Origin of the sequence: Thermogemmatispora aurantia (genome assembly GCF_008974285.1) — a bacterium.
In the GTDB taxonomy this organism is placed as follows: Bacteria; Chloroflexota; Ktedonobacteria; order Ktedonobacterales; family Ktedonobacteraceae; genus Thermogemmatispora; species Thermogemmatispora aurantia.
This window is the reverse complement of the sequence record NZ_BKZV01000005.1, coordinates 519,045-574,905: the sequence shown is the minus strand read 5'-3', so window position 1 is coordinate 574,905 and position 55,861 is coordinate 519,045. Positions and strand designations below refer to the sequence as shown.

Here is a 55,861-nt window from a genome sequence, read left to right as displayed (position 1 = left end):
AGGTCACCCACGTGTTCCTCACCCGTCCGCCACTCCCTCCCCTCGCGGAGAGGGCGTTCGACTTGCATGTGTTAGGCACGCCGCCAGCGTTCGTCCTGAGCCAGGATCAAACTCGCCATCCAGTTCTGCTTTCCCTCGACCCACTCGCGAGGACCGAGGTTCTATCTTCAGCGGCTGGCTCCCCAGCCTCCGCTGAGCAAACCATCCGCCAAACTTTCAGCTCTGGATCAGCGAAGTCATCAGCGCTGCTCACCTGGATGACTATCTGCGAGCCAATCCTGCCGGCACAGCTTTAACCTGTGCATACCAGGCAAGAGGGCTAGCAAACAGCGCGACCTAGGCGAACACAGCACATCCGCCTCTGCTGTTTTCCACTCTTCAATTGTCAAGGTGCACTGTCGATCACACGCCCCGCCAGAAAGACAGACAAAGATCAGCCGCGTCCCACGTTGCACTCAGGATCAGTCGATCTGCATCCCGACAGAGCGACTCCTTATGACGACCTCGCTCTCAAGGATGCTACGCTGAGGACACCGTACCGCGGTTCTGAAATCTCTGTGGAGAATTTCTGCGAGAGATTTGTCGACCGTCTTTCCGTCCGGCGCGGACTTAATTATGCCATAGGGCTGGGGCCTTGTCAAGAGGGATAGCGGGGAATTTTTCAAATTGGGGAAAAGATTGGCCAGATTGGTGGAGCCTCAGCCGGTCGCGATGAAGGCCAGTATAGGCGAGCCTGGTTCTAAGGCCGTGGGAAGGCAGGCGAGCAAGGTAGCCAGGCTGGACAGGCTGGGGAGGGCGCCGGCGCCGGATGGGGTGAGAAACTAGTATCCGGTGCCGGCGTCGAGTGCTCAGAGCGCTTCTTCTTCATCGCTCTCGCTGATGGTATAGGGTGGTTTCTCGACTGGCACACGATAGCCACGAGGTGCCTGTGAGTTCTCACCCGGGCCAAAGGGTTGCGACAGTTGGGTTGGCGTCGCCAGATCGCTGGTAATAGCGCGTACCAGGCGCTCAATGCGGTCCCAGCGCGGCGGGAAAGAGGCGGCGTAGAATTTCTCATGTCCCTCGCCGTCGTAGATGTAGAGGGTATAGTCACGGTCAATGTAGCGGTAGTCCACTTTGATATAGGGAATACGTACCAGCTCCAAGACCTGCAACGTTGGCCGCAGGCTCGACTGGACTGCCTCAGCGCTGGCACGTCCGGAGACCGCTGCCGCAGTATGTACTTCTTCAACAGCAGCCTGCCAGATGTCGAGCGGGACCGCGTCAGGTGGCGCTGCAGGATGGAGGTTTTCGTCAACCTCAGCGCTGTAGACCAGCTCTCCTTCGGCCTTAAGCAGCTGTTGCTGGGGCAAAGCATCGGTGCCGACGAAGCGATGCCGCGTGCGCAATTCAAAGCTGCGCACGATCTCGCGATGGCGCACAATCTTACCGGTTCCGTTGCAGGCGGGACAGAGCGTAGACCTGGCGCCCTGACAGGCAGGGCAAACACGTTTGCCCGTCACGCAGTCGCAGTCAACTTCGCCGTTAATACAGTCAGGGCAGGGAATGGTGCGCCCCTTGTTAGCCGGGTCGCTGTCCAGGGGATTAGGCACTGGCAGCCCTTGTTGGCGGATGCCTTCGAAAACAGTGGAGACGCGTTCACCGAGGGCGTTGGCCAGTTTTTCGACGCGCCTCTGCAGAAACGGTCGCTTTTTCTGCTCAGCCCAATCGGCCACGTAGCCGCGCCCGCGGCAGGTCGCACAGCGCTTGCGGGCCCGCCCCCGGCAGTCAGGACAGGTAATCCAGCCTCGCCCGCTGCATTCGGTACAGAGCGCATGCCCGGTGCCGTTACAGGTCGTACAAGCTAGCAGCTCATCCAGGCCCGCCAGCCGCGTGCGCGTCGTAGGGGGGCGCAGGTCGCTGACTTCTGGTAGCTCGTAGTCCCAGACAGGTAGCAGCGGCTGCGGTTTGCCCGGCGCCTGACCACTATACGGCTCGCTCACAATCTCCAGGGCCCGGTGTTCCCAGCGCGTTTGCACAGTGATTTCCCAGACTTCGTCGCGGCTCATGGCGACTATGTCCATGTAGGTGCCCAGGTCCCGCGCCACGCGCCAGTTACCTGCAGACCAGCTGTTGACAAGCTGACGAATCCTTTGCTCCTCGATGTCGCTGGGCGGCGCAGGCGGTGGCACTGTCTGCGACTGCTGCCAGTAGGTGCTGGCGCGATCCACTACTTTTTTGAGCTGCTGTTGAACTTCGCTAACTCCCTGGGTCAAAGCCCGCCCCAGCTCTTCGAGACGCTTATCTATATCGTTCGGACCGAGCGGGTTGCCCGGTGTGTTGGTACCCTGTTCCCATTCGTTGCTCATGTCTTTTGCCTCCAGGCTCTGGGCACAGCTCACCGACCAGCCTCTTGCAGCGGCCTGGCGCTGCCCGCAGGCTGGTCAGCCTGGCTGTTTACTCGCTTGCAAGCTGGCTGGGCTGCGCCCTCGCTCTCATCGCGCTATCTCTGATTACCAGTTATACGCTTTAGCCCGCTGCTACGTTGTAGCTGAATCGTCAGGGGCTTTGTTTTGCGCGCTACCTTCTTCAATGCCCTGGCTGGCTCGCTCACGATGAACCAAAGAAAGGAGGAGTGGGCTGCCTGCGTGCACCGGCTGTCGTCGCCCTGGCGTCGCCTGGCCTGCCCAGATCCTCATCTGCCGCTGCCCTGGGCCGTCGATGTGCTTTTGCCCGGCCAGGCCAGGGCCTGCTAGAGCAGAGGAACAATCTCGTACTGCATCGGAACGCCGGTGACTTCTACTTCCCGTTCGTGGATGAGCAGATTGATCTCGCTGCGCACGCCGAAGTCCGGCAGATAGATCCCCGGTTCCAACGAGCAGCAGGTTCCTGGTAAAAGGCGACGTTCATCATGGGTTTCGAGATTATCAAGATGCGCTCCTTCGCCGTGCTCTGCAGTGGTAATGCTGTGACCGCTGCGATGAACAAAGGCCTCGCCATAGCCGGCACGCGCGATGACCGTGCGCACAACGTCGTCAACTTCATAGGCTTGCAGGGGTTGAGTTGTCGCCAGCCGCTGACGGATGAAGTCGAGTCCCGCGTCACGCGCCTGACAGACCAGGGCGAAGACCTCTCGTTGCCGTGAAGGGATCTCGTCCTGCCGACCGACGAAAGCCATCCAGGTGTAGTCGGCATAGATGGCCTCCGGTTCGGGCAGACGGGCCCAGAAGTCGATGAGCAGAAGGTCGCCTTGCCGAATAGGACTGTGGTGCTCAGCGGTGGGCGCGTAGTGTGGATTGCCTGCGTTGCCGTTGACAGCGATCAGTGGCGGCTCTTCAACAAGCAGTCCCTGGGCGCGCATGAGCGCCAGGAAGCGCTGTTGAACACTATATTCATTGAGGGTTCTTCCCGCCTGTAGATCGCTGGTAAGTTCTTCCAGAAGCCTGTCTTTGGCCGCTATGAGGCGTCGCCCCGCTTCACGGTGGCTGGCGATTTGCTGGGGTGTGAGACACGCGACAAAGTGCTGGGCCAGATCGGCTGAGCTGACAATTTCGACCCCATAGCTGCGGACCAGCTCGATTGTCCCGGCATCAACGAGGGAAAGGTAGGGAATGGCATTGTGGGGTGAGTACTCCATTGCGATCCGCCAGCCTGGCTGGAAAAGGTCGCGCAGCTGAGCATGTAGTTCTTGCCAGGAACGGAAAATACGCTGCTCTCCCGGCAGGCTGCGCAGGACATGCGGCTCAACGGCGCTCACCAGGGCGATCGGTTTCCCCTGGGCCGGTACCCAGTAAAACCAGCGTCGGGTAAACATCTGCTCGCGCGGCAGTTCCAGTATCCGATGCGCAATGGGATTGGAACGACGGAAATCGTAGAAGAGCCAGCCCTGTAGTCTCTCCTCTTGCAGGGCCTGCTGAATACGCTCCAGATTCATGGTGGCTTGCTCCTTCTTTATCGCTTCTTTCCTTCACCAGGGGGCACTGCCAGCCCGGGCGCTCGCTCGTTCAGAGGCAGCGAGATTTCAGGGTCTATTCTATCACCTACCGCACTCGCAGCTTTCTCAGCGCGTGACCCCGCACGGCACTCGCCTGCCCACGGAAAAGTGGTCCGGCCAGCCAGGGTTAGCTTGTGGCTCGCTAAGGTGTGGGCGCGACCACCCCTCAACTCCGCTCAACTCCGGCGAGTTTTCTGAGATATATACATCGTTATATATGAATGTTACAGGGGTCAGGAGCGGGGGACCTTCGCAGGGGGTCACGTTGCTTAGAGTTCTCTAGTGTATCGGCAGGGTTCTGCTATGACAAGCCAGGAGCAGCCAGATCCGAAATTTGAGACTGATCAGCCATCTGCCCAGGTCCAACCGCCGTTGGAGGAGCAGGTCACACAACAACTAGAGGCCGGATCAGGGACGCCGGCCTCCGCCATTGAACAGGCACCGACACTCAGACTGAAGGCCCCCAGGAAACGACGCTCTCTAGGGCGCGTGCTGCTAGTAGCACTGCTGCTGGTGGTTCTTTTGCTGGGAGGAGGAGTTGCCTATGGCTACTACTATTTTCAGACGACGATCCAGGAGCCGGTTTCGCATTTTGTGCATCCGGTGAGTCGCAGCAGCGAGGAGCCAACTAATGTACAACCAACCGCCGGAGCCGATATTACCGGTCACTCCTGGAATATCCTCTTGCTGGGTAGCGATAACGACGGCAAATATACGTTTCCTGCCGTTCTTACCCAGGTGATGATGGTCGTACACATTGATCCGCAACAGAACCAGGTCTTTCTGGTTTCGATCCCACGCGACTCCTGGGTCTATATTCCCGAGGTGGGAGGCATGCACAAGATCGACCAGGCTTTTTTTCTAGGGGCCATCCAACACAATAGCTTCGATGATGGGGTGCGCCTGGCGCGTCTAACCATCGAGAAGGATTATGGGATTACCATCGATCGCTATGCCTGGGTAGGTCTGGACGGCTTTGCCAAGGTGATCGATACGCTGGGCGGCGTTGACATCGATCTGACTCATCCTATTGTTGATGATACCTATCCCGATGATGTAGGAGCCAATGCCTCAAATCCCTACGGCTATCGGCGCATCTATCTGCCCGCAGGGCCTCAGCACCTGACCGGCGAGCAGGCGCTAGCATATGTCCGCTCACGCCACGCCGACCTGGTCGGCGATATCGGGCGGACTCAGCGTCAGCAGCAGGTGCTGGAGGCGCTGAAGAAGAAGCTGGATGTGGCAAATGTGATTGAGCATCTTCCGTCACTCATCGCTGATCTGCAAGGCAAGGTCTACACGGATATCAGCGAGCAGGAGATGCTCGGCTTCGCTAACTATGGTCGTACGCTCTCATCCAGCGCTATTCATCAGGTCACGCTCGGCCCCGGTCCCGGCAATCAGAACTATGGCACGCTGAGCACCGTCTACGATCCCTCTGTTGGCTCTGACCAATCGGTGATCTTGCCCGATTGTACAAATATTCAACCGCTCATCAATCGCATTTTCGGCCTCGGCGACGTCCAGAGCTGTAATGTCACTGGCTCGTAAGCCGTTGTCAATGAGTGAGTACAGGTAACCAATCGCAGCGGCCAGGCCTTGTGCGAGCGCCGTGTCTCCCGTGAGCCCGCTCCTACTCCCTGGCAGGAGCGGGGTCCAGATACGGCGCTCGCTCGCTGTTGCCGGCAATGTGCTACAATAGGCTCCAGAGAAACTCACTCTCAGCGCGAGGAGCCTTCGTGATAGAGCAGCAAGCCGCATCCACACACGGCGCCCCAGCTGGTCCCGTCCGCTATTTGCAGTTTGAGCAGCTACTCCAGTTTCCAACTCTTGTCCATGCTATCTTTACCCGTCATGGAGGTTACAGTCAGCCCCCCTGCGCCAGTCTCAATGTCTCTTTTAAGGAAGATCAGCCAGAGGCGGCTGCGGCCAATCGCCTGTTGGCGCTGCAGGCCCTTGGTCTGGAAAGCTGGCCCTGCGCGACAGTATGGCAGATCCATAGTGCCGAGGTAGCCCTTTTTGAACGCGACCGCTGGGAGGACTGGCTCCCGGATTGGCCCTATCGGGCTGTGGAGGTAGCCGGTCACCAGGTGGTCTGGACCCCTCGCCCCCGTCGCAAGGCTGATGCCATTATGACGGCGGAGCGCAATGTGGTGCTGGCGATGTCCTTTGCTGACTGCCTGCCACTCCTCTTCTACGATCCTCAGCGGCAGGTCATTGCCCTGGCACATGCCGGCTGGCGCGGTACAGCGCGGGGGATCGCCCTGACAACGGTCGAGGCGCTGCGCCAGCATTTCGGTTGCGCCCCTGAGAATCTCCTGGTCGGCATTGGACCAGGCATCGGTTCCTGCTGCTACGCGGTGGATGAGCCGGTGCGCGATCTATTCTATGGGCGGAGCGAGTTCACGGAGCTGCCTGTCCGCCCGGAGCTGCGTAACCTGGTAGCCGAGTCTGCCGTATTCTCTCTGGTACCTGCTTCACAGGATTCTTCAGCTGCTTCCGATGAGCCACAGCTCCATCTGGATCTGTGGGAGACGAACCGCCGGCAGCTCTTGCTGGCCGGCGTGAAGGCTGAGCATATTGCGCTCGCTGGTCTCTGTACGGCCTGCCACCAGGAGGACTTCTTTTCCTATCGCGCAGAGCGAGGACGCACAGGTCGCTTTCCGGTGCTGCTGGCACTGCGTTCAGAAGGGGCCTGAGCACGCTAGCCATGAGGCACGAAGTCCAGGTAAGGATAGGCAGGCAGAGAGCACCCGGTCCGGTCCGGCCTGGCGCGGGCGGGGTCTGTAACTATGGCAGCGACCTGGGCGGCATGGGCTGGAGCTGAGGGCAGGAGGGTATGCAATGGCAGAGTCATATGCCTATGGCACGGAAGAACAATTACAAGAACGGTTGGCAACCAATCTGACGCGAGTGCGCAGCCGGATAGCGGAGGCTGCTGCACGGGTAGGCCGCCGCCCGGAGGAGATCACACTTGTAGCGGTCTCCAAGACATTTCCTGTCGAATTTGTCAAGATGGCGTATAATCTTGGCGTGACTGATTTCGGCGAGAACCGGGTGCAGGAGGCGCTGCCGAAAATTGCCGCTTTCCATCCCTCTACGCTGCGCTGGCATATGATTGGTCGCCTGCAAAGCAACAAGGCGAAGAAGGTGGTCGAGGCCTTCGACTGGGTGGAAAGTATCGAGAGCTGGCATAGTGCTCAGGCCCTCAACCGCCATGCTGGTGCCCTGGGACGACGCATCCCCGTCTTGCTAGAGGTGAACGTGGCCGGAGAGAGCAGCAAGGGTGGAGTCAGTCCGGAGGAGTTACCCGAGTTCGCCCGCCAGGTGGCTGCTCTCCCTCAGCTAGAGATCCAGGGCCTGATGACTGTGGCTCCCCTGGTGAGCGACGCCGAAGAGGTACGCCCCGTCTTCCGTACCTTGCGTCAATTGCGTGAACGCCTGCGCACGCTGCTGCCGCACTGCCCCTGGCAGCACCTTTCTATGGGAATGACCGATGATTACTGGGTCGCCATCGAGGAAGGCGCTACCATCGTGCGCATCGGGCGGGCAATTTTCGGCGAGCGCCCGCGATAGTGAAGGATACGACGATGAAACCAGGTGATTTTCTTTTCAGCCGCCGCATGCGGCAGAACCACGCGCTGGAGCACGCTACGGTCACCATTCTGAGCCGGATGGTGCCCGATCTACGCGTCTCTGCCCGCGCAACCACCGATGGCTTTTTGATGTTCGGCAGCGACGTTGATTTGGCGGTCTTGCGTCGCGCTGCAGAGGAGGCTCTCCAGCGTTTACAGGCTGGCGAGGCCGAGCTGGCCATTCATCCCAATTGTGGCACCAATCTGGCCGTGGGGATCTCGCTGGTGACCATCGGGACGATGCTCGGCTTCGCTTCCTCGCGGACACGTACGCGGGTCACATCGACGGTCCTTTCGTCTGTGGCCGGGCTGCTGGCAGCGCGTCCCCTGGGGGAGCTGGTCCAGAAGTATGTGACGACCCTGCCAGACCTGCGCGGCGTGCGCGTGACCGAGATCAGACGCCGGAAGATCTTCGGCTTTCAGGTGATTGAGGTCCGTACTGCTCAGGAGTGATGCTATGTTCGGTCTGCCCATCCCGATCCTCCACTGGATTGTTCAGTATGGCATTGGTCTGATCCTGTTTACGCTGTTCTTACGGGCCATTGCTTCATGGTTCGGCCTGGACGAGCGCTACAGCTTTTTCCGCTTCCTTGCGAGCTATACCGACCCTTTCATCAAACCGGTGCGCCAGCTGGTGCCGCCGATCATGTTCATCGATGTCTCGTTCATGATTACCATGTTCCTGCTCTACACCCTGATGGTGCTGCTGCTCCAGGCGCTGCCTCCCACATGGTAGCTCGCCGCTGAACAGATGGGAGAAGGCAGGCAGGCAGGCAGGCAGACAGACAGACAGGTGAGAGGCCAGGTGAAGATGCTGAGGATACAGGTGCGTGTGACGCCAGGCAGCCGTCGGGAAGCGCTGGCGTGGGATGGTTCATCGCTACGGGCATGGGTGCGGGCACCAGCACGTGAGGGCGAAGCCAACGCAGCCCTGATTGCTCTGGTGGCACGCTATCTGGGGATCAGGCGATATCAGGTGAGTATAGTGCATGGGGCCGCAGCGCGTGAGAAGGTGCTGGCTCTGGAGGGCCTGACTCTAGAGGAGGTCCAGCGTCGCTTAGGCCATACCCCCTGAGCGGCGTGTTCGCTCGCTACGGTGCTGCGACCTCTCCAGGCCAGGTGTCTCAGGACGGGACTGGGAGCGGAACAGGATAGACCCGGCTTCAGATCAGGATGAGTCAGAAGGAGGGGAACGCTACTTGACAGCGGCAGGAAGCCTGATACGGCCAGCAGCGTTCCCCTCCTAAATGCTGAGGAGGCTCTTCTCCCTGGGCACTCAGTTCTCCAGGCCGCGCAAGAGCACGTCAGCCTCTTCAGGAGAGAGCCGCCCCTCAGCCACCATGCGCAGTACCGCCGCCCGGGCCTCGGCCATCTCGCCGCTGCGCTCACGCTCACGTGGCCAGTCAACGTTGGCCTTCCCTGTGTACCAGGCATAGCGCTGCTGCCTCTTGATTTCCCGCACCACGTCGGTCACCTCGCGTCCTATTTCGCGCCCTAGACGCCCAAACTCTTCCCCGAGATAGGCGAATTCACGTCCCAACTGCTGACCCATCTGTGCCCAGGCAGGAGACCAGAGCCAGGGCTTGAACGGCCTTCTCAGGCTCCAGGTTGTCGGCGCGCCACCCACCCGCAGGCTGAGATCGCCACCGACCTGCAGCTCCAGGATAGCCGCTCCTTCACCGTAGGTCAGACTGAAGGCACTCCCATCAGGAATAGGCTCACCCACGCCGCTGACAGAGCCACCGACCACGGCCTCGATCTTCACACTGGCCTGCTCAGGCAGCACAACACGCGCATCGCCCCCAACACGCAAGTACGTATGGCTACCCGCCGGGAATGTGCCTGCCAGTGAGAGATCGCCACCGATGGCGCTCGCCTCCACGGCTCCGCCGATTTCGCGCAGATCAACATCACCGCCCACATGCCCCAGTCGCAGCGGGCCAGCGAGCGCCACACCACTGACATCGCCGCCTACGTTGCCCAGCTCCACCCCAGCGGCAGCCACCGCCTGGATGAAGACATCCCCTCCCACATTACCAGCATGCAAGCGCTGGGCCTGCGCAACGCGCAGGTCACCGCCAACATTGCCCACCAACAGCTCGGCCTCAGCGTTCTCCTCAAGCCGGCAGTCACCTCCCACGTTGCCCACCTCGCAGCGACGCCGCGCCTGGTGCACCTCTAGATCGCCACCAACGTGGTCGATATCGGCTTCGTCTAGCTCACTCAGCCGGGCGTCCCCTCCAATGCCCTGCCGCACCCGCAGGACTCCCAGGCGCCGTGCCTGCAGGCTATCGCCACAGGCCAGCACCTCCACTGGCTCCTGAATGGCCTCCAGCACAAGATTCCCTGCGCAATTGCTCACCCTGGCCCCGCCACTGATCTCACTCAGCACGACATCACGCGCCTTCTCGATGCTGACGTGCCCGCTCAGCCTCCGCACGTAGAGATCAGTAATGGCTTTTGATCCCCCAAAGAAACGACTGCCCAGTGGGATGCGCAGCGTCAGGTCACCCACACCGCCGCGAATGGTGAGCAGATCCTGCTCTTGACTGATCTCCGGTAGCTCGCCAGCAGCCTCCACCGCAATGCTGCTCTCTTCCCAGCCCCACACTTCCAGGCTGCCGGTGAGATTCTCAATGCTCACCCGGGGATGCCGCCCAACAGGGAATAATTGCTGTTGTACCATCGCTGTTCTCCTCTCTTTCTTCGTCTCTGCTTGCTTGCTTTCTTTCCGCTATCCGCTTACTTCACTGACCGAAGGCCACAAGCCTCACAGCAACCGCGACCGCCTGCGGGCAGCGGCGTGGCATAATTCACCATAGCTATGGCTATTAGAGCCACTACTCATGGATTTTATCACAGCATTGCGATAAATTCAATACTATTATGGGGAATAATATCATCTCATTGAAGGAATTTATCAGACCGAGAGTGAGCGGGCCGTGGTCAGCAGCAAGCAAACGCGACCACCCTGCCCACCGTTGCCTAGACCAAGGAAGGGAGCAGACAGGGTGGCCGCGCGTGACGCCTGATCGAGATGAGGCGCTGGCTGCCGCTACTTGAAGAATTTGCCTTCAACAGAGTTAATCTTGATGTGCCCCTGAGCGTCTACATACAGGACCACGATCGCCTTATCAAGGGGGTCGCCGTTGCTCGCAAAAGAGATCTGGCCGCTAATGCCCTGGATCGCTCCGCTGCCGCTGATCGTTGTGAGCGCCTGACGTAGCTTGCTGCCTGTCAGGCTTTGTGAACTGCCAGCCGTGGCCAGCGCGCGCCGACAGCCCTCAAGCAAGGTCTCAGTGGCATCGTAGGCCAGGATGGTATTGAAGTCAGCACGGGTGTAGCCGTAGCCACTGTGCTGACCATTGCCACTGTAGAGACGAGCATAGTCGCTGAAAAAGGCCGGCAGCGGACGCCCCAGATAGGTCCATTCATCGGGATAGGCAAAGGACGTAAAATGCAGGCGGGCAAACACTTGCCTGACGTTGCCATAGCCCTGTGGCTGGTAGAGGGCATCACCGCCAAGGACGGGCAGGTGAGCAAAGGTGCCAGTGGTAGGCAGATACTTGAGGAGCGGCGTAATATCGCTGGCGTAGCCTGCAAAGTAGATGAGGTCGGGATTCTTGCCCAGGGCATCCGAGAGCAGCACTGGCAGCTGGCTCGTGTTGCTGCGCTGATAATGCTCCTCAACCACGATCTGCCCCCCTTCCTGGGTAAAGGCGTTACGGAAGTCACGGAAGAGGCTGCTGCTATAGCTATCGCCCTGATCATAGAAGGCGGCCACTCGATGGGCATGGAGGACTTGCAGGGCATAGCGGGCCCCAGCGCTGGCCTGACCTTCGTTGGAGGGCACCACGCGGAAAAAGTAGGGCGAGAGACCGCTGAGCTGGTCGCTGGAGGCGGTTCCCGAGACCAGCGGAATCTGAGCCTGGGCCAGTACGCCTACCGCATTGATGGTCTGCGAGCTGAAGGGCCAGCCCATCACTCCCACAATGGTGCTATCCTTGTGGGCTGCCTGAACAATTTGCTGGGCCACTGTACCGGCGTAGTTGTCTTCGCTGCCCGAGTTGGCAATGAGCAGGCGCAGCTTGAGGCCATTGAGGCCACCGCTATCATTGAATTCGCGCTGCGCAACATAGGCGCCCTGCAGGGCCTCGCGTCCAACATCGGTGTCGGGGCCGGTGAGCATGGCGCCGATGACCAGCGTCAGGTAAGGTGAGCCGGAGGCCATGACACGCAGGTCTTCCTGATAGATGAGGGCCTCAGCATCGTTGGAATCCTCAGCAATGGCTTGCGCAAGATAGGACTGAGCGGCAGCGTAATTATCGGCTTTGAAGCTCTGGGCCGCCTGCTGCTTGAGACTGGCATCGCCGCTGGGGCGCGTCGTATCGAAGATGATGCTGCCATCGCTGAGACCCAGCAGCTCAGGCTGCCCTTGCGCATTCTTGATGGTGAAGGCCCCAATACCGTTGATGTTCGCCGGCAGAGCTGTACTGGGCGCGGTCGCACTGCCCTGCCCCTGTGAGCTACCCGACTCTTGCAGGCGCTGGCGGAAGCCGCTGAAGGCTCCCAGAGCGATGGCTGCGATGAGGATCAGTACGAGCAACAGCAGCAGAAAACTGGCCAGCATCTGGCCGGTGTAGCTCCGTTTGCCTGGCAAGCGAGGCTGAGGTGGTTGCTGCGGTTGCACTGGCTGCCAGAGTTGGCGCTGCTGCTGGCCCTGCACCGGGCCGGTGACAGGTACTGGTGTCTGGGGTGCCGCTGACGATAGCGTAGGCGGCAGAGGAGTAAAGGGATCGCCTCTCATCGTGCTCACTGAGGGGCTCGTTCTTTGAGGCAGTGTCGGGCTGCTGTGCCCGAAGCCGCCGCTCTGCGGGCGTGGCCTGCTAATGGGATGGGCCCCCGTGGTCAGGCTGGCCCCCAGCAGGCCAAAGCGCTCCTCCAGGATCTGGTCAACGTCCTGCTTCATCTCACTGGCGCTCTGGTAGCGCTTGGTGATATCGTTCTGCAGGGCCCGGGTCAGCAGGTGCTCGACCTCCAGCGAGAGCCGCGGGTTGAGTGTGCGCACCGGCGGATAGACAAATGGCGGATGCTCGCGCGGGTCGCGATTGGTCAGCAAATGATGCATGGTGGCTGCCAGGGCATAGAGGTCCGAGCGTGGGTCGGCCTTTCCCTGATACTGCTCCGGTGGCGCGTAGCCGGGCGTGCCGAGGGCGGTCGTCTGCTTGCGCGCTGCGTCGGCAGCCAGATCAGGACGCGCGATGCCGAAGTCGACGAGGTGGGCCCGGCCATCGTTGCTGCCGATGATGATATTGGCCGGCTTGACATCGCGATGGACAATGGGCGGCTTGCGACTGGCCAGGTACTCCAGAACCAGGAGGATATCGGAGGCGTAGACCAGGACCTCGTCTTCGGATAAAGGCCGCCCCAGGCGGTTTAGACGCTCTTCGAGGTTTTCCCCGGCGACATACTCCTGGACCATGAAGTAGTGCGAGCCTTCCTGGAAATGATCGGTCACTGCCGGCACGAGAAAGTGATCAACGCTGGCCAGCGTCGCTACCTCGCGTTTGAAGTTGCGTACGTCCTCCTGCAATTGGGCCGGGTCGCTACTGTCGGAAATCAGCTCTTTGATGACGACAAGCTTGTTGTTGAGCCGCGTGTCCTCGGCCAGAAGTACTGCCCCCATCCCCCCTTCGCCCAGAATCTGCTTGATGACATAGCGATCGTTCTGAAGCCGGTCACCGGGTCGCAGCGAGGTCGACACTTTCTGTCCCTGCCCCGGCCCCTGAGCCTGGGTTTGCTGGGCGCCGCTGAGATCGCCCGTCTCAGCATTTAGTCGTCTGCCACATTGGTTACAGAAGCGCCCGCCCGGGCGTACGGTAGCACCACAGTAAGGGCATCTCATGCTCAGCCTACCTTGTGAATAACATATATATAAAAACGTTGACTTGCTCGCTTCTCTTCTCTGGAGAAGTTGCCCCCTATTTGAGAAAGCGGCCTTGAACCGATTCCAGTTTAATATGGCCGGCGTTATCGACCATGAGCACCACGACGGCCTTGTTGTCAGGGTTCCCATCCGATCCGAAGGAGATGACACCGCTGATCCCCTGCACTGCCTGGTTCCCCTTGAGTCCGGCCAGGGCCTGCCGCAGCTCTGCACCGCTCAAAGTGGTCTTTCCCTCGCCCTTGCCGCTGCTGAGTACCTGCCGACTGGCCTCCAGCAGTACCAGCGTGGCATCGTAGGAGAGGATGGCATCGTTATCCGGGCGCGTGTAGCCATACCCGACGTGGCGGCTGTTGGCATTAAAGGTCTGCGGGTAGACCGTAAAGAAGGCCGGCTGGGGTAGGGACAGATAGCTCCACTCATCGGGATAGGCGAAGGCCGTGAAGTGGAGACGCAAAAACCCGGCGCGCGCGCTGCTCGGGTAGCCTTGCAGTTGATAAAGAGCATCGCCGCCCATGACCTGCAGCCCGGCCAGAGGGCCACTTGTCGGCAAATTGGTGAGCAGGGTGGCCACATCGCTGGCGTAGCCGGAGAAGTAAAGCAAATCGGGTCCGCGGAGCAGAGCATCTTGTAGCAGCGCCGGCAGGGTCGACGGCTTACCAACGCGATAGCGCTCCTGAACAACGATGGTTCCTCCATCAGAGGTGTAACGCTGGCTGAAAGCTGCCGCCAGACTCTGGCTATATGGATCTAGCGGGTCGAGGAAGAGCGCGACGCGCCTGGCTCGCAGGTGCTGATAGGCATAGTCAGCACCGACGGCCCCCTGCTGCTGATCCGAGGGACAAACGCGGAAAAAGTACGCAGATTTGCCGCTTAGCTGGTCACTGGAAGCGCTTGGCGAGACCATCGGTAGCTGGGCCTGGCTCAGGATAGGCAGGGCATTGAGAACGCGCGAGCTATACGGCCAGCCCATGACGCCGACAATGGTTTTATCTGCCCTGGCCGCCTGAACAATCTGCTGGGCAATGGCGGCGGTAAAGAGACTGCTCCCCCCGGAGTTGGCGATCAGCAGGCGCACCAGGACCCCCGAGCCAAGCTTGTAGCCACTGTTGTACTCCTTCTGGGCGATGTAGGCCCCCTGGAGGTTGTCACGCCCTGTCCCTATGGCCCCACTGTCGCTTCCGGTAAGAATGGTTGCCACGACCAGGGTGATGTAGGGATTGCCAGAGGCCAGCACGCGCTGGTCCTCAAGATAGATGAGGGCTTCAGCATCGTTACTATCGATATCAAGAGCCGACTGCCACAGGGCTTCGGCCCCGCTGATGTCACCCTGCTGCAGACGCCTGGCGGCCTGCTGCTTGAGATCTCCATCGGGACGCGCGACATCAAAGGCAACGCTGCCGTCGCTGAGGCCAATATAGTCTTTCTGGCCTGTATCGGGATTCACTACGCTGTAGGCTCCGAGGCCCTTCTTGAGACTCGGCGGTGGCGTGATCGTTCTGCCTTGAGCCAGGGAGGTTGCTGGGCCGCTGCGGCTGACCAGGCGCGGCAGCAGGAAAACCAGGACGCTGCCAGCAATGACCACCGTGATGACGCACAGCACCAGAACCAGATAGAGCGCCCTCAGCGGGAAAGGGCGCCGTCCACTGCCCACGGAAGCCAGCGGGTACGGGGTGGTGAAAGGGCTGCCGCCACTCGCGCTGATAGGGGGAACAGAGACAGCCGCGGAGGCTGGAGCAGACCAGCCATGTGGCAGTGTGTCCGTCACCGCCGTTATCTGAGCTGCGCTGGCCCCAGTGGCCTGCGTTGGCTCCTCCGCCTTGACAGCACTGGCTCCTGCCGTGTAGCCGAAGCGCTGGAAGAGCACGGCCTCAATATCGCGCTTCATGGCAAGGGCGCTCTGGTAGCGCTGATCTGGCGCCGGTTGCAGGGCATAGTGCAAAATGCGCTCAACTTCGGGCGAGAGCTGCGGATTCAGGCTACGCGCCAATGGGTAGCTGAAGGGCGGATAGTTACGCGGGTCGCGCCCGGTCAGAACATGATGCAGGGTTGCAGCAAGCGCGTAGAGGTCGGAGCGCGGGTCGGCCTCCCCCTGGTACTGCTCCGGCGGGGCATAACCAGGGGTACCAAGCGCGCTTGTCTGTCTGCGCAGAGCGTTGCGCACTACCTCGGCGTGGGCAACGCTAAAGTCCACTAGATAGGCATGCCCATCGCTGGCACTGATCACGATATTGGCGGGCTTGATGTCACGATGGACTACCGGCGGTGTCTGCAATTCCAGATATATCAAAATATCGATGATGTCGATGGCATAGATGAGGGCTTCCCGCTCGCTGAGCGGACCCCGGCGGCGCCGTAGCAGCTCTTCCAGGCTCTGGCCCTCGATATATTCCTCGACCATAAAGTAGCGCTCGCCCTCCTGGAAGTGGTCGGTCACCGCGGGAATCAGCGGATGATCCAGGTGAGCCAGCAGCGCTACCTCGCGCTTGAACTGCCTGACCTCCTCCTGGCGTTGCTGTGGATCGCTCGCTTCAGAGAGCAGCTCTTTGATGACAACCTGTTTGCCGCCGAGACGGTGGTCGACAGCGAGAAGAGCAACTCCGTTCCCCTCTCGTCCAAGGAGGCGGATAATCTCATAGCGCCCGCCCTGAAGGCGCGTACCCGGCCTCAAAGGGCCAGAAGCAGTCTGGCTGCTGGCGAGAGAGCTGCTTCCAGCGAGCACGGGACGGCCACAAGAGCTGCAAAAGCGCGCCTCGGGGCGATTGACTGCGCCGCAATGAGGACATTCCATAGCTTCGCGCCTGTCTCCTCTGCCCAATGGCAAAGCCTGTTCATCCGAATCAATCGCTGCTGCTGCTGCCCACGCCGATAGACTGACCACCTGGTCTTCCGGCAGCTTGCTTCAGCAACCCTGGTCAGCCGTCCATCAGGTTGCCATCTCTTTTTCCCTGGCAGAACTGAGGGAGAGAAAAATCGGTCAGGAGCGCGGGCGCACACGAGAGAAGATCTGTCCAGATTAAGCAAGCGAGCAAGCAACTAGCCGTCTCTGCTCTGCTTACCAGTCAGCTGATGCCCAGCGCTACAACCAGCGATGTTCTCTCTAATAGATAGAATACGCATACTGAGGGCGAAAGTTAAAGGATGCAGTGCAGATGAGGTCACCTGCCAGCGCCAGCAAGCTGAGGGCCGGGTTGAGCGGCTCTACACACAGAAACGATCGACGGGCGTCTCATGTCGCAGAGCCGCTCTTTTAGGAGCGTATCTCACCATCTAGGCCAGCGCCGCCACCACCGCGGCCTTCAGCCTTCAGCTTGTGGCTCCGGTTCTTATGCTTCCCCAAGGGGCTGGACCTCCAGAGGCGGGGTCTCTCTTCTTCACTTCAGGAAGTGGCCCTGAATGGACTCCAGCTTAATATGGCCGACATTATCAACCATCAGCACCACCACCGCTTTGTTTTGGGGATTACCGTCACTCCCGAAGGCAATGGAGCCGCTGATACCCTGAATGCTGCGCGGACCATTGAGCTGCGCCAGCGCCCGCTGCAGGTCCTGGCCAGTGAACGTGGCCTTGCCGCCGCTGATAAGCAGCTTACTGGCTTCCAGGAGCGCCAGCGTTGCATCGTAGGCCAGGATGCTGTCTGTGAAGGGCCGGGTATAGCCATAGCCGCTGTGCTGCCCATTGGCGTTGAAAGCCTGGGCATAGGCTGTAAAGAAGGCTGGCTGAGGTTGCCCTAGATAGCCCCACTCGTCAGGATAGGCGAAAGCCGTGAAGTGGAGTCGCAGGAAACCCGCGCGAGCATTGCTCGGGTAACCCTGAAGCAAATAGAGGCCGTCGCCTCCCATAACCTGCAGGTGGGCAAAGGGACCAGAGGTCGGCAGCTTGCTGAGCAAGGGGGCAATGTCAGCTGAGAAGCCGGCAAAGTAGATCAGGTCGGGCTGATGAGTCAGGGCATCCTGTAACAGGGCCGGCAGGGTCGCTGGCTTGCCGACCGTATACTGCTCGCGGACGACAATGCTGCCGCCATCGCTGCTATAGCGAGTGCTGAAGGCAGTGGCCAGGCTCTGGCTGTAGGCATCAGCAGGATCGAAGAAGAGGGCCACCCGTCTCGCCTGCAGGCGCTGATAGCTGTAATCGGCTCCGATCAGTCCTTGCTGCTGATCAGAGGGGCAGACGCGGAAAAAATACGGCGATCGGCCCGTCAGCAGATCGCTTGAAGCCGTCTCTGAGACCATAGGCAGATGGGCTTGCGCCAGAATGGGCAGGGCATTGAGGGCGCGCGAGCTATACGGCCAGCCCATGACGCCGACAATCGTTTTATCGGCCTGCGCTGCCTGGACAATCTGCTGCGCTATCGTAGTGGCAAAGAGGCTGCTTCCGCCTGAGTTGGCAATCAGCAGACGCACCTGCAGGCCACCCCCGAGCTTTCCACTGCTGTTGTACTCCTTCTGAGCCAGATAGGCACCCTGCAAATCGCCTCGCCCGGCTCCCACAGCTGCGGGATCAGATCCGCTGAGCATGGTGGCAACGACCAGGGTGATATAGGGGCTGCCCGAGGAGAGCACCCGCTGATCCTCTAGATAAATAAGAGCCTCAGCGTCATTTTCATCGACGCTCAGAGCCGACTGCCAGAGGGCAGCGGCCCCACCGACATCGCCGCTCTGTAGGTGCTGAGCAGCCTGCTGCTTCAGCTTGCCATCGGGACGGTTCGTATCAAAAGCGGCTCTGCCGTCGCTGATACCAATGTAATCCTTCTGTCCCGTCGCAGGATCGACCACTGTATAGCCACCAAGGCCGTTCTTCAAAGGCGGCGGCGAAGGCGCTACCGGCGGGGAGGGAGAAGCCCCGGGGCGTGTGGCGGCAGTTGATCCGCTCTGGCTCACCACATGTGGCAGCGCCAGCAAGACGGTTGCTCCCAAGATGATCACCAGCAGCCCGATGGCTACGAGGAGATGCAACAGAGGGACTTTTCTGCTACCAAGGCTGAGCGGCCTGGAAAGCAGAGGCTGGGACTTAAGAGGCTGCGACCCAGGCGCTCCAGACGATACGGTCTGCGCGGGCGGCGGCAGCAACGACTGTTGCTGGCTTTCTGCCTGCACAGGAGAGGCCGGAGGAGGGGTCTGGGGTTGACTGAGCCACCCTGAAGGGGTCACAGTGCTCCCCATCAACGGAAGGGGGGTACTTTGCCCAGCCGCCAGGCTGGGGGCGGGAGGGCTAAATGGCACGCCGAAGTGGCGAAGCAAAACAGCGTCGATCTCACGCTTCATCAGCGCGGCATGCTGGTAGCGCTGGCTGGGATCACGTTGCAGAGCCTGCATCAGCACACGCTCAGTCTCGGGGGAAACACCGGGATTAAGGGCCCGGACAGGAGGATAGCTAAAAGGGGGTTGCTGGCGAGGGTCCCGGCCAGTCAAGAGCTGATGGAGGGTAGCGGCCAGGGCGTAGAGATCGGAGCGATGGTCTGCCTGGCCTTGATATTGTTCGGGCGCCGCATAACCTGGCGTTCCCAGGATGGCCGGGCGCTGACGCAGCCGGTTACGGGTCCGCTGCGCCGTAGGGGGTATCAGGTTGACCAGGTGGATGTCGCCATCTTGCTGGCCAATGACAAGGTTGGTTGGCTTGATGTCCCCATGAAAAATAGAAGGCACGTTATTCTCAAGATAATCCAGTAAATCGAGAAGCTCAGAGGCATAAATGAGCACATCGCGCTCAGAGAGCGGCCAGGAAGACTGCGCAAGCCGCTTCTCCGCGTGTTCTCCTTCCACGTATTCGTATACGAGAAAATAGCGCTCTCCCTCCACAAAATGATCAAGTACTTTTGGGAGGAACGGATGATCGAGCCGCGCTAGAAGGGAGGATTCAAGCCTGAGCTGCTTGAGGTCTTGCTCGCGACGCCAGGGGTCAGTGGCCTCAGAGAGCAGCTCTTTGATGACCACTCGCCTGCCGCTGTGCTGCTGATCGGTGGCCAGCACTGCAGCGCCTGCCCCACCCCAACCGAGCACGCGAGAGACGTAATAGCGCCCGCCGTAAAGGAAACTGCCTGGCGCCAGGGGACCCGCAACGGCGCTGGCCAGATCGGTGGCGGCTTCTCTTGGCAGAGGACTAAAACAGTGGGCACAGAAGCCGGCCCCAGGGCGAGTCATTGCCCCGCAGTGAGGACATTGCATTGTTCGTGTACCTGCCTTCCTTGCCCGACGACATTATGGTTGGGCACGAATTGACAAAAGAGCCAACGCTGACCGTTACTCTCTTCTTATAAAGAGCCTCCCTTTATCCATCCAATTAGGCACACTGAACACACCGCCTGTCGCACGTGTTCAGAACAGACATATACCCCCTCTAGGAAGAAGTACGTCTATACCGGGGAGAGATTAACAAGCAGGGAGAAAAGCAGGAGCTTTGTCCATGACGCCCAGTTGTGTGGGCTAGCGGAAGGCACTGGGGGAGAGAGGAAAGGGAAGAGAGCGGAAAGCGGGACCTCCCCATGCCACGAGCAGGGGGCCAGGGCGGAGCACCGGGGAGGACAGCGAGCAAGCGGTCATACAGCCTGCTTTTTTAGCCAGGGAGACTGTCCCTGCTTTTGTCTGCTTTCGCCAGCGCTCGGCCAGGTTGACCCACCTGCACGCAGCAGAGAGCTATATCATGGGCAGGTATTGCAACAAAGATGCCTCAGAGGTGCTGACAGCGCAAGGAGATGATCCCGGGAGCGAAGTGGTTGGCTTTTTTGAGATATTCCTCTTCGTTTCCCTCGATCATCAGCTTGTGCATGACCACCACATCGCCGTCGGGCAAAGGCTCGGCGGGCTGCAGGCACAGCTCCATGATGGGGCAGCCACGTTCATAGACCTTGACCAGGCCACCGGAGCCAGGAATGCGGTAGATACGATGACTGATCGAGGGGCTAGCCACCTCCAGGTATCCGTACTTAATCAGCTGCTGATACTGGCTCTCCGTCAGCATCTCGCGCAGCAACGCCTTAGCACGGCTCTCAGCAGAGAGGCGTTCATTGCGCGAGAGACGTGGCCCGACGCTGTTCCCTTCGAGCGATCGGGAGAGATAATAGATGGCCAGCAGCAAAAAGAGCAGCCAGATACCCAGGAAGAGCGTCAGAGTTTCTAACATAGCTGCTTACGCTCCTCGCCGGTTGCGCCGGTCAGCCTCCTACGACGCGCGGCACCATCACGATCTGCTCGGCTGTTCGATCAAACTCATCGATGCGCTGCGCTGGCTTGCCTGGCTCGACCTTAAAGGCCGTGGCACCACGCATACGCTCCTCGCGAAAGATACGTTCGGCCTCGCGCACAGCGGCCAGAGCTTCGGGATCGCTGGCTTCAACCTTCCGCAGATCCCAGGAGATCCGATCATCGCCGCGACGGGACATTACCCGTAGCATTCCCAAAGCTAAACTCCTTCTCTGTTTCACAGACAAGCAAGCACACTAGACAAACCGAGCTAACCTGCACTGGCACTCCTTCCCTTGCTTTTTCTCTCCCTTGCACCTTCTCCAGCGCGCTGCCTCAGCTCTGATCTGACCCCGGGGCGAAGGAGAGGAGCCTGATACAGGTTAGAATCAGGATAGCACGCTTTACCAACCTGAGTCAAGGGCTGCATGACTGTACTTTTTCATGTCAGCGTGGGTAAGGTGAGGCTGACAGTGGTGCCGACCCCAGGTGCAGACTGCACCGCGATCGTCCCGCCGAGCCGTTCGACCAGGAGGTGCGCGACGCTTAGTCCCAGCCCCAGCCCGCTGCCGCTGCTCTCCAGGAGCTGGTCGCTGTCAGTCAACGGCTCCGCTCGATAAAATGGCTCGAAGATGTGTGGCAAAACTTCGGGCTGGATGCCCACACCACTATCACCAATGCTGAGGGCCAGGCCCGGCAGACCAGAGGGCAGCGAGGCGACTGCCGCCTCTATGGTAATCCGCCCTCCGATGGGGGTATAGGTGCAGGCATTGGCCAGGACGTTGCGCAGAATGTGGCGCGCGCGCTGGCTGTCGGTCCGTATCCTCCGGTAGGGCGCCAGCAGCTCCCGGGCAAAGCGCGTCTCGATCCGCAACTGGCGCAACCGCGCCGTGTATTCTAGCTCTTCCACAGTGCTCTCTACCAGCTCTTCCACAGCAATAACATCGCTGCTCAGATGCAACTGGCCGCTTGCCGCCCTCAGCCAACAGAGGAGGTTCTCCAGCAACAGATAGAGCTGCTCACTACCGACTCGCGCGCGCTGGAGGTAGTCGCGGGACTGCAGGGATAGCCCGGAACTGGTGGGGATCACGGCCCCAGCGGCCTCCTCTTCAGCGAGGAGTAGATCGAGAAAGCCACTGATACGGTTCAAGGGAGCCCGCAGTTCGTGGGCAATGCGCGCGAGGGGAAGCTCTCTAAGCGTGAGGCTGTCACTCCTTTCGGTCCCCTGCCTGTCCTGGAGCCTGCTGCGCTCTCCAGCCTCTAAGACATCGTCTGGTGCGCTGTCTCGCTCATTGCTCATGATTGATCCCGCTCTCGCCTTTCAGCAGAGATATTGCGTGAGAGTTGCTGCTTTCTGCACCTGTCAACATGACAGAATTGGCGCCCAGGCGCTTTCAGACATCGGCGTCAGGCCATTGCGGTTATTATAGCAAAGGCAAGGTGAAGAGGATACGGGCGCCGGCTCCAGGCACGTTCTCAGCCCAGATCTTGCCGCCGTGGGCTTCGACGATGGCGCGCACAATGGCCAGGCCCAGGCCGCTGCCTCCAGTGTCGCCGCGACGCGCCTCATCGGCGCGATAGAAGCGGTCAAAGATGCGCGGCAGAGCCTGGGGGGGAATGCCACTGCCGGTATCGGTGACCGCCACGATCAGACAGTGCTCCTGTTGTATAGCGTCGATGACAACCATACCGCCGGCTGGTGTGTGGCGCAGGGCATTGTCGCAGAGGTTGGAGAAGACACGAGTGAGCATATCGGGGTCTGCCTGTACTGGGGGCAGGTTGTAGTCGATGGTGTTGCAGGGTTCGACGTTGGCGCGCTCAAATTCGGGAGCAAGGACGGCCAGTACTTCATCAACCAGGACGGCCAGGCGTACTGGCTTGCGTTGCAGCTGCAGGGCGCCAGCCTCCATCTTGGCCATCATGTGCAGATCTCTGACAAGGCGGCGCAGGCGCAAGGTTTCGCGCACAATAATGCGTCCAGTGGCCTCGTAGTCTTCGCGACTGCGGTTGACGCCATCGATGAGCGACTCGCCGAGGCCGGCAATGGCGGTCAAGGGAGTGGCCAGGTCATGGGTAATGTTCATGATGAGTTCGCGCCGCCACAGCTCTTGCTTGCGCAGCTCCTCGACGTCGCGCTGCAGTTGGGCAGCCATCTCGTTGAAGTTGTGGGCCAGCTCGCCCAGTTCGCCCCTGGCACCAGTCTCGACGCGCACATCATAGTGGCCGCTTGCCAGTTGCCGCGTGGCGCGCGTCAGTTTGGCCAGCGGGCGGGTGATCGTGCGCGAGAAGAGGACCGCGGCCAGAGCAGCTATAAGGGCGACGGCGATCGAGGCAATAAGGACGGAGCGGCTCAGGGTGGCGACGAGCGGGGGCATGGTGCCCTCCAGGGCATAGCGCGAGGTGACAAAGAGGACGCCGACAAGCGGGCCACTTTGAGAGTCACCGCCGTAGAAGATGGGCGTGACGACGAAGGGGCGCGCGGAGCCTGGAGGACCCCCATCGCCTATGTTGGCAACGGTCTGCTGCCCATGCGTGCCCTGGGTGAGGGCCGCGCGCACGCGGGCATAGTTGATCTTGAGGTCAGGGTCGGTCGAGGCCAGCAGCACAGTGGCGAGGGTTGGCCGCCCGCGGATCAGGGCCGGATAGACTGGCTGCAGATGGGTGGCCGCGCGCGGGAGATAGGCATAGACAATGACCAGGGAGTCTTGTCCCTGAGAGCCGCGTACGATGGGGGCCAGGACATCGCTGGAGGCTCCAGCCAGGGTGCGCTGATGGGCCAGCATGTCGCTGCCGATGCGCCGAGCGCTGCCACTGGCCAGATCTGTCAGTTGCTGGCGCTGGTCCAGGCCATAGAAGTACGCCACGGATAACAAAATAATGAGCGCCAGCAGGGCGGTCGCCAGAAGAGCAACGAGCATGGAACCGAGCGCCAGCCTCCAGCGAATGCTGTGCCACCAGTGCATACGCATCGTTCTCGCTCCCTTCCTCTCGTTGACGCGGTTTAGCTACCTCTCATCGCCTGACTCGTCTGCCAGTGAGGTCTTTTCCGCTTACCGCGGCTCGCCTTCCTTCAGCGGATCAGCGGCACCGGTGCCTAGCGTGTTCCTTTGAGGGCACCAGCGGCGTCGAATTTGTAGCCAACGCGCCAGACGGTCTTGATATAGCGCCGCTCGGCATTGGTTTCGATCTTCTTGCGGAGGGCGCTGATGTGGACGTCGATGATGTGACCATCTCCCAGATAGTCGTAGCCCCAGACTTTGTTCATGAGCATCTCGCGCGTAAAGACACGGTCGGGTGAGCGCGCCAGCAGGGCGAGCAGGTCAAACTCCGTTGGCGTGAGGGCAACTTCTCGCCCGTCAACTTCAACGCGCCGCGCGGGCAGGTCGATGACCAGACCGGGGAAGCGCAGTACTTCGCTCTCGCGCTTCTCCTGGCCCCCACCTCCCTCACTACCGCCTCCGCTGGTGCGGCGCAGGATGGCCCGGACACGACTGACCAGCTCACGCGGACTGAACGGCTTGACCAGGTAATCATCAGCTCCGAGATCAAGACCACGAATGCGATCGTCTTCGTCTCCACGCGCCGTTAAGATGAGAATGGGCGTGGAGGACCAGGAACGGATGCGACGGCAGACTTCGAAGCCATCCAGCCCCGGCAGCATGATGTCGAGAATGACCAGATCGGGCTTCTCGCGGGCATGGAGCGCCAAGCCATCCGCCGCATCGTGCGCCGCGATGACGCTATACCCTGCATCTTTGAGGTACAGGTTAAGCAGGTGAATGATCCCCTCTTCGTCTTCAATGATGAGGATTTTCTGTGCCATTGCTAGCTGCTGCGCGCTCTCGGCTGGTCCGCCTCACTCCCGCCCGGCTTGTCTCACCGACGGGAAAGGGTCGGGAGCGCCCGGGTCAGCGACGCGCCGGAACGCGCGACCTCCTGTCCGTTAGATAATACTATCACACGCTCTTCCTTCCAGCCGGTCCCGGGGCTGGTCGCTCTCTTCCCACCCGCAAATCTTGAGCAAATCTTGAGCTTCTCATTGAGGACTTCTTTATTTCTGAGCGCTATGATACTTAACGCCAGGGAGAGCGAACGCCAGGGCAAGCGGATGGTGCTCGCTCCCTCCTCTCGCGCCGTATGCGCTGAGCATACCCGTCTTGTTTCTACTCAAGAGAGCTATGCTAAAGAATCTACTCTTGAAAGAGTGAGCAGAAAAAGGAGCGATGTCGCTATGAAGCATATGAAAAAAGCGTTCTTGATCGCTGGTGGAGCGCTGCTCTTGCTGCTATGTATCGTTTTCGGCGCCCTCTTCGCCGGGCCGCTGCTGGCCAGCGCTACTGGCCAGAGCGGCAGCCCGCAGGCGACAGCGACGCCAGGGGCAGCCAGCAAGACCGGGGCCTACTGTCAGCAGTGGCTGCAGGATCTGGCGAACCGTCTGCATGTCTCGGTCGCGACGCTGCGCCAGGATAGCAATGCGGCCCTCAGCGATGTCCTCGATCAGATGGTCAAGGATGGCAAGCTGACGCAGAGCGAGGCCACCGTGATCAAGCAACGTCTGGCGGCTCACCCGGGCTGCAGCGCTCTGCTCAATGGGGCCAAGCGCGTCGCCATCCGCCAGCAGCTGAAGCCCTACCTGCCCGATCTGGAGAACCAGATCGCTCAGGGTTTGCATCTGAGCGTTGATCAGCTCAAAGCCCAGCTGCAGGCCGGCAAGACGCTCAAGCAGATCGCTGACGCTCAGCACGTTTCGGCCAGCCAGCTCCATACGATTGTCCTTAATGCCATCGAGCATGAGGTGGACCGCGCGGCCCAGGCCGGTACTATCACCCAGCAGCAGGCTAGCGCGATCAAGCAGTACCTGCAGAAGCATCCGGTGGTGATCACCCGGCTGGTCAATCGTCACTTTAAGTCTGGTACGCTCTAGCTTCCTCCTTCCCTGTCTCCTGTCTCATGGTCTGATGGCGCTGGCTGAAGCCAGCATACAGAAGGGGTCGGGCCAACAGCTCTCATGAACCGCGCCCGACCCCTCTTTTGCTGCCTGCGGTCCTCCTCGCCGGCGGCTTTTCCTCCCGTCCTCGCTGGCTAGGGCGACGGACGGAGACGAGTCGCAGTTTACGCCCCTGACTGGCCACTGTGGCCAAGCTTGCGACGGTGCTCTAGCTCGCGTAGCTCGACGCGGCGAATCTTGCCCGAAATGGTCTTAGGAAGCGTCTCGACAAATTCGATCTCGCGCGGATATTTATAGGGCGCGGTGACGCGACGGACATGCTCCTGCAGCTCGCTGGCCAGCTCGGGTGATGGACTGTAACCTGGGGCGAGCACGACAAAGGCTTTGACGATCTGGCCGCGAACTTCGTCGGGACTGCCAACCACCGCCGACTCGGCGACGGCGGGATGCTCTTTGAGGGCGCTTTCAACTTCGAACGGCCCAATGCGATAGCCGGCACTGATGATGACATCGTCGGCCCTGCCAACAAACCACAGATAACCGTCCTCATCGCGATAGGCGCGGTCGCCGGTGATGTACCAGTCGCCGCGGATGCAGGCCGCGGTCGCTTCGGGATTGCGCCAGTACTCCTGGAAGAGCCAGCGCGGACGCTCAGGCTTGATGCGGACGGCGATATCGCCCTCAGCACCAGGAGGCAGCTCGTTGCCCTCGTGATCGATGACGGCTACGTCGAAGCCCGGCGAGGGCTTGCCCATCGAGCCAGGCTTGACCTCCAGCGGCGGGAAATTGCCACAGAGCAGCACGGTCTCGGTCTGTCCGTAACCATCGCGGATGATCATGCCAGTTGCTTCTTGCCATTGACGAATGACTTCCGGGTTCAATGGCTCGCCAGCGCCAACACAGTGGCGCAGGGCGCGGGGCGGATGCGTCTTGAGATAGGCGAGCGGCTCCTCCAGGACAAGCATGCGGTAGGCGGTCGGTGGGGCACAGAGGACGGTGATCGGGTAGCGATGGAGCAGCTCCAGGGTCTCCAGGGGATTGAATTTGCCGCGGGCGTCCTGGATGAAGACGGCGGTGCCCATGACCCAGGGACCAAAGAAGTTGCTCCAGGCCCACTTGGCCCAGCCGGTTTCACTGAGATTCCAGAGCAGGTCGTCCTCGTGGAGATCAAGCCAGTATTTGCCAGTGATGGTGTGCCCGAGTGGGTAGCTGGCCTGGGTGTGGAGAACCATCTTGGGATAGCCGACGGTGCCTGAGGTGAAGTAGACCAGACAGGGGTCGTCGCTGCGCGTTTTGGGACCCTTGAAGTCGGGGGAGGCTGCCGCCACGATCTCGTGATAGCTGATCCAGCCTGGACGGGCCTCGCCCTCGACCAGGATGGCCTGCTTGACGGTGGGACACTGCCCTCGCACCTGATCAAATTTCTCTGCTCCTTCGCGATCGGTGATCAGGCCCTGGGCCTCGGCTACTTCAGCCCGATATTGGAGGTCTTTGCTGGTGAGCAGGGTGGTGCAGGGGATAAAGATGACGCCGAGCTTCATCAGACCCAGTACGCTTTCCCACCATTCGGGAAGGCGCGGCAGCATGACCAGCACGCGATCGCCTTTCTTGAGGCCAAGGGCTGCAAAGGCGTTGGCGGCCCGACTGGAACGCTCGGCGAATTCGGCAAAGGTGATCTGCCGCTCTTCTCCGTGCTGACCGAGCCAGTGGACGGCAATTTTTTGGGGGTCCTGCGCCCATTTGCCGATGATGTCGACGGCGAAGTTGAAATACTCGGGGACGTCGATGTGGAAGGTGCGCCGCTCGACTTCGTAGTCGACCATGTTGGGGGTTCGCGAGACGGTCATTGTGAAGCCTCCTTTGTGCTGTAGAGCGCTCCTCCGACGGCGCTGTCAGAGGTGTGGGCTACTGCGAAACGCTTGTGCTCTCTTTCCCTATCATACCATACGCCAGGCGAGAGGATATAATGGAACCTGATCCTTATTGTGGGCAGTTTCCTCAGCCCCTTTATTGATCAGGTGCATCAGTCAGCGACAACGAGGAGGCACTTTGCAACTCTACGTCTTTTTTACTCCCGAGACAATTTTGCCCGAGCGGGCCCAGGCCGGCGATGTCTACATCGTGATCGACCTGATCCGCGCGACGACGACGATGACGGTGATGCTGGAGCAGGGCGCGAGGCGCGTGCTGGTGGCTGAGTCGATCGAGCAGGCGCGGGCTGGAGCCGCTGCTCATCCCGGGCGCGCGCTCTGCGGCGAGCGCAATGTGCGCCGCATTCCCGGCTTCGATTATGGCAATTCGCCGCGCGAGTTCGCCCAGCTGGACCTGCAGGGCCGTGAGCTGATTTTGACGACAACGAATGGCACCCGCGCTTTCCACGCCTGCCCACCCGAGACGATACGCCTGGCCGGCTGCTTCCGCAATGCCCACGCCGTGGTCTCGGCGGCGCTAACGCTGGCGCGTGAGCGCGAACGCGATATTGCCCTGGTCTGCGCAGGCGAGTTCGGTTACTTTGCTCTGGATGATGCGGTCTGTGCCGGCTACCTGGCCGCCGAGCTGCTGCGCCTGGCTGGCCCCGACCACCAGGAGGCTGATCCAGGAAGCCCAGTCCTGACTCCTCACGGGAGCGCTCTGGCGGCGATCGCCATTTATGAGGCCTATAAGCCCCCGCGTGTGCTAGAGTATAGCGAGTCGTCTCTGACGGTGCTACGCGCCGGTCTGGTCGACGACCCTCCTTTCTGTGTGGAGATCGATCGGAGCAGCGTGGTACCAGCGGTCTCCGGTCGCGAGCCGGAGACCGGCCTGTTGATTGTCGAGCCGCTAGCTCTTTGAATGTCTGAGCGACTATGCGAGAGGGCTGGCGCCCGCTCTGCGCTCTCAACGTTGCTCTGGCGCCGGGCCAGGCGGGGCCTTCTCTTCGGGGGCAAGGCTTGAAGCCTCCGGAATGATGGCCCGGCGCTCTGGCTGTAGACGACCAGTATTTCTACTGAAGCCGCTCGCCGCCTGCCCTGTCGGAACAGCGCCTTTCTTCAGGCTTAGCCCGCTTCTGAAGCCGCGCCGCTCTCCTTTTCTTTCGCTACAGTCCTCTGAGCCGGTTGACACTCTCTCGGGGGTTGACCCGTGTAGAAAATGACATCGGTAGCGACCCAACAGCGATCGGAGTATCTTCGACTGTAGTAATAAGTACCTGTGTCATTGTCTCGAAGAGAGCTTTAGCGAGAGGAGGAGAAAGTTCACATGGTAACGGGTTTTGTTCTGGCGAGTGTGCTGGGCACGCTGTGGGCCTGGTTTGTCTGGATCATCATCGGCGGCTTAGCCGGGGCGATCGCCGATCGCCTGGTGCAGGGCGATCAGCTCGGCATTCTGGGTAATATTATCGTCGGCATCATTGGCGGTCTCCTGGGCGGCGCGATCCTGGGCGCCCTCGGCATTTCGGTCAGTGGCATCTTCTGGACATTCGTGACAGCCCTGCTCGGCGCGATCATCCTGTTGGTAATCGTCAAGGCCGTGACTGGTGGGCGAGGCCTTGGTGGCAAGCGCCCTACTGTCTAGTGAGCCTCTTACTCTTCGTCTCCTTTCTTCGGCATCTCCCTCTGCCGAAATCTCCTTAGCGGGCCAGCAATAGATGCTAGCCCGCTTTTTTTCTTGAGGGACTTCATCAAGATCAGTCTTGCTCAGATCGTCTGCTCCTCGGCGGCCCGATGAAACTGCTCAGCATAGAGGCGGGCATAGAGTCCTTGCTGCTGCAGCAATTCCTCATGGGTTCCGCGCTCGACAATCTGCCCTCGATCCAGGACAAGAATGGTGTCGGCGGCCAGAATGGTCGAGAGCCGATGCGCAATGGCCAGGGTAGTGCGCTTGTGCATGAGCGGCTCCAGGGCTGCCTGAATGAGACGCTCGGAGTGGGTGTCGAGGGCGCTGGTGGCTTCGTCCAGGATCAGGATGCGCGGATCTTTAAGGATGACACGCGCGATGGCGAGGCGCTGCTTTTCACCTCCAGAGAGCTTGTAGCCACGCTCTCCAACCAGGGTATCGTAGCCGTCCTCTAGCTCCATGATGCGGTCATGAATGGCAGCGGCCCTGGCGGCGGCGATCATCTCTTCCTCGCTGGCCTCGGGCCGCGCGTAGAGCAGATTTTCGCGGATGGTGGCGTTGAAGAGGTAGGTTTCCTGGGTGACCATGCCGATCAGTTCGCTGAGAGACTGCTGGGCGACGGAGCGAACGTCGTGACCGTCGATGCGTACGCTGCCTTCGTCAACATCGTAGAGGCGGGCGAGCAGATAGGTGATGGTGGTTTTGCCGGCTCCGCTTGGTCCGACAAGGGCCACCAGCTGACCCGGCTCGATGGTGAAAGAGATATGGCTGAGCGCTGGACGTCCCTCGGACAGGTCTTCAGCCAGGATCACCGCTCTCCCGTTTCGCTGCTCGCCATTCCCCTCCGGCCCCGCTTCGGCTGTATCTTCAGATGCTTCACGTCGGTAGCTGAAGGAGACGTCTTCAAAGCTGATGGCGCCACGCACCTGCTCGGGCTTGAGCCAGAGGGCATCAGGCCGGTCTGCGATCTCGATCGGCAGGTCGAGATATTCGAAGATCCGGTCGAAGAGGGCCAGGGCGCCCTGGATGTCGACTTGAATGTTGAGTAGCTGGCCAACCGGGAAAAAGAGCCGGCTCTGCAGAGTGGTGAAGGCCACAATGGCGCCCAGGGTAATGGCCTGGCGCGGGTCAAAAATGGCCTGCAATCCGGCGACAAGGTAGACGACTGCCGGCGTGATCGAGAAGAAGGTGCCCACGAACATGAAGAACCAGCGCCCGATCATTTGCTGGCGAATTTCAAGATCGGAAAGTCGCTGGTTCTCCTCTTCAAAGCGTTGCTGGGCCAGCTTCTGCCGGCCAAAGGTCTTGATGAGCAGGATGCCACTGACGGAAAGGGTCTCTTGCATGAGGGCGCTAAGAGAGGCCATGCTCTTTTGCGTTTCTTTGCTCGTCAGGCGGCGGACGTTGCCTACTTTGTAGGTGATCCAGAGGAAGAGCGGCAGCAGCCCCAGCGAGATGAGGGTAAGCAGCGGGCTGATAATGGCCATTGCAATGATGGTCGAGAGGGCCGTGGAGATGTTGGCAACGATGCTGGTGGCGGTGCCTGTGACGATGTTCTCGATACCGCCGACGTCATTGGCCAGCCGCGATTGAATTTCTCCGGTGCGGGTGGCAGTGAAAAAGCGCAGAGACATCCGCTGCAGATGGGCATAGAGGCGATTGCGAAAGTCGCGCATGACACGCTGCCCAACCACGTTGCTGAGATAGCTCTGGCCTACACCGATGACTCCGTTGACCACCGGCGTGATGAGCATGATGCTGACAAAGATGATGAGCAATGTCAGATCACGCTTGCCAATGGCATCATCAAAGATAAAGCGGATCATGAGAGGGTTGATTAATCCCAAAAGGGTTGTCGTGAGGATAGCTATGAGCATGAGAGCCACTTGCCCTCGATAGGGTCGGAAGGCCGCTATGACCCGACCTAGTGTTCGCCGGTCGGTCTTGCGCCCCTTGCGCCGCTGCTCGTCGAGATAGACCCCCAAACCACTACCCATGCTGTGACCGTGTACTGCCATCGTTGTTGCTACTCCCTGTTGCTGCTCCGTCTGAGGTTGTGCCTTGGTTGAACAGGCCCCCCTACTTCGTTGCTCGCCACCTGCCGTATTGGGAGAGTATAGCACAGGGCCAGGTCGCCGATACTGGTCAGGAGAACAGTTCTGTTTGCCTCGGTTGGCAGTCTCTGCTGCCTCGTTCGATCTTGAGATGCTGTTGCTTGTCTTGTGTATCATTACACAAGCTCACTACAGGACCCGGCAAAAGGTCCTTTTGTCTTCTAGATACCCTCCTTGTATTTGATAGGATCTTGCCAGGTTCGTCTATATAGTAGCAACATGAGGGCAGGCCAGGGCGAGACGGTCCGCTTCCTCTGATCAGTGCCTGCTTGCCATGACCGCCTTGACCTGGCAGCCCGTTGCTCCTGGATACCAGCAAGATCTCGACGCGGACAAAGGCATGAGCTGCTGCTCGCCACCTGATCAGAGGCAGGTTGGCAGAAGCAAAGGCTCCAGCAGTGGTAGAAGGAAGGACGTGGTATATGGCTAGGAGGGAATCGACCCCTGATGCTTGGCAGGATGGCCTGCAGCGTGCTGGAACTGGCCCGGGCCGGCCAAGGCTGCAGAGTGAGGCAGCCGCTTGATTGGCTGGCGCAGGCCAGGAGGCTGGCCAGGTACTTAGAGCCACAGAGCAGGCGGCCAGAGGCAGAGCCAGCACCTGAACCGATCCCCAGGACCTGCGACCATGCTTTTCTCCTGGTCTCTTTGGTGGGTAAGTCCGGCCATCTCATTTATGAACGCAATTTTTTGCATTGATTACTTTGATGCACTTCCCCCGCTTGCTTGAAGCAGGGGTCTTCGATGATTTCGATTTGCGCACAGCCGAGGGCAGCCTCGGGCCGGCCCAGGCCTTGGCTTCAGCGTCTGAGCGCCTTCCTGAGGCCTCATCTCCTACCTGCCTTCCACGCGGAGGCACGGAGAAACCTGGCGCCTCGGACGGCCCGAGCGTTGCCTGAAGTTCACAGCCAGTGACACCGCACCTATGCAGATATTCATGGTGAGAGGATGCGCTGGTACTGGTAGAAGAAGGTCACATCATGGAGTTTCCACAAGCCATCAACAATATCGTGGTTTCTCGGGCCATCCACGCTCTGGAGCAGATGGGATATTGCCACCAGGATGCTTCAGCCGAGGGAACAGGCAACTATGATATCACTGGGCGCGGCAGCGCTGAGGAGGTGGTGCTGCTCGACCCTCTCCGCACGGCTCTGCAGCGTCTGAATCCCGAGGCCAGCGCAGAACAGATTGCCTATGCCTGTGCCCTCCTGACGCGCAACCGCGACGCGCTGCATCCGCTGGCGGCGAATCGCGAAATCCATCATCTGCTGCGCGAGGGTGTAGCGCCGAGCAATGAGGGGCAATCAAGTGCTCTCTCCCAAGCTCAGCCGGGCCGCCGACGCCCAGGCAGCATGGCTTCGGTCTCGGCTCCGAGGAGGGAGGTCGGCGCTTCGTCGACCCTGCGTCTCGTCGACTGGCAACATCCCGCCGCCAACGACTGGCGAGTGATCTCGAACTATTGGGTGCAGGGGCGCTGTGGCCCGCTCTGCCTTCCCCTGGTTGGTTTCGTCAACGGTCTCCCGCTCCTGCTGTTTGTTATCGGCATTGAACCACTGGAGCAGCTCTATCAACATTATCTGCACTGCTATCGCAGTGAACTGCCACAGCTCGTATGGTATAACGCTCTTGTGCTTCTCTCCAACGGTCCTTTGAACCGCGTGGGCAGCGTTGACAGCCGCTGGCCGCAGCTGACTCCCTGGAAACGCCTCTCGGGCGAAGATGAGCCGGAGGACTGCTCACTAGAGACAGCGCTCTACGCCACCTGTCAACCTGAGCGCTTCCTTGATCTTGTCAAGCACTTCACGCTTTTCTCCAGGACGCCACGGCCCGGTAAAATTGTCGCCCGCAATCATCAGTACCTGGCGGTGAATGCGGCCTATGCTCGTCTGCGTGAGGCCGGGGCTTTACGGGGCCGATTGGGACTGCTCTGGCAGGCACATGGCAGCGGCAAGAGCTATACGCTGGCCTTTCTGCTGCAAAAGGTGCTGCGTCAGGGCGATGAGCCAGGGCCAACCTGCCTGTTGGTGACTGGCCACGAGGATCTCTGGCGACAGCTCGTGCGCTCTCTGACGGACTGGGGCCTGCTGACAAGGGAAGAGAAACCGGGTCCAATGCCCGTGACGACAGCTGGCGAGCTGCAGCGTTTGCTGGAGCGGCCCACGCCGGGCCGTTCTGCCCCTCCTCTCTATTTCGCTTTGCCTTCGGCTTTCGAGAGCCCTGAGCCGCTTTCGCTGCGTACGGACCTGCTGGTGCTGGTCGACGAGCTGCAGACCTGCACGCTGGAGCAGCTGCAGCGGATGCGTCAGGCGCTGCCCGCCGCGGCTTTTCTCGGGCTAACGGCGACTCCCTGCCGCGAGGATCAGGAGCCGGCGCTGCGCAGTCTCTTCGGCCCCTACCTTAGTGGCTATTCCTGCGCTCAAGCGCTCGCCGATGGCACTATTCTGCCAGTCTACTACGAGGATCGGAGCGCCTTGCTGGGTGCGCAGACTCCGCCCGGCTTTGCCGAGGCTATGCAGCAGCTGGCTGAGGCCGCTGGCCCCTGCAGTGAGTATCAAGAGGAGCTGGCTCAACGCCTGCGCACTCCCTACGCGCTGCTGACCCATCCCGAGCGCCTCGATCTGGTGGCTCGCGATCTGGTCGAACATTGGTTTGCCCGGGGCTATCGCGCCAAGGCCCTGGTGCTGACGATCGATAAGATCACTGCCGTGCGCCTCTATAACCGGGTGCGTTCCCTCTGGGAGCGCATGCTGCGTCGGCTGCAGCGGGAGCGAGATGAAACCTTCGACTGGCGCCGTCGAGCTGGGCTGGATGAACTCCTGGCCTACTACAGGCCAACGGAGATGGCTGTGCTCGTTTCTCCGTCGCCCGACGACTATCGTCGCTTTGCTGACTTCAACGATACGCCGGGCCGCGCCTACTTCGAGACGGTCGAGATCCGTTCCCATCACGAGCGTTTGCGCAATGAGGACCTGGTCGCTCGCTTCCACGATGTGAACGATCCGCTCCGTCTGCTCTTTAGCTGTGATCCCTGGCTGGCAAGTCTGGCCACCCCGATGCTGGCAACGCTCTATCTCGATCGTCCTTTGCAGGGTCCAACGCTGCTGGCCGCCCTGACTGCCGTCAACCGTGTCTATGATGACGAGAAGGTCTGTGGTCTGGTGGTCGACTATATCGGGCACTGGCCGCAGCTCTCTACGTTGCAACAGCGCTATGCCCGGGCCGCTGAGCGCGTGCTCCCCCAGTCGTGGCGTCTCCGCCGCCGAGCCAGTCGCGAACTACACGAACCGCCCGTCGCTGAGGTAAGCGCTATTCAGGAGAAGCATCGGCTTGTGGCGGAGCTGGAGAAGTCGCTCGGGGAGACACTGGATTTCTGTGCCCGTCATGGCGTCGAGGTCTCCGCGCTGTTGGCCGCCAGCGCGGAGCAGCGGCTCGACAGGGCCGCCCGTCAAGCCGCCGATAGCCTGCTCAAGGGGAACGAGCTGCGTCAGGCCTTTTTTGCGCAGGTGAAGCGCATCGAGGCGCTCTATGCAGCCCTGCAACCCGATAAGGCGGCGCCGTCTTTCAGCGGAGCGGTCGAGGCGCTGGGGTTGGTGGCCCGCATGATACGCCGCGCGCAACACTGCCGCAGCCTGGACGAGCTGTTCGATCGTCCGCATGCTCTGGCCGGACTGGTAGCCGAAGAGAGTCAGACGGCGCGTTACGGCGGTAGGAGCAAGATGGAGGCCGCGGGCAGCAGCGGTAAGCCCTCGTTGAGCACCCTAGACTTGCAGCGCGTGAGCTTCTCACGCCTGGCGACGTTGCTCAAGAAGAGCCAGACGCCACTGCTGAAGGCCGAGCAGTTGCGCAGCCTTCTGACCTGGAATCTGCAGCTCTTGAGCAGCCAGCAGCCACGCTACGCTGAAGCGCTGGCCCATCTGGAGAAGCTGCAACACAAGTATGAGAGCGGTCAAGCTCCCTGGGAACAGTATCCCGCGGAGCTGCTCCACTTTGTACGCTCCCTGCTTGACCCGCTCGCAACAGGAAGCCAGCAGCCAGATGAGAAAGCGGCGGGGTCGCGCCCGCGACAGCGCTCCAGCAGCGCCCAGCCCGGCGACTCCACTCAGGCAGATAGCGATCGCCCCCCAGATCGGCGTGGCCCAGCCAGACCCACAGCGGAGCACTGAGGGCGGCACAGCACGCCGATCGATGTTTTCCCCTCCTCTCTCTGGTTGAGCCGCTCGCCGCGCCAACCGGGTCCTGCTCTCGACCCTGGCGGACGCGACGGGCGGCTTGCTCCCTTTCGTCTTGCTGTTCCTCCCTCGGCTGCGCTTAGTGGGTGTGCTCGATTCCCTGGGCCGGTCCCTCTAGCAACAGGAGACCGTAGATACGACGCTCGACAGCCTCAATGACTTCTTTGAGGATGAGGCTGGCCTGGCGATCACCGGCTACTTCCGCTAGCCGCTCATAGGTCTCGTAGGAAGGGGCAGCATCACGCTCGCCGGCCCGCAGCGCCTGTGCATACTCGTGCGCTAGCTGCTCCTTCAGGCGCTCAATCTCCTGGCTCGCTTCTGGCTGCTCACGGTCACGCTGCTCTTCACGCTGCTCTTCACCCTGCTCCTCATGCCATTCTTCAACAAGGCCAGACATGGCATACTCCTTCCTGCTCTGACACTGGCCCGGCCTGGCTCAGCCTCTCAATCTGATCCTGCCCGGCTCAGCTTTGTCCACCTGCCATATTGGAGTAGAGTCCAAGATTTTAAAGGAGTCATTGAAATACTGACTTAAAGCCATGACTACTACTCTCCTATCGAATCTTAGACTATTGTAGCAGTTTTGTCAAGGTAGCTAAACTGTTAAACTCCTGCGTAGAAGTATTTTCCGCAAGGCCAACTTATGATCCGTTTGCGCGTCAAGGAGATTGCGGAGGAAAAGCAAATCAGCATCTCTCAGCTAGCCAAGCTTGCCGATGTTGACTACAAGACTGTCCGCAAGATTTTTCGTGATCCGCAAGTTGTAATCGATCTCTTTACACTAGATAAGCTCTGCTGGGCCCTGGAGGTGACTCCGGCAGAACTCATCTATTATGAGCCGACGCCGCCCCTGATCTGGCAGAAGCGCCTTGGACTGATAGAGGGGAAAGAGAAGCGTCTGGTTGAAGGGGAGAATGAAGAAGGAGATGTTGATGAAAACGAATAGAGTGACAGCAAGCAGCGTTAGAGGTATGATTTAAGGCAGGTAGCGGATAGCGGCAAGGAGCGCGCAGATGGCGAGGCCAGTGAAGCTCTTTTATGTCTACGCGCGGGAAGACCGTCCCTTTCTGGAGCGGCTAGAGCAGCACCTGGTCCTGTTGGAGCGTCAGGGTTTGCTGGCCACCTGGCACGATGGTGCCCTCTTGCCGGGCAGCGACTGGCGGCGGGTCATTCGCCAGCAACTGGAGCAGGCCCAGCTCATCCTCCTGCTGATCAGTCCTGCCTTCATGGCCTCCGACTATTGCTACGGCGTTGAGATGCAGCGCGCTTTAGAGCGTCAGCGGCGAGATCAGGCCCAGGTCGTACCGATCCTGCTGCGGCCTGTAGTCTGGGAAGGCGCCCCTTTCGCCCACCTGCAGGTTCTACCTGCTAATGCCCGGCCCATCTCGACCTGGGCCAACCAGGACGCCGCCTTTGCCGAAGTTGTCGGGGGGCTACGGCGCGTCATCGCCTACATCATGGAGCAGGAAGACCAGCGCGTGTATAATAGAGCACAACAGCACGCTCTCAGAAAGGGGTCGTCGTCCGTGGCCGCCGAGGTCCTGATCAGCACGCCCGCTGCACTCACGCCCACCTTACTCAAGCGGGCCATTGAGCGCTACCGCAAGCAGCTCCGCTCGTACGAGGGCTTCGCCACTCATGAGCTGGCCCTGCGCACCGCCTTCCAGCGCCTGCTAGAGGAGACCGCCAGCGCAGTCAATCTCAAGCTGATTCCTGAGCAGACCCTGCCCAATGGCCTCCGTCCCGACGGGGTCCTGCGCGACGTCAACGAGTTCTTCATTCGTGGTCTCTGGGAGGCCAAGGCGCCCCATCTCGACCTCGAACGCGAAGTCCAGCGCAAAATCGAGGCTGGCTATCCTCTGCGCAATACCCTCTTCGAGAACAGCCGGCGGGCAATCCTCTACCAGGACGGTCAGCGCCTCCTCTTCAACCTGGACGACGACAGCGAGCTGCGCGATCTCCTGACCCGCTTTCTCACCTACAGCGAGCCGCAGATTGCTCGCTTCGAGGCCGCCGTTGAGGAGTTTCAGGACCGCATTCCCGAGCTGGCGGCCCGCCTCCTGGAGATTATCCAGCAGGAAGCCACCCAGAACCGCGCCTTCATCGCGGCGCTCAACGACTTCACCACTCTTTGCCGCAGCAACCTCAACCCGCAGATCAGCCAGGCAGAAATCACCGAAATGCTCGTGCAGCACCTGCTCACCGAGCGCCTCTTCCGCACCGTCTTCGACAACCCCGATTTCGTCAGCCGCAACGTCATCGCCGCCCAGATCGAGCAGGTCATTCGCGCCCTGACCAGTCGCGCTTTCAACCGCCAGGAATTCCTCCGTTCGCTCGATCACTTCTATCTGGCCATCGAGGAGGCGGCGCGCAGCATCCGCGACTGGACCGAGCGCCAGCGCTTCCTCAACACGGTCTACGAGCGCTTTTTCCAGGGGTTCTCGGTCAGCAAGGCCGACACCTACGGCATCGTCTACACCCCGCAGGAGATCGTCGACTTCATGGTTGCCAGCGTCGACGAGGCCCTGCAGCGCGAGTTTGGCTGTTCGCTGGCCACGCCCGGCGTTAAGATCCTCGATCCCTGCACCGGCACCGGTAACTTCGTGGTCAATATCCTGAAGCGTCTCCCCCGCGGCGCCCTGCGCCAGAAATACGCGGAAGATCTCTTCTGCAATGAGATCATGCTCTTGCCCTACTACATCGCTTCGCTCAACATCGAGCACGCCTACTATGAGCGCATGGGGGAATACGAGCCATTTCCGGGCATCTGCTTTGTCGACACGCTGGAGCTGGCCGAGCGGGTCAGCAGCAACGGCGGTACGGTGGTCAGGCAGCCGCGGCTCTACTTCGTTGAGGAGAACACGCAGCGCGTGCTGCGCGAGAAAGAGGCCGACATCATGGTCATCATCGGCAACCCGCCCTACAACGTCGGCCAGAAGCGCGAGAACGAGAACAACAAAAATCGCCCCTACCAGCTCCTCGACCAGCGCATTCGCGACACCTATGTCCGCGATTCCCAGGCCACCAATCGCAACATGCTCTACGATGCCTATGTGCGCTTTTTCCGCTGGGCCAGCGACCGCCTGCGGGGTCGCGACGGCATCGTCTGCTTCGTCTCCAACAACTCTTTTATCGACCAGATTGCCTTTGACGGGATGCGCCATCACCTCCTCCAGGACTTCACCCACATCTACCATCTTGATTTGCATGGCAACGTCCGCCGCAATCCGCGCCTCTCGGGCACGACCCATAACGTCTTTGGCATCCAGGTTGGCGTCGGCATCACCCTGGCGATTCGCGCGGCCCATCAGCAGGAGCGCCGTCTCTCCTACTACCGCGTCCCCGAGGACTGGCGCAAAGAGGAGAAGCTGAACTTTCTACGCGAGAAGCGCAGCATGGGGCAGATCCCCTGGCAGCGGCTGCAGCCGGCCACGCCACGGCACTGGCTGGCTCCACAGTCGGCCCCCGAGTGGAGCACCTTCCTGCCGCTGGGCACCAAGGAAGGCAAACGAGCAGCAACATCTGAGAGAGAGAGCGATCACCTGACGCTCTTTGCGGCCTATTCGCTTGGTATTCAGACAAGCCGTGACGTCTGGGTTTATGACTTCGACCGCTCCCAACTGATCTCGAAAGTCCAGCAAATGATCGAAGTCTACAACAACGATCTTGCACGCTGGCAACGGGCAAACAAACCTGCTGACCTCGATAGCTTTGTCAGCGCTGACGAGACAAAGATCAAGTGGAGCAGCCGCCTCAAAGAGTATTTCTTGCGCCAGGTTGAAGCTCGCTTCCAGGCCACTAGCATCCGCCGCGCCCTTTATCGCCCTTTCACCAGCATGTATCTCTATTTCGATCCCTTACTCAACCAGCGTCAAGGTCTGTGGCCCCGGCTGCTTCCCACCCCCGTCAGCGAAGAGGAGAACCGCCTCATCTGTGTCCCTGGCCCGGGCAACCGCAAGCCCTTTGGCTGCCTGGCCACCAATCATATAACAGATTTCGATCTGGCCTTCGAAAAGATCCAGTGCTTCCCCTTCTACGTCTACGGGAAAGACGGCAACCGGCAGGAGAACATCACCGATGGTGCCCTGGCCCTCTTCCAGCGCCACTACGGTTCCCAGGTCAGCAAATGGGACCTCTTCCACTACGCCTACGCCATCCTCCACCATCCCGCCTATCGCGAGCGCTACGCCGAGCGGCTCAAGTACGAGCTGCCGCGCCTGCCCCTGCTCAAGCGCAACGAAGCCTTCCGGGCCGCCGTCAGCCTGGGTCGGCAGCTGCTTGAGCTGCACATCCACTACGAGCGGGTTGACCCCTATTCGCTGCGCGAGATCGAAGACGAGCGCTTCAGCTACCGCGACAACCGCCACATCGAGCGTCTGCGCCTCAGCCCCGACCGGCGCACCATCCAGGTCAGCCCCGGCCTCACCCTGGCCGACGTCCCGGAGGACTGCTTCCGCTACGTCCTGGGCCATCGTTCAGCGCTGGAGTGGGTTCTAGAGCAGTATCAGCTCCGCCGCGACCAGCGCAGCGGCATCGTCCTTGATCCCAACCGGCCCGACGACCCCGACTACATCGTGCGCCTGCTCAAGCAGGTCGTGACCGTCAGCCTGCAAACCCTGACCCTGGTGGAAGAACTCGAACAGGCGGTCACCCCCGAAGACTGGCAGGCCGCCTTTCCATCAGCCTGAAGCCGGAGCGGCGAAGCCCGCTCACCAATCTGCGGCTGGAGACGATCAGGCAGACGGCTTCTCGCCGATCGTCAGATAAACCTCCCAGCGCCGACTGCGCACCCGCTCCGCGCGACGACGCAGTCCATAGCGCTCCAGCGGAATGCGCCGCCCGAAAGGCGTCGCCGGCAGCTCCTCCGTCGTCAGCCCTGTCGCCTCATCGCGCTTCACCCGCACCACACGATGGCGCTCTTCTAGAGAAGAAGACCGCGGATAGAAGCCATAGACCAGCAGATGGACCAGCAACAACACAGGCTGCAACAGGCCGACCGGGAGCAGATTGGCCCCCTCCACCACCACCAGACGCCCACCCGGACGCAGCACGCGCGCCACCTCAGCGATGGTATCGGGGTCAAAAATATAGTCGGAAGGGAAAGTACTGACCACCGTATCAAAGGAGGCATCAGCAAAGGGGAGATGCTGGGCCTCGCCGAGCAGCACCTGACCTGGCTGACCAACCCGGCGCCGCTGCAAGGTTGCGCGCGCCGCCGCCACCATCTCCGGCGAGCGCTCAACCGCCATGCAGCGATAGCCCTGCTCACACAGATCGGCCAGCAGATCGCCCAGACCACAGCCCAGCTCCAGCACGTCATGCCCCACCACGCGCGGCAAGACCAGCCGCTGCCAGACTCGCCACTGTCCCGCAAAAGGCACCGTGCTGGCAAAACGATAGAGATAGCGATTGCGATAGAGCGTCTCAAAGAGCATCTGCCGCAGGCGCTCTCTCACACTCACAGCACACCCGCCTTTGGAAAAATCTCCAGCAGATCGCTCAAACGCTCGATCATCAGATCGGGCTTATACTCCTCCACGTCGCTCGCCAGCAAAGCCAATGGATCGCTCCCCGGCCCCTGCACCGTCGAGAGCACATAATCATCATCGGTCACGTGCAAGCCCGGGGGCAGATCCGGCGGGAGATCGCTGGCCGCACTCACAACCGTAGGAGGAGAGAAAGGCTCTGGATGCCCGAAAGAAGCGCTGGCGCTGGTCGCCCCGGGCGCCACCAGCCGGGCCTGCAACGCCTCACGAACACGCGGCTTCGGCTTCCAGATCGCCAGCAGACCGAGGCGCTTGGCCCCGACGATATCGGAGCGCAGCGAATCGCCGACCATCGCCGCCTCAGAGGGAGAGACATTGAGCGCCCGGAGCGTATGCAGAAAAATCGCGGGATCGGGCTTGCGCACACCCAGATCGGCGGAAATAGCGATCGTCGCGGGCGCGAAGTACTCAAAGAGGCCAAAGGCCCGCAAATCCTCTTGAAAAGGAGGACCTCCCCAGAGGCGATTGGTCACCACACCAAGCAGGAAGCCACGCCGGCGCAACTCTGCCAGCGTCGAGAGCGCATCATCGTAAAGCAAGCGCGAATCGATAATGCGCACGCGCAGCGCCTCAAAGAGCGCCGCCCCAAGCTGCCGATCGATCTGACCCCAGCCCAGTTGAGCCAGCGTCTCCATCGCCACCTCAGCCCCATCCGGCTCATGGCTGGGATCACGCCGAATACGCGCCCGCGTCTGCGCATCAAAGGCGACGCGCAGCGACCGGCCCAGCGTCAGATCGTCCTGGTCAGGGAGGCTGCACGACTCCAGGTGCGTCCGTAGGAGGGCGATCGCCTGACAATTTGCCGCGAACTCCAGGCGGCGCCAGGTCTCTGGGTCCTTCCGGTACCAGAGCGTATCGCCAAGATCAAAGAGCACGCAGCGAATGATGCGTCCCTTCACAAGCAAAAACCTCAAGTTGCTCTTCCCTTGAGCGGGGGTGCGGGCCGCCCCGCCTCTCTCCTCTCCGCCGCTGCAGCCATCCTTGCCTGGCTCGCCCAAGCGCTTCTCTTGCCATAGCGCCCTCTCTTCGCCCGCCACCGCCAAGTGTTTGCTAGCTAACACTTCGCAGAGCAAGCAAGAGAGCTAGATAGCATCCAACGGCAGGAACAAAGAACGGACAGGGGCAAAAAGGACGGCCCGCCCTTGGCGGCTCCCCGCCTCAGCTAGCGCTCGCTCTCCTCAGCTTTGGAGAGGACATCATCGGCGAGACCGTACTCTACCGCCTGCTGCGCAGAGAGGTAGTAGTTGCGGTCAGAGTCCTGCATGATACGCTCCACCGTCTGGCCGGTGTGACGCGAGAGGATCTCATAAATGATGCGGCGCAGGCGCAGGATCTCGCGAGCCGTGATTTCGATATCGGCAGCCTGGCCTTCAGCACCACCCAACGGCTGATGGATCAGCACCGTCGAATTGGGCAGGCAGAAGCGCTTACCCTTGGCCCCGGCGGCCAGCAAGACCGCCCCCATGCTCATGGCCATGCCCACACAGACCGTCGACACATCTGGTTTGACCCACTGCATAGTGTCGTAAATCGCCAGGCCCGCATAGATGCTGCCACCAGGGGAGTTGATATAAAGGTAGATGTCTTTGGTCGCGTCCTCGCTCTGCAGGTAGAGCAGCTGAGCTACCGTGACATTGGCTACCTGATCGTTAATGGGTGTCCCCACAAAAATGATGCGCTCCTTCAGCAGGCGCGAGTAGATGTCCCACATGCGTTCGCCGCGCGGGGTCGACTCCACAACACCGGGGATGACGCCTCGCGGCTCTAGAAATTCCCTGGACTCCTTAATCCACTTAGGGTCCCGGGGGTTGAATACCGCTCCCATATTTGCTCCTTGTGATCTCGTTCAGTTCTTGCTACTGAATACATCCATAAGAAGAAGTGGCTCTGGTGTCCGAACCTCACACTTCCAACTCTATCGTTCGGTGATCATCGCTGACCTATGACTTGCCAATCCAATCGCTCAAGCGCGATGCCTCCCTCCAAACCAGCTCAGATCTGGCAGCGCCTGTGCAACGTCCACAGGCACAAGCCCGGCCCCCATGCGCAGCGCCTGGCCCCAGCTCTCTGCTGGCCAGGCACTTACAGCAGGGCCGCGCTCTCTGTCTGTCTATGCCATCTGTTGTCTCTATCATATCCTATCTGCCTGCGAACCGCAAGCTGCGAGGTCGCCGCTCCGACGCCCGGCCTGGCCCAGGCAATCTTCCAGTTCTCTCGACCGACGCTCAGTCAGTCAGGCAGTCAACCAGTCAACTTCTCATGTCAGGCGCCAGAGCGTCTCGGCATACCAGGCTTCACCGAAGCGCCAGCCGCCGTAGAGCAAGAGCGCAGGCTCACCAGTCGCAGAGATCTGACCGTGGTAGGTAAAGAGGAAGGAGCGCAGGCTCTCAGCGCGCGCTGGCAGCGGGAGCAGACGCTCTACCTCATGGTCCACTGGCTTCCGCTGCCTGACTTCCTCCAGCGGAATACGCAGGCAGGTGAGAAAGCAGAGTTCGGGATGAGGAGTTGCCAGATCGTAGACCAGGCCCAGACAGAGCTGACGGGCAATGTCTTCGTTCTGCAGGCCAGTCTCCTCGCGGATCTCACGCAGCATGGCCCCAAAGAGGTCGGGCAGCCCCGCGCTATCGCGGTCACGCTCGCTCTCGCAAAAGCCACCAATGACATGATAGCGCCCCTCGTAGACATCCACACCGTGCCGCTGATCAAGCACGAGCTGACCATCAGCCGTCTCAATCACCGAGCAGACGGCCAGAGGATTGCTCAGTTTGCGTCGCTCACGGCCCCGCGCAAAGCGTACATCACGGCTTGCCACATATTCCTTGTAGCTGGTGGCTCCCAGTGCCAGCGAGAGGCGTCCGTCGAGACGCACCTCCCAGTCAACCAATCGATAAAGGGCGCCATCGTAGAGGGTTACCCCACGCTGCTGCATCTCCTGCAGCCTATGATGCCAACATGCCTCAATGCATTCCTCGTCACTGTGGGTGCGCGGCATACGCAGGCTCTCATCGTAGCTGACGAGGAGCCGCTCGGCATCGAAGCAGCCGCGCACCAGGATCTCGAATTCACGCATGGCTCGCCCTGCACTTCCAGACAGTAATGGGGGAATCACCAATAGAACCAGACGATCATTCTGACGCCATCGTCGCCGTAGTTCGAGGCCAGCGCCTCCATGACAGCAAAGGCCACCGCCCCGCTCCCGCGAGCATCCTTACGCCGCAGACGGTCGGAGCGGTAGATTTTGCTATTGATTTCCCACTCCTGGCCTTCCGGCCAGGTGCGCCTGCCAACAATCCCCTCGCCCAGGGTATGGCCGACGGCTTCGGCGAAATTCTTGTCCCAGGCAGCCTTGCCCTCAAACAAAGACGAGGCCGCCATCCGCCGCCCGGTGGTACCAGTGAATACGGGCATCCGGCAGCTCTGTCGGCTCTTCCCAATCAATGGCCTTGATCTCGGCCCAGCTGATCCAGCTTGCCCCGCAAGCCTCACCCCATCCCAGTGCTGATGCTCTTCCTTCACCCGGGGTGAGACACCTGCAGGCAGGCCCCACTCTGCAGCGACGGGGCGGAAGTTGGCGTAATTCTGGACGCCAAAGAGGCAGCCGAAAGCATCGTAGTTACGGCCATGAAAGAGGAAGTCCAGGCTGATCGCCGCTTGCCAGGGTGTGGTCTCGCCTGCCAGCATAAAGGATCGACGACATTCGATCCATCCGGTGATGTCGACACCCATCGCGATCTGCTCCTTTCGCCGATCACATCTCCTTCTATCGAGAGCACTGGCAGAGAACCGCATCTGTTGTGCCATTGTGCGCAGAACGCGGGCAACCTGCAGCGGTCTGCCAGGCTCAGGCGACTACTCCCATTCAATGGTCGCAGGCGGTTTCGAGGTGATGTCATAGACGACGCGGTTGACGCCGGGTACCTCATTGACGATGCGATTGGCGACACGGGTCAGCAGATCGTAGGGGAGGCGGGCCCAATCTGCGGTCATAAAGTCCTCGGTAGTCACGGCGCGCAGCGCCACAACCTGGGCATAGGTACGGCCATCGCCCATCACTCCGACGCTACGCACAGGAGTGAGCACGGCGAAGGCCTGGCTGACCTGACGATAGAGGCCAGCGCGGCGCAGTTCCTCAATGAGGATAGCATCGGCGGCACGGAGGGTCTCCAGACGTTGCTCATCGACAGCCCCGATGACGCGGATGGCCAGACCAGGCCCGGGGAAAGGGTGCCTCCAGACCCACTCTTCGGGCAATCCGAGGGCCAGACCTATCTCGCGTACCTCGTCCTTGAAGAGCCAGCGCAGCGGCTCCACCAGCTGCAACGTCATCTCTTCGGGCAGACCACCGACGTTATGATGGGTCTTGATACGCGTGGCGGTGCTGGCGGTATCACGCCCCGCGCTCTCGATGACATCGGGGTAGAGTGTCCCCTGCACCAGGAAGCTGATCGGCCCCTGTTCCTGCGCCAGGCGCAGAGCCTCCTCCTCGAAGACGCGGATAAACTCTTCGCCGATGATCTTACGCTTCTGCTCGGGATCAGTGACCCCCTCCAGGCGAGCCAGAAAGCGCTGGCGCGCGTCAACAGCGATCAGAGGAATATGGAGATGACGGCTGAAGGTCTCAACAACCTGCTCAGGCTCGCCAGCTCGCATGCAGCCAGTGTCGACAAAGACGCAGGTGAGGCGCTCGCCGATCGCCCGGTGAACCAACAGGGCCGCGACTGCGGAGTCGACACCGCCGGAGAGGGCGCAGATGGCGCGCGCCTCGCCCACGCGGTTGCGAATCTGGGCCACGGTCTCATCAATGACTGAGCCGGGGGTCCAGTCGGCGCGACAATCGCAGACGCGGAAGAGGAAATTGCGCAGGATTTCCCGCCCCTGGGGAGTATGCGTGACCTCGGGGTGAAACTGGAGGCCAATCAGGCCGCCAGGTCCAGCAATGGCCGCGCAGGGATTGCTCTCGCTACGTGCGAGGACGCTGAAGCCGGGCGGTAACTGATCGACGCTGTCACCGTGGCTCATCCACACTTTGAGGCTGCGGCCTTTTCCCGCCATGTCCGTCTGCGCAAGCCCGGCAAAGATCTCGGCAGCACGGCCCTGGTCGCTGGCAGCCGACTGCAGCTCGATGGTCGCTGGCCCATACTCGCGCCGCCCCCGAGCTGGAGCAACATGACCGCCGAGCTGGTGCGCCAGTAGCTGCATGCCGTAGCAAATACCCAACACCGGCAGGCCGCTCTGGAGAATGGCCGGATCACAGCGTGGGGCCTGAGCGTCATAGACGCTGGCCGGCCCACCTGAGAGGATAAACCCCCTGATGTCAAGATGAGCTTTCTCGCGCTGGAGCTGCTCCAGTGTGGTCTCAGCCGGAACCAGCTCGCTGTAGACATGATTCTCGCGAATGCGCCGCGCAATAAGACGGCTATACTGGGAGCCAAAATCGAGAACTACGATGGCCTGACGGCGCACATGGTTTGACACGAGACTGCCTTCCTCCCCTTTCATGGCCTGGATCAATGAGACTTTCCCCGCTTTATGAAGAAATACGTGTCTCTATTTTACCCCTTCACATTGCTTTCCTGCTATCCCCTTCATGGACAGACAACCCTTGTCCGGTCGCTTGCTGATGACACTGATGAGCGAGCTGGAGACTGGTAGACGGAGTCCGACCAGGGCCAGGCGCCCCGGCAGAGGACACCCGAGCGGCGGCAGGCCAGGAGAACAGAAAGGACCGGGGCGCCTGCTCACCAGGAAGGCGCTGCTTGTCCGGTCCCTTGTCGATAGCGACGACGGTTTTCCTCAGCTCTGTCTGCTTTCCCGGTCAGGCCAGAGCCTGGCCTGGCTGGCTACGTCACTGGGCCTGCAGGCGCCGAGGCTCAGGAACGCGGCGCTGGTCCGCCTGAGACGTAGATGATCTGCCCGTTGACAAAGCCAGCTTCTTCTGAGGCCAGGAAACAAATCACGTTAGCCACATCCCGCGGCTGCCCAACGCGCCGCACCGGGATGCGCTTGGAGGCCTCCGCAATGACCTCTTCGGGATCAAGCCCCTGCCGGCGGGCAGAGGAGCGGGTCATCTCGGTGTCAATGAAGCCAGGGGCAACGGCATTGGTCGTGATTCCAAAGGGGCCTAACTCGATGGCCAGGGTGCGCGTGAAGCCCTGCAGGCCCGCTTTGGCCGTCGAGTAGTTGGCCTGTCCGCGGTTGCCCAGGGCCGAGGTCGAGGAGAGAGAAATAATGCGACCGTAGCGCTGCTGCACCATGTGCTTCTGCGCGGCACGGCTGCACAGAAAAGCCCCTTTCAGGTGCACAGCCATGACCGCATCCCAGTCTTCTTCGCTCATCTTGAAGAGGAGATTGTCGCGAATGATCCCGGCGTTGTTCACGAGGATATCGAGCCGCCCAAACTGGCTGACTGTCTTCTCCACCGCCTCCTCAACCATCGTGTTGTTGGAGACGTTGCAGGGCAGCACGAGGCACTGCGCACCCAGACGCTCCAGCTCTTGTGCGACCTGCTGGCAGCCCTCTACATCGATATCGACCAGGGCGACCCGCGCGCCTTCCTCGGCCATGCGCAGCGCTGTCGCTGCGCCAATCCCGCGCCCGGCTCCGGTCACAAAGGCTACTCGTCCATCAAGTCGTCCCATAGTATGCTCCTTTTCGCAATGTGGTGAAGGCGACGTTGGTACAGGTTACGTTAAGTATAGTATATCTTTAGCGATCACTTTCGCAAAGGGGCGGCTCGCTCTCTTCGCGGGTTTTGCGCCGGCGCGTGCGCGTCCCTCCGGTCCCAACCAACGCGCCAGGTCCAGAGAGAAAGGCAGCTAGAGAGACAGCTCAGCCAGGGAAAAAAGGGCCAGTCTCTCCTAGCGTTCAACTTGCTTCTGTCCTTGGGGACGCCTGGTCGGCGTACGCTGGGCCTCCATGCAGGTTACCCCTTTTGGGCCGACAAAGGCGCTGTGGCGCGTGCCTGCCGGCAGAATCATACAATCCCCCGGCTCCAGGTCAATAATACCCTCCGGCCCGGGGGTGTCCGGCAGCACGAAGCGGATGGAGCCACGCACACAGTAGAGCACTTTGTCGTAGCTGTGACTATGAACAGCATAGGTATCACCAGGGCCGTTCGACCAGCTGTAAGGAGCAAGTCCCTGCTCTTGCATTTTTTGCCGCAGCTCTTCCTCATCAGGGGGATTCGATTCTTGCCAACGAATTACTTGCATAGCTTCTCCCTCACTTCTTGATACTAAGCTGGCACGATTATCCCAGCCAATCGTATTTTCAGCAGTATAGGACGAATTTGTAAATAGCCGATGATGGTCAGCTAAAAGCTCTGTTAATAGAGATGAGCTGGCCAGATTGGTACGAAAGCAGGGGTGCCAGCGTGGCCAGCGAGCGAGGCGGAGACAAGCAAGCCGGGGTTCGCTCCCCTCGTAGCAGAGAGAGCGAACCCCGGCTTTAATGACACGCGCTGAATGCAGCCAGGTCACTGGCTAGCCAGCAGGCTGATCAGGGAGGGTTAGGCTAGGGCTGATGTTCCTCCTTGGTCTCTTTGGCCTTCTCGCTGGCATGTTGGGCAGCCTCCTTAACCTGCTCGGCAGCCTCGTGCAGCTTCTCGCCGACTTTGCCGAGCAATCCCTGGGCTTTACCCTCAACCTTGTCGGCCTTGCCCTCGGCCTGCAGCTGCTCGTTGCCAGTCAGGTTCCCCAGCGACTCTTTCACCCCCCCCTGAGCCTCTTTCGCCTTGCCTTCGAGTTCATCTTTATTCATCGTAGTGTTTCCTTCCTTTCTTAGTCTCTTAGTCGTCTGATCTCTCCCTGGGCACAGGCGCACCGGCCCGAGCAGGCCAGCGTGCCCCAGCGATCGCTCGTCTAGCCGATAAGCCTCATGACACGATCAACCGTTTCAACGGTCACGATAATGCGGATGGCGAGCGGAGGCCACCCATGTGCCAGCAAGGCAGACCAGTGCTCCCCCCAGACCCCACAACAGGCACCAGAGCACCTCTAAGATAGCGGTGCCGGCGTCCAGCGTGGCGGTACCAGTCAGATTGCCCGGATAGGCAGGAATAAAGCTGGTCGGCCAGAGAAGCAGCGAGTAGACAATGCCTCCTACGGCCCCCGCCAGGAAACCCAGACGTCGACGTACAGCGATCCGCCCAAGAATGAGACCACCGATAAAAGCGACAATGAGCGCCACCAGCCAGGTAATTCCGTAGATGGCGGCTAGTAGCAACGCTACTCGTACGGTGAGCGCATCGCGCGCCACCTGGCGATGAGCCTCGTTGAAGAGGCCAGCGTTCACCAGGACAAGGACAATGGTAACCAGGGCCACCAGTACGCCCATAAGCAGGCCGCTGATAAGAGCGTAACGCGTCCCCCGCTCGGGCAAGTGCCCAGACGCTCGTACCGAAGCGGCCTCCTGTCTCTTTACCCTGGCCTCCGGCGCCGATGGTAGCGGCTCTACCCGCACGGTTTCTGGCTCAGGAAGCGGGTCCTCCGCAGGTGAGACCTGCTCCGCCGGTCTGTTTGCTCCTTTTGCTGCTGTTTGGAGCTGATGAACATCATCCATAATGTGCTCGCTTTCTCTGACCCTTTAGCGACCGGAGTAGCTTTATACTATTCACAACCCCAACCAACTGCTTTGCATCTCTCTCCCTTCCAGGCGCAGCTGCGCCCTTGGGAAACACTTTTGCAAAGATTCGGTCCGTGTAAAAACACGCGCAATCAGGTGGTCGGGTTTCAATTGTTAACCCCAACAGCTGCCGAGGCCCGCACTCATTGGCCACGCCAGTCCCCCATTCGCCAGGGCCGGTCAGGGAAAGATCGCGACTTTATTGACAGCCCTTGAAAAAGCTACCCATAATAGGATCAAGCACATGCCTTGAAAGGATGGTTGCTTACAGAACAGGCAGAAGGGTATGACACCGCCGGAGTCGCTGCATGGTGCTGGGGCCGTCCCGGGTTCGCCGGCGCCAGGCAGAACGATCATCAGACAGACAGAGCAGACCAGGCCAGGGATAGGGGCCGGGGAGGGAGAGCTATGAGCACGTTCTTCTCACGATTTGTAGCACCGCTCCCACGCCCAGGTCAGAAGCCGGTTGCCACGCCGTCGCGTCGCTTGATCAGGAGCCTGCTAGCGCTGACCGTGGCTTTGCTGGGCTGCATTAATGGCCTTGTGGTCTTGCTACCATCCCACCCGGGACGACTGGAGCTGCTGCGCGATCTGCTGACCACCATCGCTCTGCTCGCCCCTTTCGGGCCTGCTTTCTGGCCCTTCGTCCAGACCAGCCACACCATCGCGCTGCTGATCGGCTTCTTCTTGATTCTTCTTGCAATCGGCCTGGCCCGTGGCAAAGAGCGTGCCTGGCAAGTGACCATGCTTCTGCTGCCACTGTCGGCTTTGCTGCATGTGTTGCGTGGTCTGGCCATTGAGGAGGCTTTGCTTTCCTGCAGCCTCTGGGGCGTGCTGTTGCTGGCTCGCCCCTGCTTCCAGGTGGCCAGCGATCCCTGGCGGGTCCGCCAGGGCTTTGCCTTGCTGGCCATTGGAGCCGCCTTGCTCCTTCTCTACGGCATCGGTGGCTACTATCTGATCGAAGGGCAGTTTCTGACAATGAGCGGGACGGGGGGCACGCTGCTGGCCCTGCTGCGTCGCATGCTCAATCTGCCAGCGCAGGAGTTGCTGCCATTGACCAGGCGCGCGCACTGGTTTCTGGACTCACTGCCCATCTTAGCGGCTACCGCCTTGTTGACCGGCATGGTGGCCCTCCTCCGCCCGGTTAGCGCGCGCTGGTGGCTTGCCCAGCAACGGGAGCGGCTGGCCCAGGTCGAGCAGCGGGCCATCGACTTGCTGCAGCGCTATGGACAGGAGACCCTGGCCTTCTTCGCCCTGGAACCGGGGAATCTGCGCTATCTGACACCCAATGGCGAGGGCCTCGTCGCCTATCGGTTGGTCAACACGGTCGCCGTGGTCCCTGGCGATCCCATCTGTCCACCAGAGGCACGCGAGCAGGTCAGTCGTGCTTTTCTGGAGCTGTGTCAGCGCAATGGCTGGCAGGTGGCGATCTACCAGGCTCACCCTGATTTCCTACCATACTATCGCAGCTGCGGCCTGAGCATCTTTAAAATTGGCGAGGAGGGATTGATCGACCCCCGCAGCTTCAGTCTGAGCGGCTCGGCCATGGCCAATGTGCGCACCAGCAGCCGTCGGGCCGAGCGCGAGGGGGTGACGCTGCGCTGGCTCGAAGAGGCGCCACCAGCCGAGCTGTATGAGCAAATGGTCCAGATCTCGCGCTCCTGGCTCCGACAGAAGGGAGCCCGCGAAACGGAAGAAATGGGCTTCAGCATGGGGCGCCTCAGCGAGTTGCCAGCGATGGCTCAACGGGCCCAGCTGATCGCAGCAGCGGCAGAGAGTACAGACCCCGAGATCCGCCGGCAGCCCCCGCCACGCCTGACGCTGGGGCTGGCCTTCGATCGTACGAATAAGCTCTGCGCTTTTGTCTCCTTCACGCCAATCTATGGTCTCTACGACGCCCGGGATGGCACACGCCGTGACTGGGGCTGGGCCCTCGATTTGATGCGGCGCGCGCCCGATGCCCCTTATGGCGTCATGGAGCTGCTGCTGGTGCGCGCCATTGAGCGCTTTCGCGAGGCTGGGGCCTGGCTGGTAAGCCTGGGTCTCATCGCCGCCTGCGATACGAACCAGGAGCTTTCCCCTGGCCAGCGCGCGATTGCCAACTTCCTGCTGGAGCATGTCCATGTCCTGGAGGAGCACCGGACACTCTTCCGCTTCAAGCAGAAGTTTCAGCCGCGCTGGGAGAGTCGCTATGTGGCCGCCAGCAATACGCTAGCCCTGCCGCGCATCGCGCTGGCCATTCTCAACGCTCATCAGCAGCGATCAGAGACCAGGGAGCCTCTCCCCGGCCTACAAGATCAGAATCTGCTCACGATACATCGATGAAGAATAGATGGCAGCCTTCGGGCCTTGTCGGAGAGAAACGCCCGCGCCGTCCGCTGCGGGCGTTTGCACCGCCGCTGCTCTCCTTTGTTGGGGCACTGCTTGGCGGCGCACTAGTGACAGTGGGCATGACGCCTGGGTTGAGCGCACTGCTCATTGCGCTGGGCCTGGATATCCAGCGCACCCAGATGCTGGCAGCTCTTTTCTGTTGTGCAGGCGCTGGTTTCTGCGGGGGCCTGGTCGGACGCCGCCTTTTGGGCGCCGTACCCGCCAGCCTCTTGCTCTTTTGGTCAGCCTACCTGCAGGATTTCATCGGGGCCGAGCTGCAACCGGTGCATGATCCAGGCGGCCAATTGGAGCCGCTGAACGTGGGTGCCTTGATTCACACGGTGCTGATGCTGCTGGCTCTGGCGCTGCTGGCAGCCTTTGCCGGTTGCGCTATCGGTGAGGTCCTGGCTCGTGTGCTCTGCGATCCTATCGTCCAGACCTGGCAGCTTCTGCGCTCTCGCCAGCGTCTCGCTGCCCTGCAGGAGACCGCTCCGCTCCCGGAGCCAAAGCTGGCGCCACCTGTCGCCCCCCAACCACGGCCTCTGGCCTTCATGGGGTCCTGGTTGCTGGCAGCCCTGCTGGTTGTGTCGCTGATCCTGGCCGCCGGTTCAGGCGATCTCTTTCTCTTTGCCCCCGATACTGGCATTCACACGCCGCCGGTCATTCACACCGCCGCCGGGCGCCCAAACAAGGGCACAGTGGTCAAGGATAGCTTCGCCAGCCCCTCTCTGCACGGCCAGCGCCGCTCGTTCCTGGTCTACCTGCCACCGTCCTACAATACGCCCGCCGGCCAACAGCAGCGCTACCCGGTGCTTTATCTGCTGCATGGCTCCCCGGGTAAGATCGTCGACTGGGTCACCGGCGGCAAGGCCGAGCAATCCGCCGATACCCTGATTGATCTGGGGAAGATTCCCGAGCTGATTATGGTTTTCCCTGATGGCAATGGGCGCCCCGGCGCGACCAGCGAATGGGGCAACAGCGGCGACGGACGACAGCTTCTGGAGAATTACGTGGCTATCGACCTGGTCCACTACATTGACAGCCACTATCGCACGATCCCTTCGCCAGAGGATCGTGCGATCGGGGGTAATTCGATGGGAGGCTTTGGAGCGGCCAACATCGCCATTCATCACCCCGATGTCTTTGGCTTTGTCATCTCGCTGGGCGGCTACTATCGCGCTGAGGGCCTGATCTGGGGCAACAATCCGGCCTATCGACGCGCTAATAGCCCACTCTATACCATTGCCAGCAATCGCCGCAGTCAGCGGCTAGCCTTCTTCCTGGGAGCGGCCACGAAAGATCAGCCCTATTATAGCGACACGCTGCAGTTCGCTCAGGTGCTCAAGAAGCTCCACGTACGCTATACGCTTGATATCGAGAAGGGCTATCATTCATGGCACGTCTGGGAGGTCCAGCTCTATCACGCGCTGCTCTGGCTCCACTGGGGCCAGAGCAGTCCCCAAGCAAGCTAGGAGAAACGGGTGACTGCTGGGCAACGGATTTCCAGAGACTCGCCTCCCCAGCTTGCCGATTCTGCCATCAGCGTGCTATACTCTGACAAGACATAATGCTTTGTTCTGTTTGTGTGATCCCCGTGACCGCGTCTATTCTTCAGCTCCAGCGTCGGGCACAGTGGCAAGACCGCTATGCCTCTTCTCTGGAGCGCCGCGGCTTAACGGGTCAAGGAGGTGAGGGACATGGACGCTGGCCCAAGTAGTAGTAGGCGTGTAGCTCTTACATGCCTGCTCGCGGGTAAGTGTGTGTCGCCTCATCGAGTAGGGGGGATCTAGCTTTCGCCCGACGTATACTGGCGCACGGTCTCATCGCTCATTCCCTTGTTCTGGAGAGCAATTAGTCAGTCAGTCAGTGATCGTCCCCTCTGTATCACCACCTTACTCGATGAGCGTGATCCTCTGCCAGCGGTCAGCCGCTATCGAGTAAACACTTCCCGCCTGCCAGTCAGTCCTACGTGCCCTTTTTTCAAGGGTACCCCTGTACGCATGGGTTTCCCGCTTCATCGGCAGCACTGACCGGGCCGACGCCCGTGCTAAGGCGATGTCTGCCTGTGGCCTCTACCCGGCTTGTTCTACCATTCGCTGGTAGACTGTCGCAGCGCTGCGCTCTGGCCTGTCGCCTGCGCCCGGCCTCACCTGTGCCGCGCCCTTCCCGGTCAGGCAGAGATCACTGTGTTCGTCATCGTTAGGCAAGCCAAACAAGTCATAAGCTCCTCTCGCTCAACCACACCGCTGTGGCTGAGCGACCGGCCTGTATTGTCCATCGAGCAGACGAGGAAAGGTGGTGATACCCTTGATCTACTTGAGCACACTGCTGCGTCAGAGTGTCCATGATAGCGAGGGACGGCGCCTGGGTACGCTTTCTGACCTGTATGTCTCGCCGCGCGAGACCTTTCCTTGCGTGACGGCGCTGGTTGTGCGCCCACCGCTGAATACCAATACGCTGGTGGTGCCCTGGTCTCAGGTACACAGCATTGAAGAGACACCTATTACCCTGAAGGTTCGTCAGGCCGAGATTACCCCCTATACACCTCAACCCGATGAGCTGCTACTCAAACGCGATATTCTGGATAAGCAGATCGTCGATACCCAGGGCGTGCGCGTGGTGAAGGTCAACGATCTGAAGCTGGCACAGATCAAAGGAACGGCGCGCCTGATCGGCGTGGATATCGGCGTGAGTGGCCTGCTGCGCCGGCTTGGGCTGCTGACCCCTATCGAGCTGCTGAGCCGCGTGCTGCCATTGCGATTGCAGGATCGCACCATCACCTGGAACTACGTGGAGCCGATCCAGGTGGTTCAGGCGAGCGCCAGCACCAGCGAGCAGCTTGCTCCGGCTCTGGCCGGGGCCGGGCTGGGCGGTACGGCCCTGGTCACCGCGGGCGGCGTCGTGCCCCAGGTCCAGCTGAGTGTGAGCCGTACAAAGCTGGCGGATCTGCACCCGGCAGATATCGCCGATATTCTGGAGCAGCTCGACGCCCAAGAGGCCGGTGCCATGTTGGAGCGCCTGGACACTGAAACAGCTGCCGATACCCTCAGTGAGGTTGAGCTGCCGCTCCAGGCCGAGATTATCAGCGGTCTCGATTCTGAACGCGCTGCGCGCCTCCTGGCAGCCCTGGCTCCCGATGACGTGGCCGACGTCCTGGCCGAGTTGCCACGCGAGGAGGCTGAGCGCTTGCTGAACCTGCTGCCCGCTGAGGCGGCCCGCCAGGTGCGCGATCTGCTTCACTACGACAAACAAACCGCTGGCGGCCTGATGACGACTCGCGTGCTTGGGCTACCCCAGCATTTGACGGTCGAAGAGGCCCTGGCCTACCTGCGCCACCACGCCGATCATTTGGAGACAATCTATTACCTCTATGTGGTCGATGACGAGCAGCACCTGGTGGGCGTGGTCTCGCTGCGGAGCCTGGTGACCGCCGATCCGCAGACACGCCTGCAGGACCTGCTCAATCCCGATGTGATCCATGTCCATACCGATACCGATCAGGAAGAGGTGGCTCGCCTGATCTCGCACTACGATTTGCTAGCAGTGCCGGTGCTCGATGAGGAGGGTCGCCTGGTCGGCCTGATCACGGTGGACGACGTGATCGATGTGATCCGCGAGGAGCAGGCCGAGGATCTCTCAGAGATTGCCGGCACGAGCGTCGAAGAGTTCACTGCCGAAGAGGAAGCGCTCTCCTGGCGCGCGGTGCTCGGG

40 protein-coding genes and 1 rRNA gene (1 of these 41 running past the window's edge) are annotated in these 55,861 nt (G+C 60.8%); 16 read left to right on the top strand and 25 right to left on the bottom strand.

Going from position 1 to position 55,861, the window contains the following annotated elements; all coding sequences use genetic code 11:
* Together KTAU_RS17260 and KTAU_RS17255 are read right to left on the bottom strand one after the other, a co-directional pair.
* Positions 1–122 (bottom strand): 16S ribosomal RNA (locus KTAU_RS17260); the annotation flags it as partial.
* A 726-nt stretch (positions 123–848) separates the two neighbouring features.
* Complete coding sequence (locus KTAU_RS17255) at positions 849–2,348, bottom strand: hypothetical protein (RefSeq protein WP_151729525.1); 1,500 nt, start codon at positions 2,346–2,348, stop codon at positions 849–851.
* A gap of 204 nt (positions 2,349–2,552) precedes the next feature.
* On the opposite strand from KTAU_RS17255, the gene KTAU_RS17250 reads away from it, so the two are divergent.
* Positions 2,553–2,735: a hypothetical protein gene (locus KTAU_RS17250; RefSeq protein WP_151729524.1), complete on the top strand. Its 183-nt coding sequence runs from the start codon at positions 2,553–2,555 to the stop codon at positions 2,733–2,735.
* Here the strand turns inward: KTAU_RS17250 and KTAU_RS17245 are convergent.
* Positions 2,732–3,913, bottom strand: a complete 1,182-nt coding sequence (locus tag KTAU_RS17245; RefSeq protein ID WP_151729523.1) for a M24 family metallopeptidase — start codon at positions 3,911–3,913, stop codon at positions 2,732–2,734. The two genes, KTAU_RS17250 and KTAU_RS17245, sit on opposite strands and share 4 nt — an antisense overlap.
* Positions 3,914–4,276: 363 nt before the next feature.
* Between KTAU_RS17245 and KTAU_RS17240 the strand changes: the two genes are divergently transcribed.
* The 6 genes from KTAU_RS17240 to KTAU_RS17215 all read left to right on the top strand — a co-directional run bounded on the left by KTAU_RS17240 (position 4,277) and on the right by KTAU_RS17215 (position 8,683).
* Positions 4,277–5,524 carry an LCP family protein gene (locus KTAU_RS17240; protein ID WP_151729522.1) on the top strand — a complete coding sequence of 416 codons (1,248 nt, stop codon included), beginning with the start codon at positions 4,277–4,279 and terminating at the stop codon, positions 5,522–5,524.
* A gap of 188 nt (positions 5,525–5,712) precedes the next feature.
* Entirely contained in the window at positions 5,713–6,672 is a 960-nt protein-coding gene (gene pgeF, locus KTAU_RS17235; RefSeq protein ID WP_170293390.1) for a peptidoglycan editing factor PgeF, read from the top strand.
* 145 nt (positions 6,673–6,817) lie between these two features.
* A complete protein-coding gene (locus KTAU_RS17230) occupies positions 6,818–7,549 on the top strand; it encodes a YggS family pyridoxal phosphate-dependent enzyme (protein WP_151729520.1) in 732 nt (243 codons plus the stop codon).
* A 14-nt stretch (positions 7,550–7,563) separates the two neighbouring features.
* Entirely contained in the window at positions 7,564–8,061 is a 498-nt protein-coding gene (locus tag KTAU_RS17225; RefSeq protein WP_151729519.1) for a DUF6391 domain-containing protein, read from the top strand.
* 4 nt (positions 8,062–8,065) lie between these two features.
* Positions 8,066–8,344 carry a YggT family protein gene (locus KTAU_RS17220; RefSeq protein ID WP_112431112.1) on the top strand — a complete coding sequence of 93 codons (279 nt, stop codon included), beginning with the start codon at positions 8,066–8,068 and terminating at the stop codon, positions 8,342–8,344.
* A 75-nt stretch (positions 8,345–8,419) separates the two neighbouring features.
* Positions 8,420–8,683: a DUF167 domain-containing protein gene (locus KTAU_RS17215; protein WP_170293389.1), complete on the top strand. Its 264-nt coding sequence runs from the start codon at positions 8,420–8,422 to the stop codon at positions 8,681–8,683.
* A gap of 201 nt (positions 8,684–8,884) precedes the next feature.
* On the opposite strand, the gene KTAU_RS17210 is transcribed toward KTAU_RS17215, so the two are convergent.
* From KTAU_RS17210 to KTAU_RS17170, 9 genes are all read right to left on the bottom strand, one after another.
* Positions 8,885–10,294 carry a DUF4097 family beta strand repeat-containing protein gene (locus KTAU_RS17210; RefSeq protein WP_151729517.1) on the bottom strand — a complete coding sequence of 470 codons (1,410 nt, stop codon included), beginning with the start codon at positions 10,292–10,294 and terminating at the stop codon, positions 8,885–8,887.
* 369 nt (positions 10,295–10,663) lie between these two features.
* Positions 10,664–13,513 carry a protein kinase domain-containing protein gene (locus KTAU_RS17205; RefSeq protein ID WP_170293388.1) on the bottom strand — a complete coding sequence of 950 codons (2,850 nt, stop codon included), beginning with the start codon at positions 13,511–13,513 and terminating at the stop codon, positions 10,664–10,666.
* Positions 13,514–13,589: 76 nt separating this feature from the next.
* Positions 13,590–16,343 carry a protein kinase domain-containing protein gene (locus KTAU_RS17200; protein WP_151729515.1) on the bottom strand — a complete coding sequence of 918 codons (2,754 nt, stop codon included), beginning with the start codon at positions 16,341–16,343 and terminating at the stop codon, positions 13,590–13,592.
* 583 nt (positions 16,344–16,926) lie between these two features.
* Positions 16,927–19,716, bottom strand: a complete 2,790-nt coding sequence (locus KTAU_RS17195; RefSeq protein WP_151729514.1) for a protein kinase domain-containing protein — start codon at positions 19,714–19,716, stop codon at positions 16,927–16,929.
* 502 nt (positions 19,717–20,218) lie between these two features.
* Entirely contained in the window at positions 20,219–20,671 is a 453-nt protein-coding gene (locus tag KTAU_RS17190) for a hypothetical protein (protein ID WP_112431100.1), read from the bottom strand.
* 31 nt (positions 20,672–20,702) lie between these two features.
* On the bottom strand, positions 20,703–20,942 hold the full coding sequence (locus tag KTAU_RS17185; RefSeq protein WP_223258364.1) for a hypothetical protein: 240 nt from the start codon (positions 20,940–20,942) through the stop codon (positions 20,703–20,705).
* A 230-nt stretch (positions 20,943–21,172) separates the two neighbouring features.
* On the bottom strand, positions 21,173–22,030 hold the full coding sequence (locus KTAU_RS17180) for a sensor histidine kinase (RefSeq protein ID WP_151729513.1): 858 nt from the start codon (positions 22,028–22,030) through the stop codon (positions 21,173–21,175).
* Positions 22,031–22,154: 124 nt separating this feature from the next.
* Positions 22,155–23,699, bottom strand: a complete 1,545-nt coding sequence (locus tag KTAU_RS17175; RefSeq protein ID WP_151729512.1) for a sensor histidine kinase — start codon at positions 23,697–23,699, stop codon at positions 22,155–22,157.
* Between the two features lie 125 nt (positions 23,700–23,824).
* Positions 23,825–24,553, bottom strand: a complete 729-nt coding sequence (locus KTAU_RS17170) for a response regulator transcription factor (RefSeq protein WP_151729511.1) — start codon at positions 24,551–24,553, stop codon at positions 23,825–23,827.
* A gap of 408 nt (positions 24,554–24,961) precedes the next feature.
* On the opposite strand from KTAU_RS17170, the gene KTAU_RS17165 reads away from it, so the two are divergent.
* Positions 24,962–25,654: a hypothetical protein gene (locus KTAU_RS17165; RefSeq protein WP_151729510.1), complete on the top strand. Its 693-nt coding sequence runs from the start codon at positions 24,962–24,964 to the stop codon at positions 25,652–25,654.
* A gap of 188 nt (positions 25,655–25,842) precedes the next feature.
* Here KTAU_RS17165 and KTAU_RS17160 read toward each other — a convergent pair whose 3' ends face one another.
* Entirely contained in the window at positions 25,843–27,525 is a 1,683-nt protein-coding gene (locus tag KTAU_RS17160) for an acetate--CoA ligase (protein WP_151729509.1), read from the bottom strand.
* Positions 27,526–27,727: 202 nt separating this feature from the next.
* Here KTAU_RS17160 and KTAU_RS17155 point away from each other — a divergent pair, with 202 nt between their 5' ends.
* Both KTAU_RS17155 and KTAU_RS17150 read left to right on the top strand, forming a co-directional pair.
* Positions 27,728–28,510 (top strand): 2-phosphosulfolactate phosphatase, encoded by a 783-nt coding sequence (locus KTAU_RS17155; protein ID WP_170293387.1) that lies wholly within the window; start codon positions 27,728–27,730, stop codon positions 28,508–28,510.
* Between the two features lie 405 nt (positions 28,511–28,915).
* Entirely contained in the window at positions 28,916–29,230 is a 315-nt protein-coding gene (locus KTAU_RS17150) for a GlsB/YeaQ/YmgE family stress response membrane protein (protein ID WP_151729507.1), read from the top strand.
* Positions 29,231–29,352: 122 nt separating this feature from the next.
* On the opposite strand, the gene KTAU_RS17145 is transcribed toward KTAU_RS17150, so the two are convergent.
* The gene (locus tag KTAU_RS17145; protein ID WP_151729506.1) at positions 29,353–31,290 is read right to left on the bottom strand and encodes an ABC transporter ATP-binding protein; all 1,938 of its coding nucleotides are present in this window, start codon (positions 31,288–31,290) and stop codon (positions 29,353–29,355) included.
* Positions 31,291–32,363: 1,073 nt separating this feature from the next.
* On the opposite strand from KTAU_RS17145, the gene KTAU_RS17140 reads away from it, so the two are divergent.
* A complete protein-coding gene (locus KTAU_RS17140) occupies positions 32,364–35,546 on the top strand; it encodes a type I restriction endonuclease (protein ID WP_151729505.1) in 3,183 nt (1,060 codons plus the stop codon).
* 145 nt (positions 35,547–35,691) lie between these two features.
* On the opposite strand, the gene KTAU_RS17135 is transcribed toward KTAU_RS17140, so the two are convergent.
* Entirely contained in the window at positions 35,692–36,009 is a 318-nt protein-coding gene (locus KTAU_RS17135) for a hypothetical protein (RefSeq protein WP_151729504.1), read from the bottom strand.
* A 246-nt stretch (positions 36,010–36,255) separates the two neighbouring features.
* On the opposite strand from KTAU_RS17135, the gene KTAU_RS17130 reads away from it, so the two are divergent.
* Both KTAU_RS17130 and KTAU_RS17125 read left to right on the top strand, forming a co-directional pair.
* Positions 36,256–36,558, top strand: coding sequence for a helix-turn-helix domain-containing protein (locus KTAU_RS17130; RefSeq protein ID WP_151729503.1), 303 nt, complete (start codon positions 36,256–36,258; stop codon positions 36,556–36,558).
* A 67-nt stretch (positions 36,559–36,625) separates the two neighbouring features.
* Complete coding sequence (locus tag KTAU_RS17125; protein WP_151729502.1) at positions 36,626–40,300, top strand: type ISP restriction/modification enzyme; 3,675 nt, start codon at positions 36,626–36,628, stop codon at positions 40,298–40,300.
* 45 nt (positions 40,301–40,345) lie between these two features.
* Here the strand turns inward: KTAU_RS17125 and KTAU_RS17120 are convergent, their stop codons facing one another.
* The 10 genes from KTAU_RS17120 to KTAU_RS17075 form a co-directional block, all read right to left on the bottom strand.
* The gene (locus KTAU_RS17120; protein ID WP_151729501.1) at positions 40,346–41,074 is read right to left on the bottom strand and encodes a class I SAM-dependent methyltransferase; all 729 of its coding nucleotides are present in this window, start codon (positions 41,072–41,074) and stop codon (positions 40,346–40,348) included.
* Positions 41,071–42,072: an HAD family hydrolase gene (locus KTAU_RS17115; protein ID WP_170293386.1), complete on the bottom strand. Its 1,002-nt coding sequence runs from the start codon at positions 42,070–42,072 to the stop codon at positions 41,071–41,073. The genes KTAU_RS17120 and KTAU_RS17115 overlap by 4 nt, the downstream gene beginning before the upstream one ends.
* Positions 42,073–42,320: 248 nt before the next feature.
* Positions 42,321–42,983, bottom strand: a complete 663-nt coding sequence (gene clpP, locus KTAU_RS17110) for an ATP-dependent Clp endopeptidase proteolytic subunit ClpP (protein WP_112431066.1) — start codon at positions 42,981–42,983, stop codon at positions 42,321–42,323.
* A gap of 432 nt (positions 42,984–43,415) precedes the next feature.
* Entirely contained in the window at positions 43,416–44,228 is an 813-nt protein-coding gene (locus KTAU_RS17105) for an NUDIX hydrolase (protein WP_151729499.1), read from the bottom strand.
* Between the two features lie 35 nt (positions 44,229–44,263).
* A complete protein-coding gene (locus tag KTAU_RS17100) occupies positions 44,264–44,884 on the bottom strand; it encodes a hypothetical protein (RefSeq protein WP_228026512.1) in 621 nt (206 codons plus the stop codon).
* A gap of 123 nt (positions 44,885–45,007) precedes the next feature.
* Positions 45,008–46,657 (bottom strand): glutamine-hydrolyzing GMP synthase, encoded by a 1,650-nt coding sequence (guaA, locus tag KTAU_RS17095; protein WP_170293396.1) that lies wholly within the window; start codon positions 46,655–46,657, stop codon positions 45,008–45,010.
* 371 nt (positions 46,658–47,028) lie between these two features.
* On the bottom strand, positions 47,029–47,796 hold the full coding sequence (locus KTAU_RS17090) for a beta-ketoacyl-ACP reductase (protein WP_112431061.1): 768 nt from the start codon (positions 47,794–47,796) through the stop codon (positions 47,029–47,031).
* Between the two features lie 219 nt (positions 47,797–48,015).
* Positions 48,016–48,369, bottom strand: coding sequence for a cupin domain-containing protein (locus KTAU_RS17085; RefSeq protein ID WP_151729498.1), 354 nt, complete (start codon positions 48,367–48,369; stop codon positions 48,016–48,018).
* 301 nt (positions 48,370–48,670) lie between these two features.
* On the bottom strand, positions 48,671–48,916 hold the full coding sequence (locus KTAU_RS17080) for a CsbD family protein (RefSeq protein WP_151729497.1): 246 nt from the start codon (positions 48,914–48,916) through the stop codon (positions 48,671–48,673).
* 135 nt (positions 48,917–49,051) lie between these two features.
* Positions 49,052–49,717 carry a YrzE family protein gene (locus tag KTAU_RS17075; protein ID WP_151729496.1) on the bottom strand — a complete coding sequence of 222 codons (666 nt, stop codon included), beginning with the start codon at positions 49,715–49,717 and terminating at the stop codon, positions 49,052–49,054.
* 471 nt (positions 49,718–50,188) lie between these two features.
* Between KTAU_RS17075 and KTAU_RS22055 the strand changes: the two genes are divergently transcribed.
* The 3 genes from KTAU_RS22055 to mgtE form a co-directional block, all read left to right on the top strand.
* Positions 50,189–52,105: a bifunctional lysylphosphatidylglycerol flippase/synthetase MprF gene (locus tag KTAU_RS22055; protein WP_228026510.1), complete on the top strand. Its 1,917-nt coding sequence runs from the start codon at positions 50,189–50,191 to the stop codon at positions 52,103–52,105.
* Positions 52,102–53,622 carry an alpha/beta hydrolase gene (locus KTAU_RS17065; protein ID WP_151729495.1) on the top strand — a complete coding sequence of 507 codons (1,521 nt, stop codon included), beginning with the start codon at positions 52,102–52,104 and terminating at the stop codon, positions 53,620–53,622. The genes KTAU_RS22055 and KTAU_RS17065 overlap by 4 nt, the downstream gene beginning before the upstream one ends.
* An 835-nt stretch (positions 53,623–54,457) precedes the next feature.
* A protein-coding gene (mgtE, locus tag KTAU_RS17060) for a magnesium transporter (protein ID WP_151729494.1) crosses the window boundary here: on the top strand, positions 54,458–55,861 show its 5' portion. The gene runs 582 nt beyond the window's last position; only the first 1,404 of its 1,986 coding nucleotides appear in the window; its start codon is at positions 54,458–54,460; its stop codon lies beyond the right edge, outside the window.

Coding starts and splice junctions, on each gene's coding strand:
- KTAU_RS17090 (WP_112431061.1), bottom strand. CDS start 47,796: ATGGGACGACTTGATGGACGAGTAGCCTTTGTGACCGGAGCCGGGCGC.
- KTAU_RS17165 (WP_151729510.1), top strand. CDS start 24,962: ATGAAGCATATGAAAAAAGCGTTCTTGATCGCTGGTGGAGCGCTGCTC.
- KTAU_RS17075 (WP_151729496.1), bottom strand. CDS start 49,717: ATGGATGATGTTCATCAGCTCCAAACAGCAGCAAAAGGAGCAAACAGA.
- KTAU_RS17175 (WP_151729512.1), bottom strand. CDS start 23,699: ATGCGTATGCACTGGTGGCACAGCATTCGCTGGAGGCTGGCGCTCGGT.
- KTAU_RS17240 (WP_151729522.1), top strand. CDS start 4,277: ATGACAAGCCAGGAGCAGCCAGATCCGAAATTTGAGACTGATCAGCCA.
- KTAU_RS22055 (WP_228026510.1), top strand. CDS start 50,189: ATGAGCACGTTCTTCTCACGATTTGTAGCACCGCTCCCACGCCCAGGT.
- KTAU_RS17245 (WP_151729523.1), bottom strand. CDS start 3,913: ATGAATCTGGAGCGTATTCAGCAGGCCCTGCAAGAGGAGAGACTACAG.
- KTAU_RS17215 (WP_170293389.1), top strand. CDS start 8,420: ATGCTGAGGATACAGGTGCGTGTGACGCCAGGCAGCCGTCGGGAAGCG.
- KTAU_RS17190 (WP_112431100.1), bottom strand. CDS start 20,671: ATGTTAGAAACTCTGACGCTCTTCCTGGGTATCTGGCTGCTCTTTTTG.
- KTAU_RS17230 (WP_151729520.1), top strand. CDS start 6,818: ATGGCAGAGTCATATGCCTATGGCACGGAAGAACAATTACAAGAACGG.
- KTAU_RS17220 (WP_112431112.1), top strand. CDS start 8,066: ATGTTCGGTCTGCCCATCCCGATCCTCCACTGGATTGTTCAGTATGGC.
- KTAU_RS17145 (WP_151729506.1), bottom strand. CDS start 31,290: ATGGCAGTACACGGTCACAGCATGGGTAGTGGTTTGGGGGTCTATCTC.
- KTAU_RS17150 (WP_151729507.1), top strand. CDS start 28,916: ATGGTAACGGGTTTTGTTCTGGCGAGTGTGCTGGGCACGCTGTGGGCC.
- KTAU_RS17185 (WP_223258364.1), bottom strand. CDS start 20,942: ATGCTACGGGTAATGTCCCGTCGCGGCGATGATCGGATCTCCTGGGAT.
- KTAU_RS17180 (WP_151729513.1), bottom strand. CDS start 22,030: ATGAGCAATGAGCGAGACAGCGCACCAGACGATGTCTTAGAGGCTGGA.
- KTAU_RS17200 (WP_151729515.1), bottom strand. CDS start 16,343: ATGGAATGTCCTCATTGCGGCGCAGTCAATCGCCCCGAGGCGCGCTTT.
- KTAU_RS17085 (WP_151729498.1), bottom strand. CDS start 48,369: ATGCAAGTAATTCGTTGGCAAGAATCGAATCCCCCTGATGAGGAAGAG.
- KTAU_RS17105 (WP_151729499.1), bottom strand. CDS start 44,228: ATGCGTGAATTCGAGATCCTGGTGCGCGGCTGCTTCGATGCCGAGCGG.
- KTAU_RS17205 (WP_170293388.1), bottom strand. CDS start 13,513: ATGAGATGCCCTTACTGTGGTGCTACCGTACGCCCGGGCGGGCGCTTC.
- guaA (WP_170293396.1), bottom strand. CDS start 46,657: ATGAAAGGGGAGGAAGGCAGTCTCGTGTCAAACCATGTGCGCCGTCAG.
- KTAU_RS17225 (WP_151729519.1), top strand. CDS start 7,564: ATGAAACCAGGTGATTTTCTTTTCAGCCGCCGCATGCGGCAGAACCAC.
- clpP (WP_112431066.1), bottom strand. CDS start 42,983: ATGGGAGCGGTATTCAACCCCCGGGACCCTAAGTGGATTAAGGAGTCC.
- KTAU_RS17210 (WP_151729517.1), bottom strand. CDS start 10,294: ATGGTACAACAGCAATTATTCCCTGTTGGGCGGCATCCCCGGGTGAGC.
- KTAU_RS17065 (WP_151729495.1), top strand. CDS start 52,102: ATGAAGAATAGATGGCAGCCTTCGGGCCTTGTCGGAGAGAAACGCCCG.
- KTAU_RS17195 (WP_151729514.1), bottom strand. CDS start 19,716: ATGCAATGTCCTCACTGCGGGGCAATGACTCGCCCTGGGGCCGGCTTC.
- KTAU_RS17160 (WP_151729509.1), bottom strand. CDS start 27,525: ATGACCGTCTCGCGAACCCCCAACATGGTCGACTACGAAGTCGAGCGG.
- KTAU_RS17080 (WP_151729497.1), bottom strand. CDS start 48,916: ATGAATAAAGATGAACTCGAAGGCAAGGCGAAAGAGGCTCAGGGGGGG.
- KTAU_RS17255 (WP_151729525.1), bottom strand. CDS start 2,348: ATGAGCAACGAATGGGAACAGGGTACCAACACACCGGGCAACCCGCTC.
- KTAU_RS17125 (WP_151729502.1), top strand. CDS start 36,626: ATGGCGAGGCCAGTGAAGCTCTTTTATGTCTACGCGCGGGAAGACCGT.
- KTAU_RS17100 (WP_228026512.1), bottom strand. CDS start 44,884: ATGGGTGTCGACATCACCGGATGGATCGAATGTCGTCGATCCTTTATG.
- KTAU_RS17135 (WP_151729504.1), bottom strand. CDS start 36,009: ATGTCTGGCCTTGTTGAAGAATGGCATGAGGAGCAGGGTGAAGAGCAG.
- KTAU_RS17130 (WP_151729503.1), top strand. CDS start 36,256: ATGATCCGTTTGCGCGTCAAGGAGATTGCGGAGGAAAAGCAAATCAGC.
- KTAU_RS17170 (WP_151729511.1), bottom strand. CDS start 24,553: ATGGCACAGAAAATCCTCATCATTGAAGACGAAGAGGGGATCATTCAC.
- KTAU_RS17140 (WP_151729505.1), top strand. CDS start 32,364: ATGGAGTTTCCACAAGCCATCAACAATATCGTGGTTTCTCGGGCCATC.